The 57,285-nt window shown below is 61.5% G+C and carries 52 protein-coding genes (1 of these 52 only partly in view); 23 read left to right on the forward strand and 29 right to left on the reverse strand.

The window, feature by feature from the left end:
- The first annotated feature begins 262 nt into the window (after positions 1-262).
- Positions 263-1,063 (forward strand): phosphate/phosphite/phosphonate ABC transporter substrate-binding protein, encoded by an 801-nt coding sequence (locus tag AC097L_RS19245; RefSeq protein WP_479588329.1) that lies wholly within the window; start codon positions 263-265, stop codon positions 1,061-1,063.
- A gap of 32 nt (positions 1,064-1,095) precedes the next feature.
- On the opposite strand, the gene AC097L_RS19250 is transcribed toward AC097L_RS19245, so the two are convergent.
- The 7 genes from AC097L_RS19250 to AC097L_RS19280 form a co-directional block, all read right to left on the reverse strand.
- Positions 1,096-1,431 carry an SMR family transporter gene (locus AC097L_RS19250; protein WP_479588330.1) on the reverse strand — a complete coding sequence of 112 codons (336 nt, stop codon included), beginning with the start codon at positions 1,429-1,431 and terminating at the stop codon, positions 1,096-1,098.
- 218 nt (positions 1,432-1,649) lie between these two features.
- Positions 1,650-2,735, reverse strand: coding sequence for an ABC transporter ATP-binding protein (locus AC097L_RS19255; protein WP_479588331.1), 1,086 nt, complete (start codon positions 2,733-2,735; stop codon positions 1,650-1,652).
- 12 nt (positions 2,736-2,747) lie between these two features.
- Positions 2,748-4,994, reverse strand: coding sequence for a glycoside hydrolase family 2 protein (locus AC097L_RS19260; RefSeq protein ID WP_479588332.1), 2,247 nt, complete (start codon positions 4,992-4,994; stop codon positions 2,748-2,750).
- Positions 4,995-5,142: 148 nt separating this feature from the next.
- Positions 5,143-5,955: a carbohydrate ABC transporter permease gene (locus AC097L_RS19265; RefSeq protein WP_479588333.1), complete on the reverse strand. Its 813-nt coding sequence runs from the start codon at positions 5,953-5,955 to the stop codon at positions 5,143-5,145.
- Between the two features lie 14 nt (positions 5,956-5,969).
- Positions 5,970-6,851 carry a carbohydrate ABC transporter permease gene (locus AC097L_RS19270; RefSeq protein WP_479588334.1) on the reverse strand — a complete coding sequence of 294 codons (882 nt, stop codon included), beginning with the start codon at positions 6,849-6,851 and terminating at the stop codon, positions 5,970-5,972.
- A gap of 69 nt (positions 6,852-6,920) precedes the next feature.
- Positions 6,921-8,195: an ABC transporter substrate-binding protein gene (locus tag AC097L_RS19275; protein ID WP_479588335.1), complete on the reverse strand. Its 1,275-nt coding sequence runs from the start codon at positions 8,193-8,195 to the stop codon at positions 6,921-6,923.
- Between the two features lie 463 nt (positions 8,196-8,658).
- Positions 8,659-9,480, reverse strand: a complete 822-nt coding sequence (locus AC097L_RS19280) for an HDOD domain-containing protein (protein WP_479588336.1) — start codon at positions 9,478-9,480, stop codon at positions 8,659-8,661.
- A 187-nt stretch (positions 9,481-9,667) separates the two neighbouring features.
- Here AC097L_RS19280 and AC097L_RS19285 point away from each other — a divergent pair, with 187 nt between their 5' ends.
- The 5 genes from AC097L_RS19285 to AC097L_RS19305 all read left to right on the forward strand — a co-directional run bounded on the left by AC097L_RS19285 (position 9,668) and on the right by AC097L_RS19305 (position 15,928).
- Positions 9,668-10,492, forward strand: coding sequence for a creatininase family protein (locus AC097L_RS19285; protein WP_479588337.1), 825 nt, complete (start codon positions 9,668-9,670; stop codon positions 10,490-10,492).
- A 34-nt stretch (positions 10,493-10,526) separates the two neighbouring features.
- Positions 10,527-11,684, forward strand: coding sequence for a YncE family protein (locus AC097L_RS19290; protein WP_479588338.1), 1,158 nt, complete (start codon positions 10,527-10,529; stop codon positions 11,682-11,684).
- A 46-nt stretch (positions 11,685-11,730) separates the two neighbouring features.
- Complete coding sequence (locus AC097L_RS19295; protein ID WP_479588339.1) at positions 11,731-13,143, forward strand: exonuclease domain-containing protein; 1,413 nt, start codon at positions 11,731-11,733, stop codon at positions 13,141-13,143.
- A gap of 94 nt (positions 13,144-13,237) precedes the next feature.
- Complete coding sequence (locus AC097L_RS19300; RefSeq protein WP_479588340.1) at positions 13,238-14,089, forward strand: HDOD domain-containing protein; 852 nt, start codon at positions 13,238-13,240, stop codon at positions 14,087-14,089.
- Between the two features lie 186 nt (positions 14,090-14,275).
- Positions 14,276-15,928 (forward strand): sensor domain-containing protein, encoded by a 1,653-nt coding sequence (locus AC097L_RS19305; protein ID WP_479588341.1) that lies wholly within the window; start codon positions 14,276-14,278, stop codon positions 15,926-15,928.
- A 15-nt stretch (positions 15,929-15,943) separates the two neighbouring features.
- Here the strand turns inward: AC097L_RS19305 and AC097L_RS19310 are convergent, their stop codons facing one another.
- Positions 15,944-16,843, reverse strand: coding sequence for a LysR family transcriptional regulator (locus AC097L_RS19310; RefSeq protein WP_479588342.1), 900 nt, complete (start codon positions 16,841-16,843; stop codon positions 15,944-15,946).
- Positions 16,844-16,918: 75 nt separating this feature from the next.
- Here AC097L_RS19310 and AC097L_RS19315 point away from each other — a divergent pair, with 75 nt between their 5' ends.
- Entirely contained in the window at positions 16,919-17,722 is an 804-nt protein-coding gene (locus tag AC097L_RS19315; RefSeq protein WP_479588343.1) for a DODA-type extradiol aromatic ring-opening family dioxygenase, read from the forward strand.
- Entirely contained in the window at positions 17,694-17,882 is a 189-nt protein-coding gene (locus AC097L_RS19320; protein WP_479588344.1) for a hypothetical protein, read from the forward strand. Before AC097L_RS19315 ends, AC097L_RS19320 begins: the two co-directional genes overlap by 29 nt.
- Before the next feature lie 63 nt (positions 17,883-17,945).
- Here AC097L_RS19320 and AC097L_RS19325 read toward each other — a convergent pair whose 3' ends face one another.
- The 7 genes from AC097L_RS19325 to AC097L_RS19355 form a co-directional block, all read right to left on the reverse strand.
- Positions 17,946-19,706, reverse strand: a complete 1,761-nt coding sequence (locus AC097L_RS19325; RefSeq protein ID WP_479588345.1) for a putative bifunctional diguanylate cyclase/phosphodiesterase — start codon at positions 19,704-19,706, stop codon at positions 17,946-17,948.
- On the reverse strand, positions 19,703-21,028 hold the full coding sequence (locus AC097L_RS19330; RefSeq protein WP_479588346.1) for a sensor domain-containing diguanylate cyclase: 1,326 nt from the start codon (positions 21,026-21,028) through the stop codon (positions 19,703-19,705). Before AC097L_RS19330 ends, AC097L_RS19325 begins: the two co-directional genes overlap by 4 nt.
- Positions 21,029-21,361, reverse strand: a complete 333-nt coding sequence (locus AC097L_RS19335; protein WP_479588447.1) for a PAS domain-containing protein — start codon at positions 21,359-21,361, stop codon at positions 21,029-21,031.
- A 336-nt stretch (positions 21,362-21,697) separates the two neighbouring features.
- Positions 21,698-22,174, reverse strand: a complete 477-nt coding sequence (locus AC097L_RS19340) for a hypothetical protein (protein WP_479588347.1) — start codon at positions 22,172-22,174, stop codon at positions 21,698-21,700.
- 88 nt (positions 22,175-22,262) lie between these two features.
- Positions 22,263-24,569 carry a putative bifunctional diguanylate cyclase/phosphodiesterase gene (locus AC097L_RS19345; RefSeq protein WP_479588348.1) on the reverse strand — a complete coding sequence of 769 codons (2,307 nt, stop codon included), beginning with the start codon at positions 24,567-24,569 and terminating at the stop codon, positions 22,263-22,265.
- A 101-nt stretch (positions 24,570-24,670) separates the two neighbouring features.
- Positions 24,671-25,639, reverse strand: coding sequence for an ABC transporter substrate-binding protein (locus AC097L_RS19350; RefSeq protein WP_479588349.1), 969 nt, complete (start codon positions 25,637-25,639; stop codon positions 24,671-24,673).
- 223 nt (positions 25,640-25,862) lie between these two features.
- Complete coding sequence (locus AC097L_RS19355; RefSeq protein ID WP_479588350.1) at positions 25,863-26,507, reverse strand: NAD(P)-dependent oxidoreductase; 645 nt, start codon at positions 26,505-26,507, stop codon at positions 25,863-25,865.
- Positions 26,508-26,604: 97 nt separating this feature from the next.
- Between AC097L_RS19355 and AC097L_RS19360 the strand changes: the two genes are divergently transcribed.
- Positions 26,605-27,525, forward strand: a complete 921-nt coding sequence (locus AC097L_RS19360) for a LysR family transcriptional regulator (RefSeq protein WP_479588351.1) — start codon at positions 26,605-26,607, stop codon at positions 27,523-27,525.
- Positions 27,526-27,616: 91 nt separating this feature from the next.
- On the opposite strand, the gene AC097L_RS19365 is transcribed toward AC097L_RS19360, so the two are convergent.
- The 5 genes from AC097L_RS19365 to AC097L_RS19385 all read right to left on the reverse strand — a co-directional run bounded on the left by AC097L_RS19365 (position 27,617) and on the right by AC097L_RS19385 (position 35,328).
- A complete protein-coding gene (locus tag AC097L_RS19365; protein ID WP_479588352.1) occupies positions 27,617-28,633 on the reverse strand; it encodes a serine hydrolase family protein in 1,017 nt (338 codons plus the stop codon).
- Between the two features lie 137 nt (positions 28,634-28,770).
- Positions 28,771-30,078, reverse strand: coding sequence for an MFS family transporter (locus AC097L_RS19370; protein ID WP_479588353.1), 1,308 nt, complete (start codon positions 30,076-30,078; stop codon positions 28,771-28,773).
- A 141-nt stretch (positions 30,079-30,219) separates the two neighbouring features.
- Positions 30,220-30,840, reverse strand: a complete 621-nt coding sequence (locus AC097L_RS19375; RefSeq protein ID WP_479588354.1) for a response regulator transcription factor — start codon at positions 30,838-30,840, stop codon at positions 30,220-30,222.
- 139 nt (positions 30,841-30,979) lie between these two features.
- Positions 30,980-33,007 carry a hypothetical protein gene (locus AC097L_RS19380; RefSeq protein ID WP_479588355.1) on the reverse strand — a complete coding sequence of 676 codons (2,028 nt, stop codon included), beginning with the start codon at positions 33,005-33,007 and terminating at the stop codon, positions 30,980-30,982.
- A gap of 167 nt (positions 33,008-33,174) precedes the next feature.
- The gene (locus AC097L_RS19385; RefSeq protein ID WP_479588356.1) at positions 33,175-35,328 is read right to left on the reverse strand and encodes an ATP-binding protein; all 2,154 of its coding nucleotides are present in this window, start codon (positions 35,326-35,328) and stop codon (positions 33,175-33,177) included.
- Between the two features lie 216 nt (positions 35,329-35,544).
- Between AC097L_RS19385 and AC097L_RS19390 the strand changes: the two genes are divergently transcribed.
- From AC097L_RS19390 to AC097L_RS19400, 3 genes are all read left to right on the forward strand, one after another.
- Positions 35,545-37,116 (forward strand): methyl-accepting chemotaxis protein, encoded by a 1,572-nt coding sequence (locus AC097L_RS19390; RefSeq protein ID WP_479588357.1) that lies wholly within the window; start codon positions 35,545-35,547, stop codon positions 37,114-37,116.
- Between the two features lie 322 nt (positions 37,117-37,438).
- On the forward strand, positions 37,439-38,383 hold the full coding sequence (locus AC097L_RS19395) for a carbohydrate kinase family protein (protein ID WP_479588448.1): 945 nt from the start codon (positions 37,439-37,441) through the stop codon (positions 38,381-38,383).
- A 4-nt stretch (positions 38,384-38,387) separates the two neighbouring features.
- Positions 38,388-39,050: a transaldolase family protein gene (locus AC097L_RS19400; RefSeq protein WP_479588358.1), complete on the forward strand. Its 663-nt coding sequence runs from the start codon at positions 38,388-38,390 to the stop codon at positions 39,048-39,050.
- On the opposite strand, the gene AC097L_RS19405 is transcribed toward AC097L_RS19400, so the two are convergent.
- The gene (locus tag AC097L_RS19405; protein WP_479588359.1) at positions 39,047-39,904 is read right to left on the reverse strand and encodes a pirin family protein; all 858 of its coding nucleotides are present in this window, start codon (positions 39,902-39,904) and stop codon (positions 39,047-39,049) included. The genes AC097L_RS19400 and AC097L_RS19405 overlap by 4 nt on opposite strands.
- A gap of 116 nt (positions 39,905-40,020) precedes the next feature.
- Here AC097L_RS19405 and AC097L_RS19410 point away from each other — a divergent pair, with 116 nt between their 5' ends.
- The 3 genes from AC097L_RS19410 (at position 40,021) to AC097L_RS19420 (ending at position 43,654) form a co-directional block, all read left to right on the forward strand.
- The gene (locus tag AC097L_RS19410) at positions 40,021-40,920 is read left to right on the forward strand and encodes a LysR family transcriptional regulator (RefSeq protein WP_479588360.1); all 900 of its coding nucleotides are present in this window, start codon (positions 40,021-40,023) and stop codon (positions 40,918-40,920) included.
- Between the two features lie 28 nt (positions 40,921-40,948).
- The gene (gene ppsR, locus AC097L_RS19415; RefSeq protein ID WP_479588361.1) at positions 40,949-41,770 is read left to right on the forward strand and encodes a posphoenolpyruvate synthetase regulatory kinase/phosphorylase PpsR; all 822 of its coding nucleotides are present in this window, start codon (positions 40,949-40,951) and stop codon (positions 41,768-41,770) included.
- Positions 41,771-41,956: 186 nt separating this feature from the next.
- A complete protein-coding gene (locus tag AC097L_RS19420; protein ID WP_479588362.1) occupies positions 41,957-43,654 on the forward strand; it encodes a diguanylate cyclase domain-containing protein in 1,698 nt (565 codons plus the stop codon).
- Between the two features lie 107 nt (positions 43,655-43,761).
- Here the strand turns inward: AC097L_RS19420 and AC097L_RS19425 are convergent, their stop codons facing one another.
- The 4 genes from AC097L_RS19425 to AC097L_RS19440 form a co-directional block, all read right to left on the reverse strand.
- Entirely contained in the window at positions 43,762-44,052 is a 291-nt protein-coding gene (locus AC097L_RS19425) for a hypothetical protein (protein WP_479588363.1), read from the reverse strand.
- An 85-nt stretch (positions 44,053-44,137) separates the two neighbouring features.
- Positions 44,138-44,728 carry a PEP-CTERM sorting domain-containing protein gene (locus AC097L_RS19430; RefSeq protein WP_479588364.1) on the reverse strand — a complete coding sequence of 197 codons (591 nt, stop codon included), beginning with the start codon at positions 44,726-44,728 and terminating at the stop codon, positions 44,138-44,140.
- A gap of 507 nt (positions 44,729-45,235) precedes the next feature.
- Entirely contained in the window at positions 45,236-45,787 is a 552-nt protein-coding gene (locus AC097L_RS19435) for a hypothetical protein (RefSeq protein WP_479588365.1), read from the reverse strand.
- Between the two features lie 169 nt (positions 45,788-45,956).
- Complete coding sequence (locus AC097L_RS19440) at positions 45,957-46,754, reverse strand: beta/gamma crystallin-related protein (protein ID WP_479588366.1); 798 nt, start codon at positions 46,752-46,754, stop codon at positions 45,957-45,959.
- Positions 46,755-47,092: 338 nt separating this feature from the next.
- On the opposite strand from AC097L_RS19440, the gene AC097L_RS19445 reads away from it, so the two are divergent.
- A complete protein-coding gene (locus AC097L_RS19445) occupies positions 47,093-47,503 on the forward strand; it encodes a response regulator transcription factor (RefSeq protein ID WP_479588367.1) in 411 nt (136 codons plus the stop codon).
- A 20-nt stretch (positions 47,504-47,523) separates the two neighbouring features.
- On the opposite strand, the gene AC097L_RS19450 is transcribed toward AC097L_RS19445, so the two are convergent.
- Entirely contained in the window at positions 47,524-48,156 is a 633-nt protein-coding gene (locus AC097L_RS19450) for a response regulator (RefSeq protein ID WP_479588368.1), read from the reverse strand.
- 126 nt (positions 48,157-48,282) lie between these two features.
- Between AC097L_RS19450 and AC097L_RS19455 the strand changes: the two genes are divergently transcribed.
- The 7 genes from AC097L_RS19455 to AC097L_RS19485 all read left to right on the forward strand — a co-directional run bounded on the left by AC097L_RS19455 (position 48,283) and on the right by AC097L_RS19485 (position 54,377).
- Positions 48,283-49,647: a CHASE3 domain-containing protein gene (locus tag AC097L_RS19455; RefSeq protein ID WP_479588369.1), complete on the forward strand. Its 1,365-nt coding sequence runs from the start codon at positions 48,283-48,285 to the stop codon at positions 49,645-49,647.
- Positions 49,648-49,842: 195 nt separating this feature from the next.
- Positions 49,843-50,007: a DUF1328 domain-containing protein gene (locus AC097L_RS19460; RefSeq protein ID WP_315239482.1), complete on the forward strand. Its 165-nt coding sequence runs from the start codon at positions 49,843-49,845 to the stop codon at positions 50,005-50,007.
- Between the two features lie 32 nt (positions 50,008-50,039).
- Complete coding sequence (locus tag AC097L_RS19465; protein WP_479588370.1) at positions 50,040-50,420, forward strand: hypothetical protein; 381 nt, start codon at positions 50,040-50,042, stop codon at positions 50,418-50,420.
- Positions 50,421-50,439: 19 nt separating this feature from the next.
- Positions 50,440-50,817: a hypothetical protein gene (locus AC097L_RS19470; RefSeq protein WP_479588371.1), complete on the forward strand. Its 378-nt coding sequence runs from the start codon at positions 50,440-50,442 to the stop codon at positions 50,815-50,817.
- Positions 50,814-51,317, forward strand: a complete 504-nt coding sequence (locus AC097L_RS19475; protein ID WP_479588372.1) for a hypothetical protein — start codon at positions 50,814-50,816, stop codon at positions 51,315-51,317. The genes AC097L_RS19470 and AC097L_RS19475 overlap by 4 nt, the downstream gene beginning before the upstream one ends.
- 7 nt (positions 51,318-51,324) lie before the next feature.
- A complete protein-coding gene (locus AC097L_RS19480) occupies positions 51,325-51,606 on the forward strand; it encodes a circadian clock KaiB family protein (RefSeq protein ID WP_479588373.1) in 282 nt (93 codons plus the stop codon).
- 5 nt (positions 51,607-51,611) lie between these two features.
- Positions 51,612-54,377 carry a sensor domain-containing protein gene (locus AC097L_RS19485; protein ID WP_479588374.1) on the forward strand — a complete coding sequence of 922 codons (2,766 nt, stop codon included), beginning with the start codon at positions 51,612-51,614 and terminating at the stop codon, positions 54,375-54,377.
- Between the two features lie 16 nt (positions 54,378-54,393).
- On the opposite strand, the gene AC097L_RS19490 is transcribed toward AC097L_RS19485, so the two are convergent.
- The 3 genes from AC097L_RS19490 to AC097L_RS19500 form a co-directional block, all read right to left on the reverse strand.
- The gene (locus AC097L_RS19490) at positions 54,394-54,792 is read right to left on the reverse strand and encodes a DUF2177 family protein (protein ID WP_479588375.1); all 399 of its coding nucleotides are present in this window, start codon (positions 54,790-54,792) and stop codon (positions 54,394-54,396) included.
- 150 nt (positions 54,793-54,942) lie between these two features.
- Complete coding sequence (gene cls / locus AC097L_RS19495; protein WP_479588376.1) at positions 54,943-56,307, reverse strand: cardiolipin synthase; 1,365 nt, start codon at positions 56,305-56,307, stop codon at positions 54,943-54,945.
- A 12-nt stretch (positions 56,308-56,319) separates the two neighbouring features.
- On the reverse strand, positions 56,320-57,285 hold the 3' portion of the coding sequence (locus AC097L_RS19500) for a PQQ-dependent sugar dehydrogenase (protein ID WP_479588449.1). Its footprint extends 282 nt past the window's final position; only the last 966 of its 1,248 coding nucleotides appear in the window; its start codon lies beyond the right edge, outside the window; it ends in the stop codon at positions 56,320-56,322.

The raw sequence follows: 57,285 nt of genomic DNA on the forward strand, positions 1-57,285 counted from the left end.
TGCCCAGGCCTTGCGCCCGGATCATCTCAACAACTTGCAGTTTGAAGCTCGCGTCAAAGACTCTTCGTTTCGATTTCGTCACTTTTACTACCCAGGTGATTTGCACCTATCTGTGTGTACGAATTCATTAGACTAGGACAGTGCAAGTCAAAAAATATTGCATACGGGACGAATTAACATGCAACCTAATTTGCGTATCGTTTAGCCCTTCTGTGCTTATTCCATAGGCGTAAGCAGCTCTTTTTTTAATAGCGCACCCCCCATGATCGCCTCCCTCCCCATGTACCTGTCCCACCCGGCAGGCAGTGCCGCGCTATGGCGCACCGTCGCCCAGTGTCTCCGCGTGGCTGGTTTGGCCGACGTACCTGCCGAGCTGCATATACCCACCAACGCCGACCTTACCGCCCACTGGCTGCGGCCCGACCTGCTGCTCAGCCAATGCTGCGGCTACCAGATGGTGGACGCGCTGGAGGGGCGGGTGCAGTTGGTGGGGGCGTTCCGCTACACGGCACCAGGCTGCGACGGCATCCATTACAGCAGCTACCTGGTGTGCCGTGCGGACGACCCGGGCAGCAGCCTGGCGGCTTTTCGCCACCGGGGGGCGGCCTACAACTCGACCGATTCGCAGTCGGGCTACCGCAGTCTGCGCGACATGGTGGCACCACTCGCGGTAGATGGGCAGTTCTTTGCGCGGGCCATCGCCTCGGGGGCGCACGTCGAATCGCTGGCCCTGGTGCGCAGCGGGCAGGCGGATATTGCGGCTATCGACTGCATCAGCTACGCGCAGTTCCAGCGCTTCCAGCCCGAGGCCGTGGAAGGCATCCGCATCCTGGGCCGCACCGCCAGTGCGCCGGGCACGCCGCTGATCACCGCCCTGGGCACCCCACCCGCGCTACTGGCCTGGCTGCGCACCAGCCTGCACCAGGCTATGGCCGACCCAGCCCTGGCCACCACGCGGGCAGAGCTGCTGATCGCCGGGTTTGAAGAAGTAGGCGCAGCCGCCTACGCGGGCATGAAGGACATGGACCGGCAGGCCTTGGCCCTGGGGCTGGCGCACTTATAAAAAAGCAGCAATGCGGGAATGCATGCGCCCGCTCAATGCCCTGCCGTCTTGGAAAACACGTTCACCACCACCACCCCGGCGATGATCAAGCCCATGCCCGCGATGGCGGGCAGGTCCAGGTTTTGGCCGAACCACCACCAGCTCACCAGCGAGATCAGCACGATGCCCGTGCCCGACCAGATGGCGTAGGCGATGCCGGTGGGCATGGTGCGCAGGGTGAGCGACAAAAACAAAAAGGCAATCGCGTAGCCCACCACCGTGACCATGCTGGGCCACAGCCGGGTGAAGCTGTCGGAGCTTTTGAGGAAGCTGGTGGCGACCACCTCGGCGACGATGGCGATGAAGAGGTAGGCGTAAGAGGCAGTCATAGGGATGCGGAGGCGCAAGTAACCCGCAGTCTTGACCCAATCGGCCCTGCCCGCCCGCACCGGTACGACGGCTTCTGGCCGGGGCGCGACATGCATGCTGGCAATTACTATATTTTTGATAGCTACTTGCGCTTATGGAATAAGCGCTGGGGGCTTTTTTGATATAAATCAGGGTCCAGCCCCAACCCCAACCCTCCCCCGGAAGGGGAGGGAGCAAGTTAATAAATACGGGCGCCGGTCTTGCGGTCGAATAGCAAGGCCAGCCGGGTCTGGAACCGGGCATCAAACGCCTGGCCCATGCGCAGGCCGCGGCCGTGCTCGGTTTTGATGACCATCAGGCTGCCGGATGCCGCGCGGGCGTAGGCAAAGGTTTCGCCGCCCAGGTGCTCCAGCATGTCGATGGTGAGCTGCAGGTGGCCGTCACCGTCCTCCCGGAAGTGTTCGGGGCGCACGCCTACCGTCACCTCGGCCCCGGTGGCGGGTGCCGGGCCGGTGAACGGGATGGACACGACTTTGCCGCCAAAACCAGGCAGCTCCACGTGGCACAGCGCGCCGTCCGCACCGCGCACTTGCCCATCGAGAAAATTCATCTTCGGCGAGCCGATGAAGCCCGCCACGAAGGTGTTGGCCGGGTTATCGTATACCTCCAGCGGCGCGCCCACCTGCTCGACCTGGCCTGCGCGCAGTACCACGATTTTGTCGGCCAGGGTCATGGCCTCAACCTGGTCGTGGGTGACGTAAATGATGGTGGAGCCCAGCTCGCGGTGCAGCCGGGCGATTTCGATGCGCATGTGCACGCGCAGCTCGGCATCCAGGTTGGACAGGGGTTCGTCGAACAAAAACACTTTGGGGTCGCGCACGATGGCGCGGCCAATCGCCACCCGCTGGCGCTGGCCGCCGGACAGGGCTTTGGGCTTGCGGTCCATCAGCGGGCCCAAGCCCAGCACCTTGGCGGCGGCATCTACCTTGGTGGCCACCTCGGTTTTGGAGGCCCCCGCAAAGCGCAGGGCAAAACCCATGTTCTCGCGCACCGTCATGTGCGGGTACAGCGCATACGACTGGAACACCATGGCGATGCCGCGCTTGGACGGGTCTACGTCGTTGACGCGCAGGCCGCCGATGTCCAGGTCGCCGCTGGTGATGTCTTCCAGGCCCGCCACCATGCGCAGCAGCGTGGACTTGCCGCAGCCGGACGGACCGACGAAGACGACGAATTCGCCTTTATTGATCTCCAGGTCCACGCCCCGGATCACGTCGGTATTGCCGAAGGATTTGGTGATTTGGGTGAGTTTGACGTCTGCCATTTTTTCCGCTCCTTACGCCGCTGTGAGCGTCAAAACTTGGCGGCCCAGCCGCCGGGTAGACACCACCACCTGGGTATCGACGTGTGCGCCGGTACTTTCCACCCAGAAGACCGCCACGCCGCCTTTGAACAGAACCAGCTCCGGCCCCAGCAGTTGGGCACCGCCGCTGACTTCCACCGCCACCACGTCGTCTAAAAACGGCAGCACGCGGCCACACTGGTCGAGGGCTCGCACAGTGAAGCGCACGGCATCTTTTTCACCTGCCAGCAGCGTGGTGCTGTCGGCCACCACCTCCAGCGTTGTGGGCAGCGGGTTGCCACTCAGGGTGACGTGGGCAACCGCCTGGCCGCCCACATAGCCGGTAATCGTGCAGTCCAGCCACTGCATGCCCCAGGCCCCCACCTCGGCCATGTCCACCTGGCGGCTGTCGATGGTGACGGGGGCGTACGGCAGGTGCGGATATTTAGCGCGGTCGGGCTCGGCGCGCTTCACGGGGAAGTCGCCAAATTGGAATTCGATGTAGTCGCAGTTGGTGAGCACCAGCAGGGGCAGCACTTCACAGCGGTCTTTCTCGCCGCGCGCCCAGTACGTCACGGGCTCCAGCACCACCTGCTGCTGGGGTGGGCACTGGCTGGCGTAGACGGCGGCGGCAAACTTGGGCGCGCGGAAGATGTCCATCACGCCGTGGTGGCAGATGCGGTCGCCCGCGCCAAAGTCTTTGTGGGTGTTGTAGTCAAACATGCACCAGCCTATGGCTCCGGCGATCTGCGGGTTGGCGTAGGCGGCGTTCAGCACCTCCAGGTGGCGGGTGGCGTGCTCGGCCTGGCGGTCCTCGGGGTCGATGCGCTTGGTGGGGTACATGTGGCCGTTGAACTCGGTCACCAGGTAGGGCACATCATGGGCCAGGCCGGTCACGTCGCGGGTTTGGCGCAGCGGTGCCGGGGTGCGACCGGGCAGCCAGTCGGCGGGGGCGATGTGGAAGAAGTCGTTCATGGTGTACACGTCTTCCAGCAGCTCGCTGTTTTCAATGCAGCGCACACCGCCGGTCTGGCGGGTGGTGTCCAGGGCGCGGGCCATGGCGTTGGTGCGGACAAAGAAGTCGTGGTCGTCGCGCGATTCGTTGATGCGAACGCCCCACAGAATAATGCTGGGGTGGTTCCAGTCGCGCTGCACCATGCGGCGCACGTTCTCCACCGACTCGTCTTGCCAGACTGCCCCGCCAATGTGCTGCCAGCCGGGGATTTCTTCAAACACCAGCAGGCCAATCTCGTCGCAGCGGTCCAGAAAATACGGCGACTGCGGGTAGTGCGAGGTGCGCGCCAGGTTGCAGTGCAGCTCGTTTTTGAGGATGTCGGCATCCAGCTCTTGGGCGCGGCGGCCCATCGCGTAGCCCACGTAGGGGTAGGACTGGTGGCGGTTCAGGCCGCGGATTTTGAGCAGCTTGCCGTTCAGGCGAAAGCCATCGCTGGCAAAACGCGCGGTGCGAAAGCCGAAGCGGGTGTCCAGCGCATCTTGGCCGTCAGGGGTGGCTATATGCAGGGCCATGCGGTAGAGCTGGGGCGAGTCAAGCTCCCACAGCGCCAAGCCCGCCAGGTTCTCGAACACCACGCGCACCGTTTCGCCGGTGAAGGCCACCGTCTGCTGCTGCAGCACCGTGCCGTCCAGCGTGCACAGCTCGGCCCGCGCCGTGCCTGCCAGCGCCACGCCACGCGGGTTGGCCAGGGTGCCGATCACCGTGGCTGTTTTGCCATCGCTGAGCTCCAAGGCGGTTTCCACCTTGAGGCGGGCAACGGATACCGCATCCGTCACCTTGAGCCACACGTCGCGGTAGATGCCGGCGTAGGTCAGGTAGTCAATCTGGCCGCCGAAGGGCGGGATGTCGGGGTTTTCGCTGCCGTCGATCTTGACGGTGACGAGGTTGTCGCCCTCTAGGAGTAACCCGGTCAGCCGCGCCTCGAAAGGCGTGTAGCCGTCGGCATGCTGCGCGACCTGCTGGCCGTTGACCCAGACTACCGTGTTGGCCATGGAGCCGTCGAACACCAGGGCGACCTCTTGCCGCTCGAAGGCGGGCTGCCAAGGTAGTTGGAGCTGGTAGCCAAACTCTTTCTGGAAAGACTTTTCGTCGAAGTAATTCATCTCCAGATCGACCGCGTTGTGCGGCAACCGAACCGTTTCGCCCGTCTTGGCATTCGCAATCAAGTCTTGCGAAAAATCGGCATGAAAAATCCAACCATCATTTATTTTTTGAACCGAACGCATATTTAAACCTTATTAATTATTAACTCTTGTGCAGACAGCACGCGCACCGTCCAGAAACACCGCAGAACTGGCTTTGCCAGGCTGCTGGTGTTGCCCCCCTGCAAGGGGGTTGGCGAAAGATGCGAAGCACTGCAGCCTGGGGGTGTGCCTATTTAACAGAGCCAAGCATGCCTTCAACGAATTGGCGTTGCATGGCAAAGAAAACGGCGAGTGTGGGAATGGTGGCCATAATCGTGGCAACCATGATCACGCCAAAATCGGGCGTATACGAAGAACCCAGAGACGATAAAACCAGGGTAATGGTTTTCAGCTCCACCGACTGCAGCACAATCAGCGGCCACAAGAAACTATTCCAGGTGGCCATAAACACAATAATGAAAGCCGCAGCATAGGTGGAGCGCATCACGGGCACGTAGACAAACAAGAATATTTGCCACTCTTTCAGGCCGTCGACCCGCGCTGCATCCCGCAACTCCGACGGAAACGCCTTGGTGTTTTGCCGAAAATAAAACACCATGTAGGCCGAGGCGACGGTGGGCAAGATCACCGCCATGTGGGTGTCCAGCATGTCGAACGATGCCAACAGAATAAACAGCGGAATCATCAACGTGGCAAATGGAATCATCATCGACACCAAAATACCCTGGTATAGCCGCTCGCGGATGGGCGATTTAAAAACCTCGAATCCATAACCGGCCAGGGACGATACCAACAGCGTCAGTACTGAACCCAGTACGGCGATTTTCCCGGAATTCCAGAATATCAACCCCACATCAAACAGGCTGGCGAATTTTTGGTAATTCGCCACCATCGCCGTACCAAATGTTAATTTCCCTTTGGTGATGTCGTGGCTCTCATTGGTGGCACTGATCACCATCCATAAGAACGGGAATATCGACAAAAATGCCATCACCCCCAAAAACAGGTAAATAAACGCCATGCGGATTTTTTCAATGGACATATGCATCACTCCTATTACTCCTTTTCCCGCGCTACGTAAAACTGGAAGAACGCCAATATCGCCACCAGCACCACAATCACGTACGACACCGTGGCCGCGTAGCCAAAGTTGGGCACAAACTTGAACGACAGGTTGTAGATGTACAGCGACAGGGTGAGCGTGCTGTCGGCCGGGCCGCCGTTGGTGATGTTCAAAGCCTCGTCAAACATCTGCAGGGTGCCGATGGTGGACGTGACGGTGGTGAACAAAATCACAGGTTTGAGCACCGGAATGGTGATCGACAAAAACCGGCGCGTGGCCGAGATGCCGTCGATGCGGGCGGCCTCGTAGATCGACTTGTCCACGTTCTGCATGGCTGCCAGGTAGAAGATCATGTTGTAGCCGGTCCAGCGCCAGGTAATGGCGGCAATCACCACCACCCGGGCCCAGAACGGGTCGGTCAGCCAGGGCACTGGCTGGTCGATCACCCCCACATACAGCAGCGTGGCGTTGACCAGGCCGTCGTAAGAAAACATGCTTTTGAACAGCACCGAATACGCCACCAGCGAAGTCACGCAGGGCAAGAATACGGCAGTACGCAGCAGCCCCCGAAAACGCAGGTTCGGCATGTTCAGGCATGAGGCCATCACCAGGGCCAGCATGATCATGATGGGCACTTGCACGACCAGAAAGATGAAGGTGTTGGTCAGCGCCCGCAGGAACATCGGGTCGCTGCTGAGGCGCTCGATGTTGCCCAGGCCGATGAACCGCACCATGGTGCCCTGCCCCGCGTGCAGCGACATCCACAGCGATTTACCAATCGGGTAGACCATGAAGGTGGCGATCAGCAGCAGCGCCGCCGACACAAAAACCCACCCGTTGATATTGAAAAAACTACGCCTGCTGGCTTGCGGCATAAAACACTCCGGTGGACAAAAGCGAAAGGGGCGGCCCGCTTGCCGCCCCTGTGGAACCCAAAGGCTTTATTACTTCACCTGGGCCGCGAGTTGTTGCTGGATCTTGTCCAGCAACTGGTCCACCGGGATGCCGTTGGCCAGAGCGGGCAACTGGGCCGACACGGCGGCATCGCCTTCGTAGGTGAACATGCCGTAGTTCACGCTGGGCACTTTTTCCAGCCAGTCGCTAAAGCGCAGCCATACCTGCGAACCGCCAAAGAACGGATCGGCCTCGCTGTATGCCTTGCCCGCACGGGAGGCCATCAGGGTGCCTACCGCGCCACGCGAGGTCAGTATGCTTTGGTAGAAGTCCACGTCCTTGGCGTAGATTTCGTTCAAGAAGTCCACCGCCATGGCCTTCTCTTTGCCACCCGACAGCACGTACCAGCTGGAGCCGCCCAGGTTGGACGCATGGGTGGCACCCGCCACATTCAGCTTCGGGGTAGGGGCCACGGCCCACAGGCCTGACTGGCTCTTCTCGGACTTCACTGCACCAGTGATCCACACGCCGGTGGTGATGCTGGCCACATCACCCTTGTTGACCGCACCCACGTACTCGGCCCAGTTGGTCACCGGCTTGACGATGCCCGACTTGAACAGCTTGCCCTGGGTTTCCAGCGCAGCCTTGAGGGCGGGGTTGCCCTTGATGTCGAGCTTGCCGTCTTTGTCGAAGTACCAGCGCCCGGCGGACTGCATCATCACGCGGATCAGGCCGTTGTCATTGGGGTCAATGCCGAGCATCTTCTTGCCGGTGGTGGCCATGACCTTGGTGCCAATCTCGATGTAGCGGTCCCAGGTGATGTTTTCCATGTCTTTCTCGGAGAAACCGGCCTTGGCCAGCAAATCCTTGCGGTAGTACATGCCAGTCACGCCCGAGTCGAACGGCAGGCCGTAGGTTTTGCCGTCTACCGTCATCAGGTCCACCTTGTACTTGGCAAACCCGGCGTAGTTGACCTTGCCCGTCATCGACTCGAACGAGCCAGGGAAGGAGCGCAGGTATTTTTGCGCGTTGTAGTCTTCTACCAGCACGATGTCGGGCAATGATTTGGTCACGCCCGAAGCCAGCGTGGTTTGCAGTTTTTGCTCCAGGTCGCTCTTGGACATGTCCACGATCTTGAACGTGGCATCCGGGTGCTTGGCGGTGTAGCGGGCGGCGGCATCCTTCATGATGGCGATGTTGAAGTTCGGGTCCCAGGCCCAAATGGTCACTTCTTTGGCCGATACCGCCGCAGCGGTCATCAGGCCCATGGAGGCCAAAGCCAAAGCGGCTGCTGCCTGTGCGGTGGTACGTTTCGCAAAATGCATGGTGTGTTCTTTCGTCTCTTTGGATGTTGCCGGGGTCTTGCGGGTGGCAACCGCAAAGACCCCAGATTCAGATGGCTGGCCGGGGCCGCTCACCTCCATTAATAATACAAATAAACACCCCAGAATCCACCAAGGGAATACCCTGAAGCCCAAAAACATCCAAAGCGCACCCACTAACGCGCAACAAGCATGGCACATGCGTGTATCAAGGCGTTTTATTCATCATATTTTTTAACTAAGGCCGCGCGCCGTAAATACGCACCGATATTTGCTACTAAATAAATAGCTACTAGCGAATGCAATGTATAGGCCAGAGGCCTATTTCATGTGCAAATCGAGCGCCCTGACTAAAGGTTGACCGTCACCCCAGGGATACCGTGGAACTGGCTCCGCCAGGCCACTGGTATCGCCCCCTGCAATGGGGTTGGCGAAGCGCAGCGCAGCCTGGGGGTGAGCAACAAGCTCAGGCGAAATCTCCAGCCTCGTCGGGCCGCGTCCATTCGATCGCGTCTTCCGAGCACAGCCGCACCTCGTCGGTAAAGCCAATCGCGTCGGCCACGCGGTGCGGGTACTGCTCCAGCATGCTGGGCGTGTCCAGGTCAAGTTCATGGGCCCGCCCACCCCAGGAGGCCAGGTACAGAATGCCAGCCAGGGTGTCGGCGGCCACGTCGTCCTGCGGGTTCGGGTGGTGCTGGATAGCATCCACAATTTCTTGCGGAAAGCGCCATTTGGTCGCGAATGCGGCACCTACATCGGCATAGGAGTAGCCCAATTCTGCTACCTGCCTGGCGTAACGGTTGCTGTCCTGGGCAAAGTGGGGCTGCATACAGGCTTGGTCGGGCATGGCCATCCTCATCACCAGATCGCCCACGCCATGCAGCAAACCAGCGGTGAACGCCAGCCCCGGGTCGAGCCGCATCGAAGCGGCCAGCGACTGGGCGATTTTGGCTACGTCCAGGCTGTGCCGCCAGAACTCGGGTAGGTTGACCCCCGGCACCGCACGAAAAGCCCCACCCACCGCCGCGGCGCTGACCAGTTGCTTGGTGGCTTTCAGGCCCAACAGCGGAACCGCGGCCTCAATGGTGCCAATGCGGCCGCCGCTGCCATAGCGGGCCGAGTTGAGCAGGCGCAGCACCCGCACCGTCAGCCCCACTTCGCCAGAAACCAAGTCCGTAATCTGGCGGATATTCGGCTCAGGCTTTTGAAATTCACCGAAAATCTGCGCCACCGCCACGGGCAGCGACGGGATCAAGGTGTCAGAGGCGGTCAGTTCTTCAAATTTCATAAGGCTGCTCTCGGTGGATTAGCGCAGAAAATAGCCTTGAATATAGTCCGTTTCTCCCCCCGTAAACCTAATTCCCACACCCCATATCCAAACGGCTTTACCCCGCCTTGACTTGAAACAAAGTGCGGGTTTGGGAACTGTGGACACTCACAAGGCTCGGTCTATGGCACTTTCCCGGAACACTTTTATGCACCACCCCTTTCTTCGCGCGCAGACCATACTGGCGGCCACAGCCCTGCTTTTCGCCAGCCACGCCGTCTGGGCCCAGACTCCGCACACCGTGTTTCTGGAGGACCTGACCTGGACCGAGCTGCGCGACCAGGTGCGCCAGGGCAAAACCACCATCCTGGTGCCCATCGGCGGTACCGAGCAAAGCGGGCCTTATGTGGCGCTGGGCAAGCACAACGCGCGGGTCAAAGTGCTGTCGCAGCGCATCGCCGAAGGCCTGGGCAACGCCCTAGTGGCCCCGGTGATCGCTTACGTGCCCGAGGGCGGCACGGCGCCCACCAGTTCCCACATGCGCTTCCCCGGCACCATCACCGTGCCCGTTGACGTGTTCCAAAAAACCCTGGAATCCGCCGCCAACAGCTTCAAGGTGCATGGTTTCCAAAATGTGGTGTTTCTGGGTGACCACGGCGGCTACCTGAAAGACGTGCAGCAGGTGGTGGCCCAATTGAACAAAAGCTGGGCCAACTCTGGTGCAAAGGCCATCCTGCCCGAGGTCTACTACCGCACCAGTTCCGACGGCTACGCCCAAATACTGCGCCAGCACGGCATCCGCGAGGACGAAATCGGCACCCACGCCGGCCTGGCCGACACCGCTTTGCTGATGGCCGTGGCACCGCATATGGTGCGCCAAGATGCACTGCGTAGCGGCCCCAAGCTAGGCCAGGCCGACGGCGTGTATGGCGGCGACCCGCACCGCGCCACGGCAGAACTGGGCCAGCTCGGTATAGATGCCATCGTCAGCCAAACCGTGCAAGCGCTTAAAGCCACCACGGCAACACGCTAGATTCACGTTATTTCTTTCACTGGCCCCCTACTCCATGCACAAACTTATCCCATTTGCCGCTTCCATTGCCACTTCTCTGGCCTTATGCCACAGCGCCTGGGCGGCCCCCATTTCCACTATTGCCACCGTGCCCGGCATGCCGCCAGTGGTCAATGCCAGCAACCTGTATAGCGAAGCCGGTGCAGGCCGTATCAGCCCCACTGCCGCCACCGCCCTGCCGCGCATTTACGTGCCCAATCTGCGCTCCAACGACGTGTACGTGATCGACCCCGCCACCATGAAGGTGGTGGACAAGTTTGCGGTGGGCCACAGCCCGCAGCACGTGGTGCCCGCCTGGGACCTGCAAACCCTGTGGGTGGCCAACAATGCCGAAGGCAAAAACAGCGGCAGCCTCACGCCTATCGACCCCAAAACCGGCAAGCCCGGCCAGGACGTGCCGGTGGACGACCCCTACAACATGTATTTCACCCCCGACGGCAAGCAGGCCATCGTGGTGGCTGAAGCCCATGCCCGGCTGGACTTTCGCGATGCCCACACCATGGCGCTGCAGTCCAGCCTGGAAGTGCCCGAGTGCAAGGGCATCAACCACGCCGACTTCGCCATCGACGGCCGCTACGCCCTGTTCACCTGCGAATTCGGCGGCAAGCTGGCCAAGATCGACATGGTCAACCGCAAGGTACTGGGCTACCTGCTGCTGGACAAAAAAGGCATGCCGCAAGACATCCGCATCGCACCCGACGGCAAGGTCTTCTATGTGGCCGACATGATGGCCGACGGCATCCACGTGGTGGACGGCGACAGCTTCACCAAGATCGGTCTGATCCCCACCGGCACCGGTGCCCACGGCCTGTACCCCAGCCGCGACGGCAGCAAGCTCTACATCTCCAACCGCGGCAGCAACATGGTGCACGGCCAGCGCAAAGGCAAAGGCAGCGTGTCGGTGCTCGACTTCGCCAGCCGCAAAGTGGTGGCCACCTGGCCCATCCCTGGCGGCGGCAGTCCCGACATGGGCAACGTCAGCGCCGATGGCAAAACCCTGTGGCTGTCGGGCCGGTTCGACGACGTGGTCTACGCCTTCGACACCACGACCGGTGCCGTCACATCCATCAAGGTCGGTGCCGAGCCGCACGGCCTGACCGTCTGGCCGCAGCCAGGCCGCTACTCGCTGGGGCATACCGGCAATATGCGCTAAAGCCTGTGGCGGGCGAAGCTTGGCAAAGCGGTGCTAGGCTGTACGAATGCACCTTGATTTCCCGCCCCTGGCCTTTGTAGACATTGAAACCACCGGCGGCAGCGCCGGACGTGACCGTATCACCGAAGTCGGCATCGTCGAAGTAGACGGCCCCCACGTGCGCCGCTGGAGCCAACTGATCCACCCCGGCACGCGCATCCCGGCCTTCATCCAGAAGCTCACCGGCATCGACGACACCATGGTGGCCGACCAGCCGCCGTTCGAGGCCGTGGCCGCCGAGATACTGGACAGGCTGCGCGGCAAGCTGTTTGTGGCCCACAACGCGCGCTTCGACTATGGCTTTTTGCGCGCCGAATTCAAGGCCTGCGGCATCGCCTGGCAGGCCCCCGTGCTGTGCACCGTGCAGCTCTCGCGCCGCCTGTTCCCTACCCAGGCGCGGCACAACCTCGACACCCTGATAGCCACCCACAGCCTGCAAATGCCCGCGCGCCACCGTGCCCTGGCCGATGCCGATGCGCTGGCCCAGTTCTGGCAAGTGCTGCACACCCGCTTCGATGCCGCCACGCTGCACGGGGCGGTCAACGCCTTGTCGGCCCGCCCCGCCGCGCCGCCGCAGCTGGATGCCGAGCACATCGACCGCCTGCCCGAAACCCCCGGCGTGTATGTGTTTTACAACGCACAGCGCCGCCCGCTGTACATCGGCAAAAGCAAAAACCTGCGCAGTCGTGTGCTGGCCCACTTCAGTGCGGCGCTGAGCAAACCCAAAGAAATGCGCCTGAGCCAACAGGTGGCCGACATCGACTGGCTGGAGACCGAGGGCGAGGTCGGCGCGCTGCTGCTCGAAGCCCAGTGGGTCAAAAGCAAGCAGCCCAGCATGAACGTGCAACTGCGCCGCCAGCACGATCTGCACGCCTGGCAGCTCGACGACACCAGCGCCCTATCCACAATGACAGTGGCCCCGATGGTGCCGCGTTTGGTCAACGGCCCGGACATCGCCCTGGGCGTGCAAGACAACCTGTTCGGCCCGTTCCGCTCGCGCCGCGAAGCCCTGCAGCTGCTGGAAACCCTGGCCACTACCCAGGGCCTGTGCCGGGGCGTTCTGGGCCTGGAAAAGTTGGCCCCCGGCCGCCCCTGCTTCGCCCACCAGATCCGCCAGTGCGCTGGGGCCTGCGTGGGCACCCAGCCCCTGGCCCAGCACAACCTGGCCCTGCTCACCGCCCTGGCCCGCCACAAAGTGCAGCGCTGGCCCCACCCCGGCCCCATCGGCCTGCGCGAAGGCCGCGACCTGCACGTGCTGCGCGACTGGCGCTACCTGGGTACCGCCAAAAGCGAAGAAGAAGTGGCCGAGCTGCTGGAGTCCTGCCAGACGGCGTTTGACTTCGACACCTACAAGATTCTGAGCAAAGCCCTGGCCAAGGCGCGGGCCGGGCAGGTCGTGCGGCTGGGCAGAAATTCCTAGTTTGATAGCACACTGTGTAGATTGAATATGCGCTAGCGGCCTATTTGGCACTAAATATTGGTGCTTTACGCCCTGGTGCAGTACATTGGCTTACATGTCCACCCCCCAACTCACCGAAGCCCTGCCCGACCTGGCCGCCTGGACCCGCTACTGCACCACGGCCGAGATCCCGGTGATGGCCGAGACCGCCCGCGCCCTGGAGGCCTTGCGCCCCCAGGAAGACGACGTGGACGCGGCCATGCTGGCCAAAATCATCCAGACCGATCCACTGATGACCATCAAGGTGATGGCCCATGTGGCCAGCCTGCGCCGCCCTGATGCGCACGCCATGGATTCCAGCAAAACCGAAACCATCACCGGGGCCTTGGTGATGCTGGGTATGGCCCCATTTTTCCGCCACTTTGGCCCACAGCCCACGGTAGAAGACCGGCTGGCAGACCAGCCGCAGGCGCTGGCCGCCGTGCAGGACCTGCTGCTGCGGGCCGAGCGCGCCCGCCTGTTTGCGCTGGGCTTTGCGGTGCACCGGGCGGATATGGATGTAGACGTGATCCTGCACGCCGCGTTTTTGCACGACTTTGCCGAGCTGCTGCTGTGGTGCCACGCGCCCACGCTGGCCCTGACCATCCACGCCGCGCAGCAGGCGGATCCGGCCCTGCGCAGCGCGGCCATCCAGCAAACCGTGCTGCACATCGAACTGGACGACCTGGCCCAGGAGCTGATGCGCCAATGGCGGCTGCCCGCCCTGCTGGTGCGCATCAGCGACACCCGCCACGCCGAACAGGCCAATGTGCTCAACGTGGTGCTGGCCGTGCGGGTAGCCCGCCACACCCTGCACGGCTGGGACAACCCGGCCCTGGCCGACGACGTGGAGGCGATCGCAGGGCTGCTGAACGCCACACCCCGCATCGCACTGGCCTATTTGCACAAAATTGTGGCCGACCTTTAGCGCGCCAACCCAGCCTGCACGGGCAGCGCCCCAAGCCCGCACGGGCGGCCCCATCTGCTGCTATAAACGGCGTAAAAAGCTAAGCCGCACCAGGGGACATCCTATTTACACGCTACCGCGCGACCACGTCGGCCATCCCCGTATCCAGGGTTTGGGGGCCACTTTGTTCGCAAACCGGCCGCCGCCATGGACACGCTGAACCACCTTCCCTGCCCAGTGCTGGTGACCAACCCCTTGGGCACCATCCAGGCCGCAAACCACAGTTTGTGCACACTGGTAGGCCGCACGGCGCAGCAACTGCAGCACTGCTCGATGGAAGATTTGCTGCCACGGCACAGCTGGCTTTTTTTGCAGACCCGGGTGTGGAACCTGCTGCGCAGCCAAGGCATGGCCAACGACCTGCACCTGCAGGTGCAAACCGCCGACCACCAAAGCATCCCGGTCACGGTGAACTGCCAGCGCGGTCTGCATGCGGGCGCAGACTGCTACTACTGGGTGTTTTTTATGGTGTCGCAAAGCCACCAGGTCGCGTCCGAACTGCTGGATGCGCGCCAGCATGCCGAGGCAGTGGCGCGCGAGCTGGCCGAGAGCGCACGCTTCGTCCAGACCATCACCGATGCCATGCCCAGCCAGGTGGCGTATTGGGACAAAGACCTGCGCTGCCACTTTGCCAACAAACCCTACCGGGAGTGGTTCAACATCCAGTCCGAAGATGCCATCGGCAGCAGCATGCTGGAGTTGCTGGGCGAGGCCATCTGCACACTGTACGCAAGCTACATACAAGCGGCACTGGCAGGCGTTCGCCAGCAGTTCGAGCGTAGCGTGGTCAAGGCCGATAGCAGCACCGTCTACACGCTGGTGCACTACATCCCCGACCTGAATGCGCAGGGCGATGTAGTGGGCTTTTTTGTGCTGGTCAACGATGTGACCTACCTCAAAACCACCGAGAGCGAACTCAAGCTGGCCGCCAGCGTCTTCAACAACACCATCAACGGCATCATGGTGACGGATGCCGAAGGCCTGATTTTGTCGGTCAACCCGGCCTTCAGCGCCATCACCGGCTACACCGCCGAGGAGGCGCTGGGATGCCAGTCCCAGATGCTGCGATCCCACCACCACGACACAGCTTTCTACACCGCCATTGCCCAGGCGCTGGCCGAGCGCGGGCACTGGGCCGGTGAGCTGTGGAACCGGCACAAAAACGGCCAGGCTTTTCTGGAATGGCAGAGCGTGACCACCATCCCCGGCTCGGCTGACACGCCCGACCGTTTTGTGTCGGTGTTCAACGACATCACCGAGCGTTGGCACAAAGACGAACGCATCCGCCACCTGGCCTTGCACGACCCCTTGACCGACCTGCCCAACCGCCAACTGCTGACCGAACGCTTGGGCCAGTTGATTACCCAAACCGTCCGCGAACCGCGCAAACTGGCCTTGCTGTTTCTGGACCTGGACCAGTTCAAGCACATCAACGACACGCTGGGCCATGACGTGGGAGACGAGCTGCTGGTGCACATCGCGCAGCGCCTGCTGGCCCTGGTGCGGCAAAACGACACCGTGGCCCGGCTGGGTGGCGACGAATTCATCATCCTGCTGGACAACCCGCTGAACCAGGAGGATGTGGCGCACATCGCTGCCCGCATCGTCGCCACCATCCATGCGCCGATGGTGCTGCGCGGCCACCCGGTGCAGGTGGGGGCCTCAGTGGGCATTGCCCTGCACCCCAGCGGTGGCAAAACGGCCGCGGAGCTGGTCCGCAACGCCGACAGCGCCATGTACGCCGCCAAGCACGCAGGCAAAAACACCTACCGCTTCTTCACCCCCGAAAGTTCAGGCTAACGCCACGCGAACGCCTCACCACCCTAACCGGGGCTGGGCAAAATGCGTAGCCAAAAAATCCACCAGCGCCCGCACCTTGGGCGACACGTGTTTGCGCGTGGGGTACACGGCGTAGATGCCCATCGTCAGCGAGCGGTACTGCGGCATCAGCTCCACCAACGTGCCCGAGTCCAGGTCGCCACCGACCAAAAACGTAGGCTGCAGGATGATGCCCTGGTGCGCCAGCGCGGCGGCGCGGCAGGTGTCGCCGCTGTTGGTGTGCATGCAGGGGCGGGTTTTGGCGCTGACCGGTCCAGCCGGGCCATCAAAGTGCCATTCGTCTTTGCTGGCCCAGTAGCGGTAGGCTGTCACCGCGTGGTCGGCCAGGTCTGCCGGGTGCTGGGGCGTACCGTACCGGGCCAGGTAGGAAGGCGACGCGCACAGCACCATGCGTGTGCTGGCCAGCCGCTTGCTGACCAGGGTGGAGCTGGGTAGGCTGGCAATGCGGATGGCCACGTCATAGCCCTCCTCCACCAGGTCCACCACCCGGTCAGACAAGGTGATGTCCAGCGCCACCTGCGGCTGCTGGCTGCGGAACACGCCCCACAGCGGGGCCAGGTGCAGGTTGCCGAAGGTCACCGGCGCGTTGATGCGCAGCAGGCCGCTGGCGGCAGCGCTGCGCGAGGTGGCTTCCATCTCGGCCTCCTCCACCCCGGCCAACAGCTCCTTGCTGCGTGCGTAGAAAACCTGGCCTTCTTCGGTAAGCGACAGGCGGCGTGTGGTGCGCTGCAGCAGGCGTACACCCAGCCGCGCCTCCAGCTCGCCCACGTAGCGCGACACGGCGGCCTTGGACAGACCCAGCGCCTCGGCAGCCTTGACGAAGCTGCCCGCATCCACCACGGCGCTGAAGGTTTGCATTTCCAGAAAACGGTCCATTGTGCCTCTCAGTGAAACAATTAATCTTATTTAATGCCGTTTATCTCTGATGGAACAGCTTATAAAGTAGCGGCTATGACATCCACACCCACCCTCGCTCCGGTCCTGTTCGTATCCCACGGTGCCCCCACGTTTGCCTTTGAGCCCGGCACACTTGGCCCTTTGCTAGCCACGCTGGGCCAGACGCTGCAAGGCATTACCGCTGTGCTGGTGGTGTCACCGCACTGGCAGACGCGCGGTGTGCAGGTGATGGCAAGCGCCGCACCCGAGACGGTGCACGACTTTGGCGGCTTTCCACAGGCCCTGTACACCTTGCGCTACCCCGCGCCCGGTGCCCCGGCCATCTCCGCCGAGGTGCAGCGCGTGCTGGCCGACGCGGGTTGGCCGGTGGCGCTGGACGCGCACCGCGGGTTGGACCACGGGGCCTGGGTGCCTCTGCGCCATCTGCTGCCTGCAGCCAATATCCCCGTGTTGCAAGTGTCGATGCCGCACGACCTGGACACCGCCGGAGCCCTGCGGCTGGGCCAGGCCCTGGCACCGCTGCGGGCGCAAGGCGTGCTGGTGCTGGCATCGGGCAGCATGACGCACAACCTGTACGAGTTCCGCCACGCCCACGCGGGGACCGCCGACTACGCGGTCGAATTTACCCACTGGATCCGCCAGGCCGTCACCGGCAACGCGGTGGACCAACTGGTGGACTACCGCCGCCTGGCCCCCCACGCTGCGCGCGCCCATCCCAGCGAAGAGCACTATTTGCCCCTGCTGGTAGCCATGGGCGCACGCAGCGACCTGGAAGCCCCCAGCGTGATCGCCGGTGGTATCACTCACGGCGTACTCTCGATGGAATCGTATGCCTGGGGTCTGCCCGCCACCCATTGACAGCAAGTTGCCGCTGGTGTGGGCCGAGCGCTCCGAGCTGCTGCTGGCCGCCCTGGGCGTGGCTACCCAAAGCTACCGCTACCCCATCGACCACGGCATCAGCGCGGCGATGCAGGCGGACTTTTTAGCCTGGCTGCATACCGCATTGTCAACCCTCTAAAACTATATATTTGATAGCTGCTTGTGCAGGTAGAACGGACGCCAGGTGCCGTTTTTCCCTTGGTCAATCGCTTGCGTTGATCCAGCGCACCAGGTCGTCGGCCAGCAGCGGTCGGCTGAACAAATAGCCTTGGCCTTTTTCACACTGCAAGGTGCGCACTACGGCGGCCTGGGCTTCGGTTTCAATACCTTCGGCCACCGTGCCCATGCCCAGGCTGTGGGCTACCCGCACCGTGGCCTCGATCAGCACGCGGTGGTGGTGGCTGGTGTCGGCCTGGCACACAAATGACCGGTCGATCTTGACGGTATCTACCGGCAGCAAATGCAAGCTGGCCAGCGAAGAATAGCCGGTGCCGAAATCGTCCAGCGCCAGTGTCAAGCCCAGCGCTTTGAGCGCGTGCAAGCAGGTTTGCACGGTTTCGTCTTGCGCGGCCAGGCTTTCGGTGACCTCCAGCTGCAGCTGCGCAGGGGCCATCCCAATGCTGCGCAGCAGCTCGGAAACAAACGCCACCCAGCCGGGCTGGGCCAGTTGAGCCCGCGACAGATTGACGGCCAGCAGGCGCGGTGCCCTGGCCCCCAGCAGGGTCTGCCACTGCACAAACTGGCGGCAGGCGGTGGCCAGCACAAAGTCGCCCAGCGCACAGATCAGACCGCAGTCTTCGGCCACGCCAATGAATTCAAACGGCGGCACCACGCCCCGCGTGGGGTGCTGCCAGCGCACCAATGCTTCAACGCCCGCGCAGCGGTCTACCGAGCCATCGGCCCGCTCAGGGCCCAGCAGGCCGACCACCGGCTGGTACACCACAAACAACTGCCCTTCGGCCAGCGCCAGGCGCAACTCGGCTTCGGTACCCGAGCGCTGCGCTGCGCGGGCATGCATGGCAGGCTCAAACACCACGTAGCGCCCGCCCCCGGCGCGCTTGGCTTCGACCATGGCAATGCTGGCGCATTGCAACACTGCATCGGCATCCCCATTGGCCTGGGCTCGCAGCACAATGCCTATGCTGACACTGCAGTGCAGCTGGTGGGCGCCAATGCCGTAAGGCTTGGCCAGCACATCGAGCAGGCGCTGCGCCACGATGTGCACATCGTCCGGCTGCTCCAGATCGTCCAGCACGACCGCAAACTCGTCTCCGCCAATACGCGCCGCCATGTATTCATCCCCATGGGGCTGGCCCATACGGCTGTGTGAACGCAAGTTGGTACGCAGACGGTCGGCCAGCATGGACAGCACCTCATCGCCAGCCGCGTGGCCCTGGGCATCGTTGATCTGCTTCAAGCGGTCGCAGTTCAAAAACAGCACGCCGAACGCATTGCCCGTATCCGCTGGCCCCCGTTGCATGGCCAGTTGCAAACGCTCCAACACCACCGCACGGTTGGGCATGCGGGTCAGGTTGTCCACCCGGGCGGCGGCGCTGAGTCGGCGGGCCAGACCTTGCTGTTCACGCTGCACTTCCAGCGTGGCATCGTTGATCACCGCCATCAGCCGGTTGGTGTCCAGCTTCAACAGGCTGAACGACAGCACCTGGGGAACGGCCTCGCCCCGCGTATCCGGCTGCAACGGGATGCGCACCGACTCGCACACCACACCGCTGGATGCCGCAAAACCCTCTACCAAGCCGCGCAAATGGGGCGCAACTTCGGACAGCGTGGCAAACAGATTGTCCAGGCTGCCATCGGGCGATACCGGCATCAGCAGTTGGGCACACATCGGGTTGGCCATCTCTATGCTGCCGTCCAGATTGGTCTGGGCCAGGCCAATCGGTGCCCGGTACAGAAACTGGATCAGCGCCTCGTAGGCTTCGGTGGCCGCGTACACATTCATACAGCCACCTCGGTGCCGATGCGGTTGCGCCCGGCAGCCTTGGCGGCATATAGGGCCCGGTCTGCCTGTTTCATCAGCGCATCCAAGCCGTCCACAGGATCGGCCAAGGTGGCTACACCACCGCTCAAGGTGTAACGAATGACGGCGCCATCCACCTGCACGGTTTGCGCCGCCACCGCCTCGCGCAGGCGGTTGGCTACCGCGGTCGCGGCCTCCAGGCTAGTCGACGGCAACAGCACGGCGAATTCTTCGCCGCCCACCCGAGCCACCACGTCCACCAGCCGGAAAGTCGCCGTCAACAGGGTGGCGAGTTGGCGCAGCACGGCATCCCCGGCCGGATGGCCGTAGCTGTCATTCACCTGCTTGAAAAAGTCTACGTCGAACAAAATCAACGAGGTCTGCCGCGGCGAGCGGCTGGCCCGCTCCAACTCAAGATTTGCCGCTTCAAAAAATGCCCGTCGGTTGGCGATGCCGGTCAGGTGGTCGCAGGCGGTGGCCTGGCGCAACCGCTCATTGGCCTCGCGCTTGTCGGAGATGTCGCGTATCACCAGGCAGTAGGCCGGTTCACCCGGGTGCGGCGCTAGTGCATTGGCGCTAACGGAGAGCTCGCTACGCTCACGCAGGGGCGCCACCATGGCGCTGCCCCAGAAGCGCTGGCCGTCGGCCTTGGTGCGCCAGCCGTCGTCCAGGCTCCAACCGTTATCGTCGGCCTCGCGAAGTCGGTCACGCAACCGGTCAGGCGTGATGGCCTCCACCGGGTAAAAAATCGAAAACGGTTGGCCCAACACGGCATCCGCGCTGAAACCGGTCACCCGGCCAATGCTGGCATTCCATTCCACCACACAGCCCTGGGCATCCAGGCTGACCAGGGCGTAGTCGGTAATACCGGTCAAGATGGCATTGAACCAGGCATCGTTTTGCTTGAGCTCGCGCTCGCGTTGGGCTTCGAGTGTCACATCCCTGATCACGGCCATCAGGCGCAGCGCGTCCAGCTTCAGCAGGGTGATGTCCAGCATTTGCGGATCTCTCTTGCCGGGTATGCCGGCATTCACCTGCATGCGCAATGCGTCACACACCTGGCCAGAGGGGGCCATAAAGTCATTCACCAGCTTACGCAGTTCGGGCGCTACCGGCTCCAGTGCGGTGAAAAGATTGGCCAGGTCGCCATCGCGCGACAGCGGCATCAGCAATCGGGCGGACAGCGGGTTGATCATCACGATCTCGCCGGTCAGCGTGGTCTGCGCCAGCCCCACGGGTGCAAGGTACAGGAACTGAAGCAAAGCTTCATATTCACTGGCGGTATCCATTTCGGTATTGGACATCTAGCGGCACCGATTCACCAACACATAGCGCATTGCCTGCCCGGGCTGGGCCAACAACCGCAGTGCCACCTTCACAGGCCGCATGCGCAGGGTCAGCACGTAGTCAATGGTCGCATCCAGTGCTTTACCCTGTGCGGCGGCATCGTCAAAACGCTGCGCCACCATAAAGTTGTTCATACAAGGGGCCACGACTGCAAACAAGGGTTGGCCTATCACGCGCTCGGGCGACAAACCGGCTGCCTTGGATTCAAATGCGTTGTACGTGGTGACCACGGTCTCTGCGTTAAAACCGATAACACCGAAATCCAGGGCATCCAGCTCCACCGAGCCCATTGCTGCCAAGCGCGCGACTATGTCAGCATCGTCAAAAAATAATGGTTTTAATGCAATCAAGTCAAGCACTCCCAGATACTAGTAGAAAATGATTCCTTTATACCTGAGGCAGGCTTCGCCAACACGGTCTTTTCAGAATGCCCCTGATCCCGTTTGAAAACACATGCTTAAATTTGAAAACCCATGCGTAAATTCAATAGCACTCCAAAAAGAGAGAGAGTCAGCGACTGCAAGGGTGACTGCAGGCATCCCGAATACGCCGGCCTTCGCAGACACTTTGCTGTTGCTGTGGGAATGGATGCCACACCTGGGGTTTAACGCGATCCGTTGGACGGTTTAAGCGGCTAAGGCCTCGGGCAGCAGCAAAGCGATACGTTCACGCAGTGCGTTGGCGCGCTCTGGCCCCGCCGCACTTTCCACTTCGGCCAGTATCGTGTGGCTGACATCCAGCATGGAAGCGCGGTCGCGGGCGTTGCGCAGGGCTTCGCGCAAGGATTCGGCCAGGGCAGGCGCTCGCCGGGCGAACATGCGCTCGCAGATGTCAAACAAAAACATCCGGGTCGTGGCCATGGAGCGCTTGCCGTCAAACGGGTCGGCCGCCACCGGCGCAGCCACCGCCGGTGGGTGCGTGAGGTAGCCGTCCCGCAGCAACTGCAGCACCAGCTGCTCGCCCTCGTGCCCCAGGTAGGCACCTATTTCGTGCGCCGTCTTGCGCCCGTCGGCCAGCAGCAGCAAGGCCCGTTCACGCTGGCCCAGGCTGCGCTGCCCGGGTTGCAGTTCGGCGCGCGCTTTGTCGGTTTTGGTAAGCCCCATGGTCGCCTGTAAAAAGCAAAACACCATTCTTGCAACAATTTGTTACGCGCACATGACGTACGGCAGCCCTTCGATCTGGCAGGCGGTGTCAGGCTTGGCCCACCAGCGCTTCGAACTCTGCGATCGGCAAGGGGCGGCTCATCAAATACCCTTGGTAAGTATGGCAACCATGGCGTGCCAGAAAGACGCGTTGGGCCTCCAACTCCACCCCCTCGGCGATCACCGCCAAACCCAGGCTTTCTGCCAGAGCGATGACCATTTTGGCGATGGCGGCGTCGTTGGGGTCGATCAGGATGTCTCGGATAAAGCCTTGGTCGATCTTCAGTTGGTCCAAAGGCAGGCGCTTCAGGTACGTTAGCGACGAATAGCCGGTACCAAAGTCGTCCAGCGAAAAGCCCACGCCATGGGACTTCAGGAGCGCCATCTTGGTGATGGTTTTTTCCACATCCACCACCAACACGCTTTCTGTCAGTTCCAGCTTGAGCCGCGATGGGTTGATGCCTGTGCGGCCCACCACGGCCAGCACTTGGTCGACAAAGTTGTCTTGCTGCATTTGTTTGACGCTGACGTTCACGGCCATCGAAAAATGGGCCCGGGCCGGGGCGGCCGCCCAGACCGCCAACTGGGCACACGCCGTCTCCAGCACCCACTGGCCCAGCGGCAAGATCAGGCCGGTTTCTTCGGCCAAGGGAATGAAGTCAGCCGGCGGCACGGTGCCACGCTGCGGATGCAGCCAACGCACCAGCGCCTCCGCACCGGTGATGTAGCCCTCGCCCATCACCTGGGGTTGGTAATACAGCCGGAACTGCTGTTGCACCAAGGCCTCGCGCAAATCAGACTCTAAAACCGCACGCTCGCTTACGGCCGACTGCATCGCTGCGTCGAAAAAGCGCAGGGTGTTGCGGCCGGATGTTTTAGCCTGGTACATGGCCAGATCGGCCTGTTTGAGCAGTTCTTCGATCGAATTCTGCTGCCCCTCGAACAATGCGATGCCGATGCTGGGGGTGCTACGCAGTTCATGGCCCGCCAGCAAGTACGGAAGGTTCAGCGCACTGAAAATCTTTGCGACCACCGCCTTGCAGCGCGCTGCAACCTCGTCCGGATAGTCGCCCAGGCATTCCAGAATCACCACAAACTCATCACCCCCCAAACGGGCTACCGTATCGCCTTCACGTACACAGTGGATCAGGCGTTGCGCAACCTGCTGCAACAGCAAGTCGCCCATATCGTGGCCCAGGGTGTCGTTGAGTGTCTTGAAGTGGTCCAGATCAATGAACAGCAAGGCCCCAGACCGCCCGCTGCGGGAGCTGGCCACCAGTGCCTGTTTCAGCCGGTCCCGCAAAAGACGGCGGTTGGGTAGTGCGGTCAAAGGGTCATAGAAAGCCAGGCTGTTGATCTCATCCTCGCTGGCCTTGCGCTGGGTGAAGTCTTCAATCACCCAAATACTGCCGGCTTGCGGCAACAACGGGTCCAGGCTGCGTTGGCGCAACTGTGCCCAAAAAAGACTGCCATCCCGGCGCTTCAAAAAGAGCATATCTTCGTAGGGACCGTCCTCAGCGGCCAACGGCTCCCGCGCCTGCGCTTGCGCTTGCAGCGGCGCAGCCGACGGATACAGCACGCTGGTGTGTTGTCCGCACAAATCCCCTTCGTGGTAGCCAAAGATATTTTCCGCATGCCGGTTGGCGATCTGGATTGTGCCGTTGCGCACAAAGACCACGCCCACCTGCACATTGCTCAAGATCACTTGCTGTTCGGCGAAAGAGGTTTTCAGATCACTGCGCATTTGGTCCATCTGGCGCGCCAGGCGGCCAATCTCGTCGGGCCGGTCCCAACCCACCGCCTGGTCAAAATTACCGCCCGCCAGGCGATTGGAAAACAAAGCCAGGTTGTGCAAAGGCCGCAGCACGCGCACATGCAAGGCAACCAATACGAAAGCCAGTGAAAGTACAAACTGGCCTAGCAAAATGAAGGCGTAGGCCTTGCGATCCTGCGCCAGCTCATGCTGTTTCAAACCGTCGTCCACCTCGATTTCGACGTACCCAACCACGTCGCCACTGGCCGCGGAATCGCCATTTAAAACCAGTTCACGGCGTACGATTTTTGACTTGCCCAGTCGGCGCTCGGGCCGCTCAATATCCAGTATGGCCGCCCTATTGGCATCGCTGACGGTAATGCGGACCACCTGCGGATCGAGCAACGCCGACTGGCCAATGATGGCGATACTGCTGGTGCTGTAATTCCACACAGGAGCCGCCAGGCTGGTCGATAAAAGAGACGCTTTTTCGTCCAGGTAGGTGACCAGCTCCTTGTTGATTTGCGCCTGGCGCACATACGTCAGCGTCATCACGCCGATCAGGGCCGGCACAGACAGGCCTGCAGCCATGGCAACCGCCATGCCCATGCTCAGGCTACGCAGCCTTCCGCTAACGGCGGGTAACGCCACCTACAGCCTCGACAATGGGATACACAACAGGGCAGATCATGCACCGAAGGATATCAACAATGGCTGCACATCATGGTTTGAATTGCGGCACTTTTATAGTTTGCACGCGTCACCATATTGGTGTCGGTGAACAATGTCTTGCTCTTGCTGGCGACATGCTGCACAGCATCCACGGCCGCTTTAATGCTCAGGTAACCCATCTGGCGTGGGTTTTGGATCACCAGCCCGTCAATCTCCTGTTGCTCCAGGCCGGTGATCAAAAAATCCGTGGCATCAAAGCCGATAAACCGCAGCTTCTTGGACCGGCCCGCCTCGCGCAAGGCCCGCAGCATGCCGTCGCTGGCCGACTCGTTCACTGCAAAAACACCGTCGAGCTGAGGATGTTCCGCCAACAGCTTGGCCGCGCTGTGCCGGGCCATACCGGCTGAGCCGCCACCGTAGACATCAGCTACCACCGAAATGCCGGGTGCATAGGCCTTTATGTAGGCCAGAAACCCACGCGCCCGGTCGTCCGTGGACGCGCTGCCCTCGACCGTTCTTAAAACCACCACACGCCCTGTTTTGTTGAGCAAACCTGCCAGCGTTTTGGCCGCCAATTGGCCACCGGCTTCGTTATCGGAGGTCACAAAGTTGGTGTGGTAATTGCCGTCCAACCCGGAATCCACCGAAATCACGGGGATGCCCCGTTCCACGGCTTTTTTGACCGGCTCCACCAGGCGCGTGCGGTCTGTGGGGGCGATCACGATGGCATCCACCCCGGCCTTGGTGTAGAGCTGTACGATTTTGACCTGTGCCTCAATGTCGTCGTTGTGCGCGGGCCCGCGCCATGTGAGCTTGATACGCGGGTCTTCCTGCACGGCCCGGTCCACGCCTGCACGCATCAACTCCCAAAAAACCTGGTCACTGGATTTGGGAATGAAAACGATGTGGATGGCATCTGGTGCCGCCTGCGCCACGTGCGCGAATGGCAGGCCCACCACCAGACAGATACACACCGACCAGAAGGCTTTTCCCGTGCACATTCGCATAGCTGGACCTTTGCGCCGTTGATCGAAATCAAAAACCCACTTCCTGAGAATACGATACGCGATTACACGGAAATGGCGCAAAGTACATACCCTTGTTCAGCCCTGTGTACGGTATGTGTACGGTCTGTAGAAAATACTATTTTGATAGCTATCTGTGTAGGCTTGCTATACGCCAGACCCCTATTTCATTCATAAGATTGGGCTCTACATCCAGGGCTCAGTTCGCCACCGTAAACCGCTTGCGCACATGCCGGGGCGTTTCGATCTCGTCCACCATGGCCACGGCCAGGTCGGCCACGCTGATACCTGCGGGGGCCTCGCCCACGCCGGGCAGCAAGGTGTCGGCACCCACGCGGTACTGGCCGGTGCGTGTACCGGGGGCCAGAGCGATGGGGGGCGAGAGAAAGGTCCAGTCCAGCGTGGTTTCACCCTGCATGCGGTTGAGCAGCTCGCGGGCGGCCAGCGCGCCTTGCTTGTAATCGGCAGGAAACGGCGGCGTGTCCACCAGTTGCACGCCGGGGGCCACAAACAGGCTGCCCGCACCACCCACTACCAGCACGCGCTTGCCGCCTGCCTGTTTGATGCCGTCCAGAATCGCTTGGCTGCCTTGCAGGAACAGGTCGTGGATCTGCGGCTCGGTCCAGCCGGGGTTGTAGGCGCTGATGACGGCATCGGCACCGGCCACGGCCTTGGCCACCTGCGCGGCATCCAGCACGTCGGCGGCCACCACGGTCAGGCCGGGCTGGGCGGTGAACTTGACCGGGTTGCGAGCCAGTGCGGTGACCTGGTGACCCCGGGCTAGCAGTTCGGCAAGGACTGCGCTGCCTACGAAGCCGGTACCGCCGATGAGTGCGATTTTCATTTTGAATTCCTAGTGTGTAAAAGAAGAACGCCAGTGTCTGCGCTTCACGAAGCTCTGACTAGATGGTTAAATCCGCCAATACTTTGAAGCGTAGCTAATGAATAACACGACCGACCAGCTCAAACGGATGGCCATCTTTGCCGAGGTGGTAGCGGCAGGCTCGCTCACCGCGGCGGCGCGGCAGCTCGGCATGACCCCGTCGGCCGTCAGCCAGCACCTGCGCCAGTTGGAAAAGTCGCTGGGCTTGGCGCTGCTGCACCGCTCCACCCGCAAACTAACGTTAACGGAGGCCGGAGCCCGCTACCACGTGGGCTGCGCGGCCATGGTGGCGGCAGCGCGCGCAGCCGAGTCGGCACTGGCGCTGTTGCGCGACGAGCCCGAGGGCGAGCTGCGCCTGGCCGCGCCCATCGGCTTTGCCAGCCTGCTGGCCGTGGCCCTGCAGCCGCTGCGCAGCTACCCCCAACTGACGCTGCGCCTGCTGCTGGACGACGCGGTGGTCGATCTGATCGAGGCCCGTGTAGACATTGCGCTGCGTGTCGGCAGCCTGGCCAACTCCAGCCTGGTGGCGCGCAAGCTGGGCAGCATGGAGCGCAAGCTCTGCGCCGCACCCAGCTACCTGGCCGAGCACGGCTGGCCCACCCAGCCGCACGACCTGCTGCAGCACGCCTGGCTGGGCAGCGGCTCGGCCCACACCACATTCGACACGCTGGAGCTGATGGGTCCGGGCGGCGCACAGCAGACGGTGCAGCTCGAAGGCCGGGTGCAGGCCACCCAGGTGTCGGCCCTGCACGCGCTGTGCCTGGCCGGTTGGGGCATTTGCACCGCGGTGCGGACGGAGGACTTCCAGGCCCTGGCCGATGGCCGCCTGGTGCCAGTGCTGCCCGACTGGCACATGGCCGACCTGCCGGTCTACGCCATCACCCCGCGGCGCGGCGAGCAACCGGCCAAGGTGCGGCATGCACTGGACATGTTGGGCCGCTTTTTCGCCGGTAACTTTCAGCGCCTGGCCATGGCGTGAATTCCTGTTTTGATAGCTGCTAGCGCAAGCGATATATGGGCTAGAGGCCTATTTCATGCTGGTATGCAAAGCGGGGTTGCTTGGCTGCTACCTACTGTGCAACACCCGTCACCCAGGCTTTGCGCACCAGCCGCCCACAGTCCACCGAATCCACCCCTGCACCGCTGGAGGCCTGCCGGGCCAGCACGCCGTAGTAGGTTTTGCTGGCATCGATCCAGGGATAGAAGCCAAACGCACCGGCACTGCTGAACGCGCCGTCCCCCACAACGGGGTCGTCCTCCACCCAGTGGCCGATAGAGTAATGCCAGCTCTCGGTGCTTGGCACTGGCGTGCCCAGCGCCTGGCTGCAGGTCAGGGGATTGGTGCACACCGGGTGCGTACCCAATAGCGCTCCCATGCGCAACTGGCCGCCGATCAGCTTGCGCAGCACACGGGCGTAGTCGGCCGCCGTGGTGTAGCCCCCGCCCGCCGGTTGCGGCTGGCTGAAGGCCAGGGCCACATCGGTGCCTAGGCGCGAACGCAGCTCGGTGGCCAGAGCGGCGTTGTCCATCGCCCCCAGGCCGTTCAGGCTGGCATGCTTTTGCATATGGCCGCCGCCGTACTGAAATTTGCCCACATCGGCAGCCGTGAATACGCTATTGCTGCCCTGGGCCAGGCAGCTATCGACCGTCTGGCTTTGCAGGCAGATGCCAAAACTGTCGTAGCCACTGCGAAAGTTTAAAAACTGGATGTCGTCTGCCGTCAATATCCCCGCACGCACTTCGGCAATGTAGCTGGCGTACAGCCATTTGCTGGCCGATGCAATCGGCATGGCGGTGCTGTCGGTGTAGACCGTGCTGCCGCTGGCAGCGTTGACAGATCCGGAGACCTTGGCCGCCGACACATCGCCAATTTCCCAGTAGAACGGGTGGATGGCGGCACAGGCATTGCTGCTGCTCTGGGCCGTGGTGGTGGCGGCCTGTGCGCGCTTCGTGTCGCTAAGACCACTGGGCGCGGGAATCGGTGCGGCCGGGCTATCGCCCCCACCGCCGCCACATGCCGCGAACAACGTGACAGCCGCCAGCACCCACAAACGCGGGACAGAGACAAAAATCCGGGCGATGTGCATGGGGCGCTCCAACTGTAGTGGTACGAAAATTCTAACCAGCCACGGCATTCCCCAGGCATCTTTGCAAAGACCGGCCCAACTCCTGTTTTGATAGCTGCCAGCGCAGTTTCCGCCTGCGCTAGAGCCCTATTTCATGCTCAATGGTCATCGTGCAGGTAAGTGGCCTGGCGTGGCAATAACAGGCTGACTGCAAAAGCCAGCACCATCATGCCGGTGACGTACCAGTAGAAAGACGACTCGTAGCCAATGGACTTCAGGCCCAGGGCCACGTACTCGGCGCTGCCGCCAAAGATGGCATTGCCCACCGCGTACGACAGGCCCACGCCGAGCGCGCGCACTTCGGGCGGGAACATCTCGGCCTTCACGATGCCACCCACCGAGGTATAAAAGCTCACAACCGCCAGGGCGAGGGTGATCAGCACGCCCGCCAGCAGCGGGCTGGTCACGCTTTGCAACGTAGTCATGATGGGCACCACCATCAGCGTGCCCAGGCCGCCGAACAGCAGCATGTTGTTGCGCCGCCCGATGCGGTCCGACAAGGCGCCAAACACCGGCTGCATGCACATGTAGAGAAACAGGCAGGCGGTCATCACATTGCTGGCGGTCTTGATCGACATGCCGGCCGAGTTCACCAGGTACTTTTGCATGTAGGTGGTGAAGGTGTAGAAGATCAGCGAACCGCCTGCGGTGTAGCCCAGCACCACCAGCAGTGCACGCTTGTGGTTCTTGACCAGCTCGGCCACGCTGCCTGCGCCCTTGGCGCTGCGGGTTTGCGCCGTGGTGGTCTCGTGCAGGGTGCGGCGCAGCATGAGTGCCACCACCGCGGTGCAAGCGCCCAGCACGAAGGGGATGCGCCAGCCCCAGCTTTTCAGCTCGGCTTCGTCCAGAAACTGCTGCAACACCACCACCACCAGCACCGCCAGCAGTTGCCCGCCGATCAGCGTGACGTACTGGAAGGACGAGAAAAACCCGCGCTGGCCGCGCATCGCCACCTCGCTCATGTAGGTGGCGGTGGTGCCGTACTCGCCGCCCACCGACAAGCCTTGCAGCAGCCGCGCCGTCAGCAGCAGCACCGGCGCCATGGCCCCGATGCTGGCGTAGGTGGGCAGGCAGGCGATGAGCAGGGAGCCCGCGCACATCATCATCACCGACACCACCATCGAGGTCTTGCGGCCCTTGCGGTCGGCCAGGCGGCCAAACAGCCAGCCGCCGATGGGGCGCATCAAAAAGCCCGCGGCAAACACCCCGGCGGTGTTGAGCAACTGGGCCGTGGGGTCGGACTTGGGGAAGAACGCCGGCGCAAAGTAGATGGCGCAAAACGCGTAGATGTAGAAGTCAAACCATTCCACCAGGTTGCCAGACGAGGCGGCGACGATGGCGAAGATGCGTTTGCGCTTTTCTTCGAAGGTGTAGGGCGTGGCGGAAGGAATGGGGATGGCGCTCATGGAAAGTGTCCTTGTCTCCGGCTACGGCCCGCCGCACGGGGCCGTTTGAACCTATACGGCTAAGTGTGCACCTACCGTGCAAAGCTGTCGTCCGTAGCAATCCGCGGGGCCTGCTGCGTAGCTCTACGCAGGGGTAACTACCTAGAGCGCGTTTTCCCGCAAGAAGCGCTCCAGCTCATGGCTGTTCGACAGGTCCAGCTTGGCGAACACGTGGGCGCGGTGCGTCTCCACCGTGCGCAGCTCCAGCGGGGCCAGGTCCTGGGCAATGCGCTTGTTGGGCTTGCCCTCGGCCACCAGCCGAGCCACCTGCATCTCGCGCGGGGTCAACTTGGCCCACAGCGCCTGGGCCGCCTGCCGGGCCTCTAGCTGCGCGGCAATGCTGGCAGACTGGTCCAGCGCCTGGGCGATGGTGGCCAGCAGGCGCACATCGTTGCAGGGCTTTTCCAGCCAGCCGAAGGCACCGTTTTGCACCGCCTCCACCGCCATGGGAATGTCGCCGTGGCCCGACAAAAACAGCACCACCAGCGGGCTGCCCTGCGCCCGCAGCGCCTCGAACACCTGCAGCCCGCTCATGCCGCCCAGGCGCAGGTCCAGGATGGCACAGCCCGGCCGCTGCACATCGGCCCCGGCCAGAAAAGCCTCGCCCGAAGCAAAAGCCTGCACCGCATGGCCGCGCGACAGCAGCAGCAGGCCCAAAGAGCGGCGCACGGCTTCGTCGTCGTCTACGACGTAGAGGTTTAGGGGGCGAGGGTTGGGCTTCATGGGGTAGACAGTACGCAATAGAGTCTCTACAGACTAACTGAGATGCAGGCAAATAATGAAGCGGAAAAATTCGATTCACCGCTATGCAGCAGAAGTGCGGCCCAACATCGAAACTTCGCACTCCGAATGGAAAAGGGCCCTACACCTTTACCGCAGCCTCACCGGCCAATGGGTGGCCTCTCGGAATGCACTCCAACGTGAGCATCACGCCTTCCCAATCGTGCTCGCTTACCGCGTACAGAGGAATACGTCGTCCTTTCAGACCGTCATGAAATCGTTCCAATTGCGGAGGCGCCCTGAAGTAGTCGGCGGCCCTGTCTTGGGCTTCTTTCACAGTGGAGAAGAAAACTGTCTTGATTATTTTTTGGACTGTAAGTTCCTCTCCAAAGATGGCCACATCATCCAACTCACCGTTAAGAAATCGTTCAATGATGTACTCATCAACCACCGGAACGCCATCAGCCAATACACCCACATGTGTCGTTGTGCTTATGACCACCAACGGCACTACCTCAAAGTTAGCAGGCAACTCGAAACCACGCTTTTTCATATCGACCGCGAATTCAGAACGATGGTCAAGTAACGCCTGGCTCTTTCGACGGGCCTGTTCTGCCGCTCCCAGCACCGTTCGGCGATGCATGGCTATGGATTTCGCCTCTGTGGGCTCGAGAATGCACTTGGCCTCGGCCACAACAACGGTCGAGCCGATAACAAAAAGTAAATCGATTTGCTCCTTTCGGCCCTCGGTCGGCTTGAATGTGTAGTCATCTCTCAGGCACCACGCGCTTGCAGCCAAAATCGCCGATTCGGATATCGCCTGCTCAACTGACGAACGCAAATGAGCCTCGAACGCAGGTCCTCTCAAGGACAGGTCAAAGTCCAGCTGACGTAACCAGACATCAACCAATCGGCGCAAATTAGGTACAACTGCGGCCCCGAAGACCGGTGCCACTGTCGTCACGCCGACCGGCACCAATGGCTGGGCCCAAATTTCTTGTCCGGTTTTTCCTCGGAAGGTCAGAAATTCAACGATGCTCATGGTTTGTGAGCGCGTAGCCCCTGTGGCTGACGAAATCGCATCCGCGAGGGCCAAAATTTGCAGCACAGGAGCATATTGGGGTAGCCAAACGTGCGTTGGGGTGTCCGTCCCATTGCCCTCAACATGCGTCTTTGCAACCGTGTCCATCAAAAGTTTTGCAGCTTGCATCATCACGCCCCACGCCTTGAGAAGCACCTCAACTGAAAGCCCCCCAAGTGGGGCGCGAGGCTCGCCGAGAATTTCGGCATAGTACGGCTCCGCGGCTAGTGAGCGCGCGACCGCAATACTCTCCTGCACATCGCTCAGCCCTGAAGGCTTGGCGAACTTGAGGCGCTGGCTCTTACCCTGCCGTCCAATTGCCACGACCTCGCGCTCTTGCGGAATGCGACCGCTTGCGACCATCGTCCGGTAGTACCTTTTGGAGGTCAAAGTAAAACCGAGGGAAAGTGACAACCGTCGCGCTAATCCCATGCTGTGCGCACGGTTCACGTCCATATCTGTAGGAATAAACGCGTTGAAACCCCTTACGCTGACCAATTGATAGTCGTTCCAAAGACAATCGTCCCACAAGTCCTCAGCATGGCGATAGAAGACACCGAGATTCAACTCCAGTGAGATATCGCCCCATTGCACCTTGTCCATTCGAGGGTTACCAGACAAGTCGGGAGACAGTTTCAGCGCGACACGCACAGGGACTTCGACACCGTCAATTGCACTTTCGACAATTTCACTGGGAGACCACTCGGTGCCTCCAGGTAGCGCCAACTTCACGGCAGCCAGCTCTTCAATTCGAAAACCATCAGGCTCTTGCTGTGCACGATGTGCGCCAAGTTCGGCAATCGCAGCCACGCTCCGTTCATTGGCCACAAGGTAGTTGTGGTTGGCAGCGGCAACAAAGGCACGCAGCTTGGTAGTTGGACTCAAGTCAGGTGAGCTAGAAAGCTTCAAGCGCGTACGAATGTTCACAAGCTTCTCATGGATGGCAACCCCCACTTGATACACATTCTTATCCTTCTCATCCGGCTCGAGACAGGCATCAAACGCCTTTCTCCAGTTGGTCGGCGTAAAAGCGCGTCGCAGTGGACCTGTCACCTTATCGGTTTGGACTTTATTAGAGAATTCACCCACGCTACTCCCCCATTTTTTAGTGAAAACGTATCCCTCGACGTTAGCCCATACTGAACCATCCCAGGATTCGTGAAGGCTGTTTGGTTTACGTCAGGCCACCACTGTAGTGGCCTGATTGGCTCACTTTGCCAAAGCCCGTCGAGAAGATCAAACCGCCCAAACAACCCTCACCCACAGACCTCCAGCTCCAGCGTAAACACCGTCCCCCCACCCGCCCGATCCGCAAACATAAACCGCCCCCGGTGGCTCTCCACAATGGTGCGGCAGATGTTCAGGCCCAGCCCCAGGCCGTCGGGCTTGGTAGTGAAAAACGGCGCAAACACCTGCTCGGCCAGTTCGGCGGGGATGCCGGGGCCGCGGTCGGCCACCTGGATGCGCAGGCGGCCATCGGCCAGGGCGGCGTCGATCTCCACCACCCGGCGCTCCAGCGGTGTGGCCTGCATGGCCTGCAGGGCGTTCAGCACCAGGTTCAGCAGCACCTGCTCCACCAGCACGCGGTCGCCGCGCACGGGGGGAAGGTCGGCGGGAATGCGCACCACGGCGCGGGCCTGCTGCTGGCGCATTTCGCCCTGCAGCAGGGCCAGCACATTGGCGACCAGCGCATGGACTGCGCAGTCCTCCTGCCCGGCGGTGCGCTGGCGTACAAAGCCGCGGATGCGGCGCACGATTTCGGCGGCGCGCTGGGCCTGGGCGGCGGTTTCATCCAGGCTGCTGGCCAGCAGCTCTTGCTGGCCTTGTTCCGCAAAGGCCTTGGCGGCGCTAGCGAAGTTGCTCAGTGCGGCCAGCGGCTGGTTCAGCTCGTGGGCCAGGGTGGAGGCCATCTCCCCCAGGCTGGCCAGGCGCTGGGCGTGCTGCAGTTGCTCGTCGTGCTGGCGCTGGCGCAGGGCGCTGCGTTTTTGCTCGGTGATGTCCACCACCGTGCTCATCCAGCCGCTGTGCTGGCTCTGGGCATTAATGAGCCGGGCGGTGTAGACCATGGTGAGCACGTCGTGCCCGTCGCGGTGGCGCACGCGCGATTCGAAGCCCGACAGCGCGGCCTGGCCATTCATGGTCGCGTCATTGTTGTGCCAGTGCTGCTCCACGTCGTCCGGGTGCCAGTAGGGGTACGGCGGCAGGCGGCCCAGCAGCTCGTCGGCGCGGTAGCCGGTCATGGCGCACAGGGCGGGGTTGACGTAGATGATGTGGCCGTCGAGGTCGCGGGCACGCATGCCCACCACCAGCGAGTCTTCCATGGCTTTGCGAAAGGCGTGGGCATCGTCGAGCTCGGCGGTGCGTTCGCGCACCCGCACTTCCAGCTGGCGGCGGGCATCGCGCTGCTCGGCAAAGCGGCGCTCGCGCAGTTGCCAGTACATCGCCCCCAGCAGCAGCAGTCCCGCACCCAGCAGGCCCAGCATCCAGGTGCGTTGGCGGGCCCGGGTGACTGCTGCGTAGTCGGCCATCACGGTGAGGGTCCAGCCCAGGTCGGGCAGGGCTTCGTCCACGGCCAGAAACTGGCGCGGCTTGCCGTCGATGCGGGTTTGGACGAGGTAGCCGGGGGTATCCGTCGTATTGGCCGTATTGTCCGTGCGGTCCAGCGCCCAGGGCAGCAGCGGGAAACTGTGGTGCGTGCCGTACTGCTGGTGGCTCAGCACCCAGTCCAGGTCGTCGCCCGCCACGGCGCGGGTGGCCTGGTACAGCCAGGGCAGCACCGAGCCCAGAAACACGATGCCGCGCGCATCGGCCAGCAAAATCGGGTCGCGCACAAAGCCCCAAGCCTCCTGGATCTGCCGCAGGCTGACCTTAACCGTAACCACACCGACCACCGCTCCGCCCTGGCGCACCGGTGCCGACAAAAACAGCCCCGGCTCGCCGGTGGTCTGGCCCACGCCGTAAAACTGGCCGTTGCGGCCCGCCAGCGCATCGCTGAAATACGGGCGGTTGGCATACGACTGGCCGACAAAGCTCTGCGCCGTGTTCCAGTTGCTGGCCACCAGGGTGCTGCCTTGCGGGTTGATCAGATACAGCGCGTCCGAGCCCGCCTGGCGGTTCACCTCTTCGATGTAGTGGTTGGCGCGCTGCAGCACGGCGGGGTCGTGCGGCTGCGCCAGCGCGACCAGCACGTCGGGGTGCTGGGCCACCGTGAACGGCAGGTAGCTGTATTTGGCCGCCGCGCCGCGCAGAGCCAGGGCATGGACCTCGATGGCGCGGTGGATGCTGTCGGCCTGGAAGCTGGCCTCGCGCCGCGCCGACCACTGCCCGGCTGCCGCGATCAGCAGCAAAGCCAGCAGCGCGGTTGCGGGCCAGAGCCACAGCGCGCGGCGGGAAGACAGGGTTTTGGACATGGAGACAGGCGGCTCAAGCAAGAAGAAGTGCCAAAACATTTTGCATGAGCGGCGGGCGACAAGCCGGGAGACCAGCCGACGATGGGCGCATCAAAAAGCCCGCTACCGCGCCCGCAGCCTGCAAATGCCCTGCTTAGCGCAAAAACGTATTGCGCAATGCGGGTTTATGGCTTCTGATTGGATTGCTTTTTTTCAATGTTCGAGCTGAAAGATCTTATGCGCACCACCGCCCCCATGAAAATATCCACCCGCCTGTTTATTGGTTTCGGTGCGCTGTTTGCCGTTCTCATCAGCGTAGTGGTGATCGCGCTGTGGGGCATGGGCGTAATGCGGGCTTCTACCCTGGAAATCAACGCGAACTGGTTGCCCAGCGTGGAGCACGTCAACCAGATGAACACCGGCACCTCGGACTTTCGCAATGCCGAATTCGAACACATACTCAACACCGACGACGCGGTGATGGGCAACATCGAGAAGACGATGGACAAGGTGCTGGCCGACTTTGAGGAGGACAACCAGGCCTACACCAAGCTCATCAGCAGCGCATCAGAGCAAAAACTCTACGACTCTTTCACCGCGGACTGGAAGCAGTACCTGAAAATCCACAGCGAAATTTTGGCCCTTTCCCGGAAAAACGAAAACGACAAGGCCAAGTCACTAATGGACGGCCCGTCCAAGAAGTTGTTTGACAGCTCCAGCGCCACGCTGCTCAAGTTGGTGAATCTGAACCACGACGGGGCCATCGCCGAAGGAGTCAACAGCGACAGCTCTTACGCCAATGCACGCAATACCTTGGTTGGTGTGTCCATTGCGGGTGCCGTGTTGAGCTTGGTGATGGTGCTGTGGTTGGCGCGCGGCATCACCCGCGAGCTGGGCGGCGAGCCGTCTGATGTGGCGCATATGGCCAACGCGATTGCAGATGCCGACTTGGGCTTGGCTATCCGGGTCAAAGCGGGCGACGGCAGCAGCATCGTGGCTGCGATGGCCCGTATGCAAAACGCGCTCAGCGGCATCGTGACCACCGTGCGCTCCAGTTCAGAAAACGTGGCCACGGCCAGCACACAGATTGCACAAGGCAACGAAAGCTTGAGCCAGCGCACCGAAGAACAGGCCAGTGCCTTGCAGCAGACCGCCGCAACCATGTACGAACTGGGTTCCACCGTACGCAAAACGGCCGACCATGCACAGCAGGCGAACCAGCTGGCGCGCAGCGCTGCAGACTTGGCCAGCCAGGGTGGCGTGGTGGTGGACCAGATGGTGGGCACGATGAAGGCCATCGACGGCACAGCCAGAAAAGTGGCTGACATCATCGGCGTAATCGACGGCATCGCTTTCCAGACCAATATCCTGGCGCTGAACGCCGCGGTGGAAGCGGCCCGTGCGGGCGAACAGGGACGTGGCTTTGCGGTGGTGGCCAGCGAAGTGCGCAGCCTGGCACAGCGTAGCGCCGGGGCAGCCAAAGAAATCAAGCTTTTGATTGGCGGCAGCGTCGAGCAGGTTGAACACGGCACGGCGCTGGTCGACCGCGCCGGGCAAACCATGAACGACATCGTGGGCGCGATCCGGCGTGTATCGGACATCGTGGCCGAAATAAGTGTTGCCACCAAGGAACAGAGCACCGGTGTCGGTCAGGTGGGCGAGGCGGTATCACAAATGGACCTGGTGACACAGCAAAACGCCGCGTTGGTGGAACAGAGTGCCGCGGCTGCCGATAGCCTCAGAGGGCAGGCGCTGCAACTGGTTCAGGCGGTCGCGGTGTTCAAGCTGGCACAGATTGCAGGGACGTAGCCGCTACGGTGGCGCTCCCCGCCTTACAGAAGCACGCGCAAATGGTGTCGATCCTTGCAAAAAAGTAGCGCTTTACTGCATTTTCGTATGCGAAATTTTTGCGTTTTAACAGGCTGAGACACCCCTAAATTCGCTATTATTTATATAGCTACTAACGCATACAAAGCATGGGCCAGAGGCCTAAATTACTTTAAACTCTGTAGACTACCGCGGCATGACCGCAGCCGTGCGCCACGGTAAGATCACGCCGGGTTTTCCGGGGCGGCCCGCACGCCACACCATCTCGACACACAACAAGAGGCACCAACACACCATGCCAGACATCCGCATTGCCATCGTTGGCGAATCCCTGATCGATTTCACCGCCACCAGCGGCCTCAACTTCGAAGGCCACGAAGGCGGCGCGCCCACCAACAGCGCCATCGCCACCGCCCGTCTGGGCCAGGCCATCGGCTTCATCAGCCAGCTCTCGACCGACCTGTTTGGCGAACGCCTGCTCAAGCACCTGGAAGGCAACGGCGTGGACACGCGCTGGGTGCTGCGCAGCGATGCCCCCAGCACCCTGGCCTTTGTGGAGCGCACCCCGCTGACCAACCGCTACGCCTTCTACACCCAGGGCACGGCCGACACCCAGTGGAACCCCGCCACCCTGCCCGCCCTGCCTGACAGCTGCCGCTTTCTGCAGTTTGGCTCCATCGCCCTGCTGCACGAGCCTGCCGCCAGCCGCATCATCGACCTGGTGCAGGCCCAGCAAGGTCAACGCATCGTCTTGTTTGACCCCAATGTGCGCCTGAGCCTGATCAAGGACCTGCCCGCCTTCCGCGCCAACATCTACCGCTGGTCGGCCTACAGCAACCTGGTGAAGTTCAGCGACGAAGATGCCGCCGCGCTGGCTCCGGGCCTAAGCCTAGCCGAGGTGGCTGCCAGCTTCATGGCCAGCGACATCGGCCCGCGCGCCGTGGTCATCACCCGGGGGGGCGACGGTGCCACGCTGTTCCGCCGCGGCCATGCGCCGCTGGAAATCACCGCACCCAAAATCACCGTGGCCGACACCATCGGCGCGGGCGACACCTTTGACGCGGGCCTGACCGTCGGCCTGCTGGAGCAGGGCGTGGAGCAGGTGGCCCAGCTAGACACTTTGCCCGATGCCGCCTGGCTGGCCGTGCTGCGCTTTGCCGCCCAGGCAGCCGCCATCAACTGCACCCGCGAAGGCGCCAACCCGCCCACCCGCGCCGAGCTGCAGGTGGCGCTGGACGCACAGGCATAACGCCATGGCCGCTTTCCACCTGTATCTCGACAGTGCCGACCTGGCCGACCTGCGCACCTGCCTGCCGCACCCTGCCGTGCATGGCATCACCACCAACCCCACGCTGCTGCGCCGCGCGGGCATCACCCGGAGCACGCTGCCCCAGTTGCTGCATACGGCCATCAAACTCGGGGCCCGGCAGGTGCAGGCCCAGGTGCATGCCGCGGACACCGACGGCATACTGGCCGATGCCGAGGCACTGGTACGTGAATTCAACCCCGGCCAACTGGTCGTGAAGATCCCCGCCACCCGCGACGGCCTGCGCGCCGGGGCCGAGCTAAGTGCCGGGGGCATCCCCGTCACCTACACCGCTGTGTATGCGCCCGAGCAGGCCCACTTTGCCGGGCAACTGGGTGCCGCCTACGCCGCGCCCTACCTGGGCCGGTTAGAAGATTCTGGCGTGGATGGCCTGGCCCTGATAGGCCAGATGCAGTCGCTTTTGGCCGGCACCTCAACCCGTCTGTTGGTGGCCAGCATCCGCTCGCGGGCCGCTTACCTGGCGCTGCTGCACCTGGGCGTGGACGCCATCACCATTCCGCCCAAGCTGTTCACCGAGCTGTTCGACCACACGGCTACCCTGGATGCCGAGCGGGGTTTTCTGGCGGATGCGGCCGCACTCGGCGGCTAATTGAAGCGGCCTTCGCTGCGCAGGCGTTGGCCGATTTGCTGTATGCCCACCTGCCCTTGCTGCAGCGCCTCATGGCTGGTGTGCACCGAGTAGCGGCCTAGCACCAGTTCGTGCGGATGCGGCACCGCTGAGCCCAGTACGAAGACGCAATCGGTTGCGGCCTGGAAATCAATGGCCGCCTCGGATGCCTCGAACACGGCCAACTCGCCCTGGCGCAGAAGCTCCGGCGCGTGCAAATCCCCCTCGCCCAGCGCCGCCCAGGCCACGGTATGCCCGGCGGGCGGCTGGTAGCGCCAGCGTTCACAGGCTTTTAACCGAACGGACAGGTAGTTGATGGAGGCCGGTGCGGGAATGGCGCTGCGGGCCGTGCCGTACTGGCCCAGCAGCACCTGCGCGGGCCCGTCCTGCGCCACCTCTTCAGGGGCCAAAAAGGTGCTGAACGCCGGGGCCAATTCGAGGGCGGGCGGCAGCGCCACCCAGAGTTGGAAACCGCGCAGGTGGTCGGACCCACCGGACCCACCTGCGTGCCAGGCACCGCCACCAGCCTGCATCCATTCCACGCCGCCCTCGGCCAGTACGCCCTGGCGCCCGGAGGTGTCTTCAAACCCCATGTCGCCCTGCAGGCTCCACGACAAGGTGGCAATGCCGGAATGCGGATGCAAGCCAAAGCCCTGAAAGGCGCTGGCATCGGCATCGAACAGGTCCAGAAAAACGAACGGTTTAAGGTGCTCGCCCAGATCGGACGGGCTCATCAGCCGGGTGATGGGCCCGTGCTGCTGGCCGCGCGTGCGGTACACGGTACGGCGGGTGGAAACGGTCACTTCCTCGGGTGGGGGTGTGGCTACGGCATGCATGGTGTGGTTCCTGAAAAAACGGGGAACAGCCCCTGTGCCACGAGCTTACCCACACCTGAATACGGCGACTAGCCGGTAGAATTGGTTTTCACCCATCCAAAATAAAGAGTAATGGCATGCTGGACCTGAATGACATCGCGCTGTTTGTGCAGGTGGTGGAAGCGGGCAGTTTCGCTGCCGCTGCCCGGCGGCTGGCCCTGCCCGCCAACACCGTGAGCCGCCGGGTGCAAGACCTGGAACAGCACCTGGGCGTGCGCTTGCTGCAGCGCTCCACCCGCAAGCTGACATTGACCGATGCCGGGCGCAGCTTCCATGCAGGCAGTGCCGATCCCGTACAGGCCCTGGCCCAGGCCGCCCAAGCGCTCAGCGATACCAGCCAGTTGCCCAGCGGCACCGTGCGCGTGGCCGCCCCGGCCGACTTTTTCAACTGGTTCCAGATGGACTGGGTTGCCGAATTTCTAGCGGCCCACCCGCGGGTGCGCATCGAGTGGGTGCTGAGCGACGCGCGGGCCGACCTGATCGCCGACGGCATTGATGTGGCGCTGCGCACCGGCAACTTGGGGGATTCCAGCCTGGTGGCACGCCAGATCGGTACCAGCAGCGCCCTGCTGGTGGCCAGCCCGGCGTATCTGGCGGCGCGGGGTACGCCGCAGCAGCTGGCAGATCTGCAGCACCACGACTGCATCACCCGCCATCCGGCCGCCAGCAAGAGCAGCTGGCGACTGCAGGGGCCGGACGGCAGCGTCGATGTCAACGTCCACGGTCGCTTGTGCGCCAACACCATGGACGCGGTGGTCAAAGCCACGCTGGCGGGTCTGGGCGTGTCGCTGATTCCTGCGCTGCTGGCCCAACCACTGCTGGCATCTGGCCAACTGCGGCACGTGCTGCCCGGCTACGGTGTACACGGCGTGGGCATCCACTGCGTCTACCCCAGCCGCCACCAGCTGCCGCGCGCCGTCAGCAGCTTCATTGCGTTTACGATGGACAAAATCCAGCACACCACCATGGCGGGTTAGCCGCCCTCTTCCACTTTCAGGATGCCTTATGACCGACCGCACCGTCTTCTTCATCTCCGATGGCACCGGCATCACCGCCGAGACTTTTGGCAACGCCATCCTGGCGCAGTTTTCCATGAAGCCGCGCCACGTGCGGCTGCCGTTTACCGACACGGTGGACAAGGCGCACCAGGCAGTGCGGCAGATCAACCACACGGCCGAGCTGGAGGGCAAGCGGCCCATCGTCTTCACCACGCTGGTAAACATGGACGTGCTCAAGGTGATTACCGAGAACTGCAAGGGCATGCTGCTGGACATGTTTGGCACCTTTGTGAACCCGCTGGAAGCCGAGCTGGGCATCAAGTCCAACCACCGCATTGGCCGCTTCAGCGACGTGAGCAAAAGCCAGGCCTACACCGACCGCATCGAGGCCATCAACTTCAGCCTGGAGCATGACGACGGCCAGACCCACCGCGACCTGGGCCAGGCGGATGTGATCCTGGTGGGCGTAAGCCGCAGCGGCAAAACCCCCACCGCCCTGTACCTCGCCATGCAGTACGGCCTGAAAGCGGCCAACTACCCGCTGATTCCCGAAGACTTTGAACGCCGCCAGCTCCCGCCCGCGCTGCTGGAGCACCGAAAGAAGATTTTTGGCCTGTCGATCCAGCCCGAGCGCCTGAGCGAGATCCGCAACGAGCGCCGCCCCAACTCCAAATATGCTGCACTGGAAAATTGCCGCATGGAGGTGAGCGAGGCCGAAGCCATGATGCGCCGCAGTGGCATCCGCTGGCTGTCCAGCACCACCAAGTCGATTGAAGAGATTGCGACCACCATCCTGCAGGAAATCAAGCCCGAACGGCTGGTGTACTAAAACGCAGCTGCCGTGCAGGCATGCACCTGGCCCCTCTTTGCCAGCTTCACCACCCGCACGTGCATGCCTGCCTGCAGGCCTTGCAGCTACAGCACTACACTTTCAATAGCTGCTAGCGCTTACCTTGCTTGGGCTAGCGGCACCTGGGATGCATATTAAGAACTTGGCCGTTGAGAGGACCCCTTCATGCTTGTCCACTTCTCGTTACGCCAATGGCTGACCATTCCCTACGTCGCACTGGTGCTGGGTGTGGCCACGTTGGTAGGCGCCTTGTCTTACCAAACGGGTAGCGAGGTGGTCGATACCCTGTCGAGCCACCTGCTGCTGGAAACCGTGGCACGCATCGAACAGGCGGTAGACCGGCATTTGCTGGGCTCGGCCGCGGTGCTGGAAACTGCTTTTCCCCACGGCCAGGGCACCACGGCCAACCTGCTGGACGACCAGGCCGCCCTGCGCGCCCGCTTCTGGGCTGCCACCGCGCTCTACACCGACCCGAACAACCACGTCTACTACGCCAACGTCGCCGGGCAGGTCGCCTCCTTGTACCGCCGAAGCCCCGACCTGGCCGATTGGGCCACCCGCAGCAGCCCCCTCGCCACGCGCCTGGTCTCCACCATACGCAGTATCGACGGCACTTTGATAGATACGCATAACGGCCAGGGGCCTACCGACCCGCGCTTGCGCCCCTGGTACACCCTGGCCGAAACCAGCACCACGCCCGTCTGGACAGCGGTTTACATCGACGCGCTGACCAACGAACTGGTGCTCACCCGGGCCAAACGCGTGCTGGACGGCCAAGGCCAAATGCAAGGCGTGGTGGCCACCGATGTGGCCCTGACCCGGCTGAATGCATTTGTGCGCACCCTGGCCCTCAGCGAACACGGGCTGGCCTTCATCATCGAGACCGAGGGCCAGCTCATCGCTTCGTCGCGCACCCCCAATATCCACTACGCCACCGACAAAGTGAGCACCCGGATCAACGCCAGCGCCAGCGGCGACCCATTGCAGGAGGCCGCCTACCGCGCTGTGCGTGGGCAGCTGCAAACCCATGCCGGGCCGCAAATGCCGGTGTCCATGCACGTCAGCGGCCCCGACGGCGTGGCGGTGCAATTGGCCTTCAGTCGGCTGCGCGACAACTCCGGACTGGACTGGCTGGTGGTGGTGGCCGTACCGCGCAGCGACTTCATGCGCGACCTGAGCGCCAACGTGGTTCGGACGGCCGCCATTGGTGCCAGTGCGGCCATCGCCGCCATCGCCCTGGGGCTGCTGATCCTGAACTGGCTGAGTGCCGATCTGCAGCACCTTACCGTGGCGGCCCGCCGTGTGGGCGAGGGCCGCCTGGACGCGGTGGTGGACGTGCAGGGCCGGGGCACCATTGGCGAGTTGGCACGTACTTTCCGCGAGATGCAGCTGCGCCTGCGCACCGATGCACTCACCGGCCTGCACAACCGCGAATGGCTGGTGCGCACCCTGGGCGACCGGCTGGACCGGGGCCGCCGCCAGGCCGACCAGCAGCCGTTTGCGGTGCTGTTCATCGACCTGAACAAGTTCAAGCACGTCAACGACACGCTGGGCCATGACGCGGGCGACCGGGTACTGGTGGCCACCGCCGAGCGCCTGCGCCAAGCCACCCGCAGCAGCGACACAGTGGCCCGCTACGCCGGAGACGAGTTCGTGGTGCTGCTGGACCCGGTGGCCGACCTGGCTATGGCCGAGCAGATCCGCGACAAGATCGACCAAGCCCTGCGCCAGCCCTTACCAGGTCTGGCGCCAGATACGTTTCAGGGTGCGTCCATCGGCGTAGCCCTCTTCCCCGGCACGGCGGTAGATGCTGAAGACCTGGTGCGCCTGGCCGATGCCGACATGTACCGGCGCAAAGGGTAAATTACATTTTTGATAGCTGCTTGTGCAGGCGGAATAAGCGCTAGAGACCCAAAAGACCCATAAAAAAAGGCCGGTTGTACCGGCCTTTTTCATCCTAACGCTAGCAATTAAGATTTGCCAAACTGCGCCTTGGCAGCGGCGATGCAGCTGTCTTTGGCGTTACCCGCCAAAGCATCGCACTTCTGGGCGGCAACCTTGTAGTCGGCATCGCGCTTTTCTTCGGCAGCGTCTTTTTTAGCTTCGCCGACTTTTTCAGTGGTACGGGCATCGGCCTTGGCCTTCACTTCAATGGCCTTGGCTTCCTTCACGCACACCGCCTTGTCATTACCTGCCTTGTCGTCGCACTTTTCCTTGGCCACGTCGTAGGCGGTTTCGGCACAAGCATTCGAAACTATCATGGGTGCGTGCCTAGCTAGAGTGAGGAAAAAAAATTTGCCCAATAAAAAACCCGCCGAAGCGGGTGTGCCAGTCGATGCTGAGGAATCAGAACTGCTTGCGCTTGCGGGCTACGGCTAGGCCAGCGAGACCGAGACCCACGAGGATAAGAGAGCCAGGCTCGGGTACGGTGTTAGCTTGTACATCGCCGGAAAGTGAAGCTAAACCAAACCACCAACTTTCCGACCCACCGGTGTTGTTGTTGAATTCCAGTGAATGCACGCCGTCAACCTGCAAGGCGAAGTTGACCACAGAGTTGGCTGCAGATTCTAAAGAGCCGTTTTCCAAGACGTCACCATTAATGCCGTAGGCAGTGTAGAACGAATTACCCCGACCCGAATCACGGAACCCCGCATTGTAAAAACTGAAAAGCAAATCATTTGCCACGCCATCAAAGGTGGCGCGGAGAATCGCGGCAGTTGGGTAAGTTCCGCCCGTGAGGCTGTTGGTCAGAAGACCGGTCCCGTCAGTGGTGGGGGTGCCGCTGATGGGTCCACCCACCATAGAGAAATTCACCGGGCCGACGCTGCTGACGGAAGTGCCGCGGGCGTACCCACTGAAATCAATACTGACCGCCGATGCCATAACGTTGGAACAAAGGGCAAAGGTTGCGATGACGGATACAAGAAGCTTGCGCATATATGTCTTTATTGATGTTAAAAAAGTAACCTTTATTACTGTAGCAAAATTAGGGCCACCTAAATTTGCCGTTGATTTATAAAGAAATATTTGAATTGTGTAAATATTGTGTAAATATTATCGACAATTTACGTGCGCCCATGCGCTGGCGTTTTAAGCTCACACGATGCGCTGCCTAAGCACTCGAAAACGATGTCTCGGCTCAGCAAGAGCATGCTGGGACGTGATGAGAGTCGCGCCACCAGGACCCGCCCGAATCAATCACTACCAAATAGCGCACCGGCAACCGATGGGCGGTCGGGTCAGTGTCGCGCGGCGTTTCCATCCCAAATGTTTTGCCCATGAGATGACCTTGCCACACATATTGCAGCAAAGGTTGGGGCAATTATTGGCATTTAAATTACTACACTTTTGATAGCTACTCACGCATATGAAATATGTGCTAAAGGCTTAGAAAGCATGTGAAAAAGCCGGTTTGCACCGGCCTTTCATTTCAAGCGTTAGAAGTTAAGACTTACCGAACTGGGCTTTGGCAGCCGCAATGCAGCTGTCTTTGGCGTTACCCGCCAAAGCATCGCACTTCTGGGCGGCAACCTTGTAGTCGGCATCGCGCTTTTCTTCGGCAGCGTCTTTTTTAGCTTCGCCTACTTTTTCAGTGGTACGGGCATCGGCCTTGGCCTTCACTTCAATGGCCTTGGCTTCCTTCACGCACACCGCCTTGTCATTACCTGCCTTGTCGTCGCACTTTTCCTTGGCCACGTTGTAAGCGGTTTCGGCCTTCACTTCCATGGCGCTGATGTGATCCGCGGGCTTGCCGGAATAGGCGTACTTGAGTTCTGCACTGGCGACTTTTTCTTTGGCCTTGGCTTCTTCCATGCAAATGTCTTTGGCATTACCGGCCAGCGATCCACATGCTGCCTTGTCGGTTTTGTAGTCGGCGCTGATGCGCGTCTTGCCAACGGCGTAGTCGTCTTTGCTGATGCTGGCCGCGTGGGCGGCAGACAACACCAACATGGAGGCGACAAGCAGAGAAGCTTTGAAATTCAAAAGTGTGCGCATAGGTAAAAGTTCTTGTTGAACCAGTTAATAGTGGAACTTGATTGTGCGTGGCGGACAGCATTTGACACAGCAGACAGAGCCGCACATTGGCGTAGAGAATGTCCTACACACGCCAGTCCACAGCCCAAAAAAAAGGCCCCGAAGGGCCCTGTCAGCGGTGCGTGCATGCTTAAGCGCGCGGCTCACCCTGGCGGTTCACTGTAATGGTGCGACCGGGCTGTGAGGTCATCTGAACACGGTGCTCCTGGCCGCGGAAGTTGTAGGTCACATCCCAGTAAGCAGGACGTGCCGGTGGCTCATTGGCACAGCGCTGCACATTTTGTGCTGGCTGGCCACTGTTACGGCCGACCTGGGAGCCCATCGCAGCACCGGCCACTGCACCACCCGCCGTGGCGATATCTTGGCCACGCCCACCGCCCACTTGGTGGCCCAAAATGCCGCCCAGCAGGGCTCCTACAACGGCACCACCGATGTTGGTGCCACTTGGTTGTTGCACCTCCTCTTTCTCCATCCAGCAACGCTGCTGCGGCGGGCCGACTACAGCGCGCACCGACGTCACATCGGCTTCGTACAGGCGTTCGTTGTCGCGGCGGCGATTGTCATACACCGGTTCGGGCGGCGGCGCATAACGGCCATCGTCCACCCGGCTGTTACCGCCCACTACGCGCACCGAAGAAACACGGTCGTTGAGACCCATGGCGGCCAGCGAGGGATAGCGCCCGGGACGTAACACGACACAACGGCCTCCAAATTCTGCGTCTTCACACACTTCACGCCGGTCACCTAGCACCACGACGGAAGAGGCGCGGTCGTTGAATCCGTAGCGCTGGAAATTGTCCACCCGGTTCTGGCTGGTGAACGAACGGCCTTGAAAATCTTCGTTTTCGTAAAAAGTAGCCTGCGCAGCAACGTGCCCAGCTACAGCCAGGGTGGCAATCGCCAGAGCGGTTTTAAAAGGCTTGTACATAAATGTTTCCGATGGATTTTGCGTAATCCCAGAGTGAAACTTATCCGGGGACTGCAGACAGTGTCCACAGCCTGGCACCACACATCTAGCAGACGGTGCCGCACAGAGTAGTAGTGTTTGTCCTACACAGGCCCCGCAATATCTTAATTTGTAAGAATTCTCCTACAAGCGGTAGCGCGTGTGCCCGATGGCTGGAGCCTGGTTTCAAAGGCATACTGATTAAGTGAATTTTGTATTTGTAGTTCTCTTCTGGTGTGGATTGCCTCCACACCGCAGAATTTGGTAACGTAGGATCAGCGTCCCCCCGCGCTGGAACCCAGGAAGCAGTGTAAGAGTCCATGCCCCAACTCAAGACGTACATTGTCGAAGACAGCCCCGTCATCCGCGAAAGTCTGATCGCGACACTGGAAGAACTCGTCCCGGTGAAAGTGATTGGCACCGCAGAAGACGAAAGCACCGCAGTGCAGTGGCTGACTGCGCCGCAAAACCAGGCCGACCTGGTCATCGTAGATATTTTCTTGAAAGCCGGCTCTGGCCTGGGCGTACTGCGCTCGGCGCATGCGATGCCTGCGCGGCGTAATCTGGTGGTGCTGAGCAATTACGCCACGGCCGATATGCGGCGCAAATGCATGGAACTGGGTGCCGACCGGGTATTTGACAAATCCAACGAAATTGATGCGCTGATCACCTACTGTGGCCGACTGGCCGAAGGCGGCACTGGCGACACCGATACCGCCACACTGGCATGAACCATGGCGTAGGCCGTTGCCTACTGGATCAGCCCGTTTTTCAGCGCGTAGTAGGTCAAGTCGCTATTCGACTCCAGCAGCATTTTTTCCATCACCCGCGTGCGGTAGGTGCTGACGGTTTTGACACTCAGCGACATACTGACGGCCATGTGGCCGATAGTCTCCCCCTTGGCCAGGCGCAAAAACACTTGCAGTTCACGCTCGGACAACTGCTCGTGCAAAGGCTGGTCGCCCCCGCCGGTCAGGCCGTCGGCCAGCCGCTCGGCCACACCGGCGGTGATGTACTTACGGCCACGGCACACAGTACGGATAGCTTTGACGATTTCTTCAGGGTCGCAGTCTTTGTTCAGGTAGCCGCTGGCACCCTGGCGCAACAAGGTGGTGGCGTAATGCTCTTCGGCAAAACCACTGAGGATGAGCACGGGCAGGTCAGGCGCACGGGCCTTGATCGCAACCAGCGCGTCGACACCGCTGTGGTCGGGCATGGAGATATCCATCACCATCACATCGACTTCGCCTTTGCGCACGATGTCCAGTGCTTCGCGGCCATTGGTGGCTTCAGCCACTACGGCGAAGTCAATTTGGTCGGCAAAAAACTGGCGTAAACCTGCGCGAACCATTGCATGGTCGTCAACAATAGCAATTCGAATCATGGTGAGTAAGGGTACTTCTGTAATACGTGCGCAAAGCCCGAGTGGCAGGCAAAAGGGCCGTTGCCGAGGCTTTGAACACATCGTGCTTGTCCTACATGATCACACATTTTTGACTGAGCCCATAAGATGAAATTTCTTAAAGTCGTAAGAGACAATCGGATTGTATTTTTGTTGGCGGGCGGTTTCGCACTGGCAATTCTGCTGATCAGTGAAGGATCGTATCAACAGTCGGTTGCCCGGCTGGACGCGGTACCTGCGATGTCCCAGGCGCGGAACAGCATCCAAAATCTCGTCGATGGCGTAGTCAATGCTGAAACCAGCGAACGGGGCTATCTGGTCACGGGCCGCAAGGAATACCGTGCACCCTATGACGACGCGATCAAAAAAGTCCACACCTCATTGGCATACCTTGAGTCGTATTACAGCCCCAAAACGGATGCGGCAGCGATTCTGTTCAAATTACAAAAGGCCACCGAAACCAAGTTGTCCGAACTGGCGCTGACCATACAACTGATAGACCAAGGTAAGCCAGAAGCAGCCAAAGAGATCATGATGAGCGATATTGGCAAAGAGCAGATGGACATCGTGCGGGTAACCAGCAATGAACTGCTGGACTACCAGTCGCGCACCATCACGCAAAACCGCCAGGGTATTTACGCATCTTTGCTACTCAGCCGCATCGGGGTGGCCGGTTTGATGGTTTTGGGTTTGCTGGCGCTGTTCATGTATTTGCGGCAAATTTTTCTATTTACGCAGCAGCAGATTGAGCTGCAGCGCATGCTGCAGGCCGAGCGGGATCGGCTGGAGGCCGAAGTGCTGGAACGCACAGCGCAGCTGACCCAACTGGCCCAGCACTTACAAACTGCCCGCGAAGACGAGCGCAACCGCCTGGCGCGCAACCTGCACGACGACCTGGGCTCCCTGCTGACTTCCGCCAAGCTGGATGCTGCCCGTATCAAGTCACGATTGGCGGCTGCTGCGCCCGAAGCTCTAGACCTGCTGGCGCATCTGGTAAGCACGCTCAACAGCGGCATTGCCCTGGGGCGACGGATTATTGAAGACCTGCGCCCATCCGCTCTGAGCAACCTGGGGCTGGTGTCCACCCTGGAAATTTTGGCGGGGGAGTTTGCCGCCAGCACTGATACACAAGTGCATTGCACGCTGGCCCCGGTAGAGCTCAACCCGTCCGCCGAATTGATGGTCTACCGGTTGGTGCAAGAGGCCATCACCAACATCACTAAATATGCCAAGGCACAGCAGGTGTGGATTGAATTGGGCACCCACAATGGCGAAGTGGAGGTATCGGTACGGGACGACGGGGTCGGCTTCAACACCAGTGCCAAGCCCCAGTCCGCCTACGGGTTGGTCGGTATGCGCTTTCGGGTGGAGGCCGAGGGCGGTGTTCTGTCGCTGGCCTCGGCACCTGGACAAGGCACGTTGGTACGCGCCAAGCTGCCCTCTGCAGTATTAAAAGACGCGGCTGCCGTCTAAAACCTTTCCGGACGAACGCATACGCGTTCTGTCAGCGGTGTCCTACGTGGGCTACCGCATTCTCCCCACAGGGCTACGGCAATGCCGCCTATCGCCCCTGACGGCAGGTCGGCGGACACTGAAGACATCGCAGCAACACTGTCTGCGAGTCCCAAAAACCCGGGCATTCAAGCTGCCCACCTGCAAGGAACTGCCATGCTGCACTACGCCGTTGTCTTCTTCGTGATCGCTCTGATCGCGGCCCTGTTTGGCTTTACTGGCATCGCTGCCAGCGCCGTGGGCATTGCCAAAATTCTGTTCATCGTCTTCGCCGTGCTGGCCGTCGCCAGCTTCTTGTTTGGCCTGATCAAGAAAAACTGACCATTCGTTTTTTACAACCTAAAGGAATCACCATGCTCAATACCAATACCGCAGAAGCTACCAATACCCTGGCTGACCAAGCTGCCAACACCGCCACGGATGCGATCAAGACCACCCAGCGCGCCGCCAACAGCACGCTGGACAGCCTGAACAGCACTGTGCAAGACCTGCGCAAACAGGCTGCGCCTCTGCTGAACCGCGCTGCCGAAACCGCCAATGCTTACCTGCAGCAAGGTCTGGATGCCGTGCACGACGGTTCTGACAAAGTACGCGCCCAGGCCCGCAGTGCTTCGGCCCGCACCGTCAACTACATCAAGGACGAACCGATCAAATCCATCTTGATCGCCGCCGCCGCTGGTGCCGTGCTGACCGCCCTGGTGCAAATCGCCAGCCGCTCCCGCGACGACAGCTAAACCCGCAAGGCCATCGCATATGCACCCCCTGCTCCGCCTGGTGGCGACCCAGCCTCAGTTGCTGGTAGACCACGTCGAAGCCTACGCCGATCTGGTGGCCGAAGAAATCGGCCATGTATCGAGTGCCTGGAAACTGCGCATATTGTTGTACGCAGTGTCCTTGTGCAGCGTGGTGGTAGCCACGGTGCTGGCAGGGGTGGCACTGATGATGTGGGCCGTCGTGCCATTTTCCGAAATGCACGCGCCCTGGGCCTTGGTTGCCGCACCGCTGCTGCCTATCGTGGTAGCGATCTGGTGCCTGGTGGTTGCCCGCCGGAAACACAGTAATGGCTTTGATAACCTGCGCAAGCAGGTCAAGGCCGATGTGGGCATGTTGCGCGAAGTGAGCGCACCGTGAGCGCGGCTATGGTGCAGGCTGAGACTACCGCGACAGAACGCCTGGAAAACTCACGCGCCCTGCTGCGCCAAGCCATGCAGGGCAAGACCAAAAACCCGTCCACGAACGGGGCTCGCCTATCTGCACCCGCATGGGTCGCCCATCTGAAGTCAATTCCGGTAGTTACCGTGTTGGTCGAGGCGGTCAGCAACTGGTGGATGCAGCACCCGCTGCGCATTGCCAGCCAGTTGGCGGCAGAGACCACCATGGCTGTGGTGCAGCCTCTGGCACGCCGCAACCCGCTGGGTTTGGCGTTGGGTGCGCTGGCACTAGGTGCCCTGCTGGCCTGGACCCGTCCCTGGCGTTGGGTGCTGAAACCTGCGCTATTTGCTGGGCTATCGTCCCAATTATTATCCCGAGGCATCGCCAATTTGCCGCTGAAATCGTGGCTGGCAGCCTTGGGGGCAGCTACATCGCAAAAAACTGCCGCACAGACGCCAGTCGCCCCGACGCAACCCTAAGCCCATCATGTTGCAGCACACCTTATTTAAATTTCGGCTGTATGTGGTCGATGGGGCACATAACTCCATGCGGGCGATCTCCAACCTCAAGGCGTTGTGCAGCACCCATTTGCCGAATCGGCACAAAATCGAAATCATCGATGTGCTGCAGGAGCCGCGGCGCGGACGGGAGGATGGCATATCCATGACACCCACGCTGGTAAAAGTGGCCCCGCACCCAGAACGGCATATCGTGGGCAGCTTGAGCCAAACCCAAACCGTGTTGCGAGACCTGGGGCTGGATAGCTGAACGGTATGGACCTCGGACGCTCGCTCCCCGGGGCCACCAACGCCCAGGAAGTTGAGGCGCTGATCGAGGTATTGCACGACACCAAGCAACGCCTGGAAGAGCTCACGGGCGGCGAGGTGGACGCAGTCACTAACCAGATTGGCCGCACACTCTTGCTGCGCCGTGCCCAAGACAATTTGCGCCGCCACGAAGCCCGCAAACAAAATGCCATTCTCAACGCCTTGCCAGCCCATATTGCGCTGCTCGACTCCCAGGGGATCATCATTTCGGCGAATGAAGCATGGCAAAAGCTTGCCAGCGCCAACGTGTTGCACAAGGCCGACCGTGGGCTGGGGCTGAACTACCTGGCGGTATGCGACGCAGCCGCGGAAGATGCGGCAGCGGAAGGGGCGGCCGTGGCCGCCGGCATCCGGTCGGTGCTGGAGGGCCGGGTGCCGAGCTTTTCCATGGAGTACCCCTGCCATTCGCCTACCGAATTGCGCTGGTTTGAACTGACAGTGACACCACTGGAAGATGGTGCGCGCAGTGGCGTGGTGGTCATGCACATTGACAGTACCGCCAAGAAACTCGATGAGATGGCCTTGCTGCGTTTCAGTGCGGCAATGGACGCCATTGCCGATGCCATTTACTTGGTGGACCGAACCAGCATGCGCTTCGTGCACGTCAACGATGCGGCTTGCAGCATGCGCCAACAAACCCGAGAGGCGCTGCTGGAAGAAATGCCTTGGGACACACTGGCCACGTCACGCACCGCACTGGAGCACACCTACGACAGCATCATCGCCAGCAACGGGGACACCAAGCCGGTGGAGATGCTACAAAGCCGGAATGACGGCAGCCAGGTGTGGCTGGAGCTGCGCCGCCACGCGCAGTTCGCTGGCGGGCGCTGGACGCTTGTGACCCTGGTGCGTGACATCACCGAACGCAAAAAGGCCGACGACCGCATCCTCCACCTGAACCGGATCTACGCCATGCTCAGCGGCATCAACGCGCTGCAGGTGCGGGTGCGCGACCGCACCCTGCTGCTACGGCACGCCTGCCAGATTGCAGTGGAGGACGGCGGCTTTTGCGCCAGCTGGATTGGCCTGATAGACCATAGCGCCATGAAGATCGTGCCCATAGCCTTCTACGGCCTGGACAACGAGTTTCTGGTGGTTCTGAAAGAGCGCATGGCGCTGGAAATTTTTGAGCCAAAGAACAAATCCTTGGTGGCCGCCGTGCTGCGCGACAAATCCGAGGTGGTGTCCAACGATGTACAAAACGACACCAGCGCCTTTTTCCCACACTACCACCGCCAGCAGGGCATACGTTCCGTCGTCCTGCTGCCACTCCTGATTGCGGACGAAATTGTCGGCGTATTTACACTGTATTCCAGGGAACCAGACTTCTTTGGCGCGGAAGAAATGGCCTTGCTCAGAGAACTGTCGGGAGACATTGCGTTCGCCATCGACCACATCAACAAGCAGGACCAGCTCAACTACCTGGCCTACTTCGATGCCCTGACCGGTCTGGCCAACCGGCATTTGTTCCTGGAGCGAGTCACCCAATACATGCGCAGCGCCAGCAGCAACAGCCAGAAACTGGCGGTTTTTTTGATCGACCTGGAAGGCTTCAAGAACATCAACGACAGCTTTGGGCAAACCGTGGGCGATGCGCTGCTGGTCCAGGTGGCCGTTTGGCTGACGCGGTTCGTGGGCGATTCCAACCTGGTGGCACACATCGGGGCTGACCACTTTGCGGTGGTGATGCCCGAGGTGGCCCAGGCCGAAGAGGCTGCACGGGCACTCGAAAAGGCAAGAATCGGTTTCCTCGAACATGCCTTCAACCTGAACGACACCCCGTTTCGCATCGCCGCCAAAGTCGGTGTAGCCGTGTTCCCGGACGATGGCAGCAGTGCCGACATCTTGCTCAAACATGCTGAAGCTGCCCTGAAAAAAGCCAAAGCCCGCGGCGACCGCTACCTTTTCTACACCCAGAAAATGACGGAGTCGGTGTTGGGCAAACTGACGCTGGAAAACCAGCTGCGCCAGGCCTTGGAGAAAGAAGAGTTTGTGCTGTACTACCAGACCAAGATCCAGCTGCAAACCGGCCAACTCACCGGCGTAGAGGCACTCATTCGCTGTAACGATCCGCGCACCGGCCTGGTCCCGCCAGGGCAGTTTATTCCGCTGCTGGAAGAAACCGGACTGATCTACGAGGTAGGGCGTTGGGCGCTGGGTAAAGCAGTTGCCGACCACCTGCGCTGGCGCAGTGCGGGCCTACCGGCGGTGCGCATTGCCGTCAACGTGTCGCCGCTGCAATTGCGCCACCGGGGCTTCATCGCCGATATCCGGCAAGCCATCGGGCAAGACAGGCATGCCGCCGCCGGACTGGAGCTGGAGATCACCGAAAGCCTGCTAATGGAAGACATCAACCTCAGCATCGACAGCCTGCAAACCATCCGGGCCATGGGTGTCAGCATTGCCATTGACGACTTTGGTACCGGTTTTTCGTCGCTCAGCTACCTGTCGCGGCTACCCGTGGATACCGTCAAGATTGACCGCTCTTTCGTGGTGGACATGGCCAACGGACAGCAGGGGCTGGCCCTGGTGTCCACCATCATCGATCTGGCCCATGCAATGAACCTCAAAGTGGTGGCCGAGGGCGTGGAAACCGAGGAACAGTCGCGCCTGCTGCAAGGGCTGAAATGCGACGAACTGCAAGGTTTTTTGTTCAGCAAGCCGATCCCCGTGGAACTATTTGAGACCCGATTTTTGGGGCTGCCTGCGTAAGAACACGTTCTAAGGCTCAGAACCTGTCCATGGCCAGTTTGCCCGCTGTGGCGGCCGCCGCACTGGCCACACTTCCCCAGGCCATGTCCACCAAGGACAGCCAAAGCGGCCAAGCCCGAAGCGTGGCCAGGTTGGATAAATCATAGGTCGCATAGGCCACAAAGCCAAATAGCCCCGCCATCAAAGCCGTGCTGTACCAACCAACCACTCCGGCCTTAGGTGCGACCACAAACACCACCAGCCCCACGGCATACACCACGTAAAACGCCAGCGCCGCCCAGGCCTGGGGCCGCTCGGCCATCAAGTGCCCAATACCGCTCTGGTACAGCGACTTGGCCAGAAAACCCAGCCACAGCACATCCATCGCCACCATCACCACGGCCACCACTAAACACCCAACGATGTATTTATTCATAGGTTTAACGACTCACAAAAATGCCACGGCCAAAACGTACGCGGTCCAGGAACACCGCAGAACTGGCAATACCCGGCTGGTGGTGTTGCCCCCCTGCAAAAGGGTTGGCGCTGCCACACGAAGTGGGCAAGCCTGGAGGTGGGTACATATTCATAACCAGTATTCCCACGTGCGTGCAAACCATTCCTTCAATCTCAAATCAATCGTCCGGCGCTGCCAGTCGGCCAGCAACACCGGGTCGGATTCGGCCAGGTCCTTGTCGAACATGGCCTGCACTTGGCTGCCAAAGTCGGCACCCAGCACCACCGCGTTCAGCTCCTGGTTGTGCAGAAAGCTGCGCCAGTCCAGGTTGGTCGATCCCACCGTGGCCCACACGCCATCAATCAGTGCGGTTTTGGAATGCAGGATGACCCCACGCCGCTGGTAAATCTTGACCCCCGCCTGCAGCAGTTGCTCGTAATAGCGCCGCCCGGCGTGGAACACCAGCCACGAGTCGGTCTGGCTGGGCAGGATCAAGCGCACATCCACACCGCGCGCGGCAGCGGCCTTCAGTGCGGCCAGCAACTGTGGGTCGGGCGCAAAGTAGGCGTTGGTGATTCTCACGCTAGTCTCGGCGCTGCCTATGGCCGACAGCAGCGTGACGTAAATTTGGCTGTAGGCATCCACGGGTGAGCTGCCAATGGCACGCACCACCTGCTGGCCCACGCGTTCGGGCTGCGGAAAATAGTTTTTAACTGCCAGCGGAGGGCCTTTTTGCGCCTCCCAGGTGGCAATGAATAGCTTTTGGAATTCGGCCACTACGGGCCCTTGCAGCTGCAAGTCAGTGTCACGCCAGGCCAGGCTGTCCTCGGTGGGCGCAGTTTTGTTGAGCCTGCGCGAACCACCCGAGTACACGCTGCTGATGTTAATACCGCCCAGGAACGCGGTGCGGCCATCCACCACCAGCAGCTTGCGGTGGTCGCGCTGGTTCAGCTCCCAGGACTTGCGGGCCAGCAGCGGATTGACCGGGTTGAACTCCAGCACCTGGATGCCGCTGTCGCTTAGTTGCTGGAAAAACACCGCCGGGGTGCCCAGCGTGCCCACACTGTCGCGGATCAGGTTCACCTGTACACCCTGCTTTTGCTTGGCCACCAGTGCCTGGGCAAACTGCTGGCCGACCTCGTCGTCTTCCAGGATGTAGGTTTCCATGTTGATGTGGTCTTGTGCCGCCGCAATGGCTGCAAACATGGCCCGGTAAGTGGCCGGACCGTCTTGCAGCAACCGCACCTGGTTGCCCGCCGTCAGTGGGCTGCCCACAATCGCCTCTTCCAGCGCCAGGTGGCGATCGAAAATATCGGTCGGCGTGCCTTGGCTCTGCAAGCGCGCCAGAATCACCTTGCTTTGCTCTGGCGACAGCGCGCCATGCGCACCGCCAGGCGTATCGGCGTTCGCCATCTCCGGGGTGATGGTGGGCAGGCTGCTACAGCCCGCCAGCACCAGCACCATGGCAGCCACCGCACCACGCAAAAAACCCATGCTCTGCACTCCTTAGTATTGAGCCGTTACCCGCCAGACCACATTGCCGACATCATCGGCTACCAGCAACGCACCTTGTTTGTCCAACGCCACACCCACCGGGCGACCATGCGCCTTGCCATCGGTGCTCAAAAAGCCCGTCAGCACATCCACCGGCGCACCCGCGGGTTGTGCGCCCTGAAACGGCACGAAAACCACTTTATACCCACTGTGCGGCTTGCGGTTCCAGGAGCCGTGCTGGCCCACAAACATGCCGTGCGCAAAAGCCTCTGGCAGGCTGGTGCCCTCGGCCGAGGCCAGGCCCAGCGATGCCGTGTGCGGCCCCAGGGCGTAGTCGGGGGCCAGCGCCGTGGCCACCAGCGCAGGCTGGGGCGGCTGCACCCGCACGTCCACATGCTGGCCGTAATAGCTGTAAGGCCAGCCGTAAAAAGCGCCGTCGCGCACCGACGTCATGTAGTCGGGCACCAGGTCGCTGCCAATCTCGTCGCGCTCGTTCACCACCGTCCACAAAGCCCCCCCCGGGGCAAATGCCATGCCGTTGGGGTTGCGCAGGCCATTTGCAAAAATGCGGTGGGCTCCTGTGCGGGTGTCCACCTGCCAGATGGCGGCGCGGTCTGCCTCAGCGGCCATGCCGCGCTCGCCTACGTTGCTGTTTGACCCCACCGTCACATACAGCTGCTGGCCGTCCGGGCTGGCCACCAAGTTTTTGGTCCAGTGGTGGTTGATGGGGCCTGCGGGCAGGGCCACGACCGGGGTGCCGGGCGCGCTGATGTGCGTATCGCCGGGGGTGTAGGGAAAGCGCAGCACTGCATCGGTATTGGCCACGTACAAATCCGTACCCACCAGTGCCATGCCGAAGGGCGAGTGCAAGCCCTCCAGCAGCACGGTGCGCACATCCACCACGCCGTCGCCTTTGCTGGAGCGCAGCAGGGTGATGCGGTCGGCACTGGCACCGCCCGCGCCCGCTCGATTCATGAC

It is taken from the genome of Rhodoferax sp. RT5P35 (assembly GCF_056521385.1).

Excerpts from the sequence above, each read along its gene's own strand:
- AC097L_RS19245 (WP_479588329.1), top strand. The coding sequence starts at position 263 with ATGATCGCCTCCCTCCCCATGTACCTGTCCCACCCGGCAGGCAGTGCC.
- AC097L_RS19250 (WP_479588330.1), bottom strand. The coding sequence starts at position 1,431 with ATGACTGCCTCTTACGCCTACCTCTTCATCGCCATCGTCGCCGAGGTG.
- AC097L_RS19255 (WP_479588331.1), bottom strand. The coding sequence starts at position 2,735 with ATGGCAGACGTCAAACTCACCCAAATCACCAAATCCTTCGGCAATACC.
- AC097L_RS19260 (WP_479588332.1), bottom strand. The coding sequence starts at position 4,994 with ATGCGTTCGGTTCAAAAAATAAATGATGGTTGGATTTTTCATGCCGAT.
- AC097L_RS19265 (WP_479588333.1), bottom strand. The coding sequence starts at position 5,955 with ATGTCCATTGAAAAAATCCGCATGGCGTTTATTTACCTGTTTTTGGGG.
- AC097L_RS19270 (WP_479588334.1), bottom strand. The coding sequence starts at position 6,851 with ATGCCGCAAGCCAGCAGGCGTAGTTTTTTCAATATCAACGGGTGGGTT.
- AC097L_RS19275 (WP_479588335.1), bottom strand. The coding sequence starts at position 8,195 with ATGCATTTTGCGAAACGTACCACCGCACAGGCAGCAGCCGCTTTGGCT.
- AC097L_RS19280 (WP_479588336.1), bottom strand. The coding sequence starts at position 9,480 with ATGAAATTTGAAGAACTGACCGCCTCTGACACCTTGATCCCGTCGCTG.
- AC097L_RS19285 (WP_479588337.1), top strand. The coding sequence starts at position 9,668 with ATGCACCACCCCTTTCTTCGCGCGCAGACCATACTGGCGGCCACAGCC.
- AC097L_RS19290 (WP_479588338.1), top strand. The coding sequence starts at position 10,527 with ATGCACAAACTTATCCCATTTGCCGCTTCCATTGCCACTTCTCTGGCC.
- AC097L_RS19295 (WP_479588339.1), top strand. The coding sequence starts at position 11,731 with ATGCACCTTGATTTCCCGCCCCTGGCCTTTGTAGACATTGAAACCACC.
- AC097L_RS19300 (WP_479588340.1), top strand. The coding sequence starts at position 13,238 with ATGTCCACCCCCCAACTCACCGAAGCCCTGCCCGACCTGGCCGCCTGG.
- AC097L_RS19305 (WP_479588341.1), top strand. The coding sequence starts at position 14,276 with ATGGACACGCTGAACCACCTTCCCTGCCCAGTGCTGGTGACCAACCCC.
- AC097L_RS19310 (WP_479588342.1), bottom strand. The coding sequence starts at position 16,843 with ATGGACCGTTTTCTGGAAATGCAAACCTTCAGCGCCGTGGTGGATGCG.
- AC097L_RS19315 (WP_479588343.1), top strand. The coding sequence starts at position 16,919 with ATGACATCCACACCCACCCTCGCTCCGGTCCTGTTCGTATCCCACGGT.
- AC097L_RS19320 (WP_479588344.1), top strand. The coding sequence starts at position 17,694 with ATGCCTGGGGTCTGCCCGCCACCCATTGACAGCAAGTTGCCGCTGGTG.
- AC097L_RS19325 (WP_479588345.1), bottom strand. The coding sequence starts at position 19,706 with ATGAATGTGTACGCGGCCACCGAAGCCTACGAGGCGCTGATCCAGTTT.
- AC097L_RS19330 (WP_479588346.1), bottom strand. The coding sequence starts at position 21,028 with ATGTCCAATACCGAAATGGATACCGCCAGTGAATATGAAGCTTTGCTT.
- AC097L_RS19335 (WP_479588447.1), bottom strand. The coding sequence starts at position 21,361 with ATGGGCTCGGTGGAGCTGGATGCCCTGGATTTCGGTGTTATCGGTTTT.
- AC097L_RS19340 (WP_479588347.1), bottom strand. The coding sequence starts at position 22,174 with ATGGGGCTTACCAAAACCGACAAAGCGCGCGCCGAACTGCAACCCGGG.
- AC097L_RS19345 (WP_479588348.1), bottom strand. The coding sequence starts at position 24,569 with ATGGCGGTTGCCATGGCTGCAGGCCTGTCTGTGCCGGCCCTGATCGGC.
- AC097L_RS19350 (WP_479588349.1), bottom strand. The coding sequence starts at position 25,639 with ATGTGCACGGGAAAAGCCTTCTGGTCGGTGTGTATCTGTCTGGTGGTG.
- AC097L_RS19355 (WP_479588350.1), bottom strand. The coding sequence starts at position 26,507 with ATGAAAATCGCACTCATCGGCGGTACCGGCTTCGTAGGCAGCGCAGTC.
- AC097L_RS19360 (WP_479588351.1), top strand. The coding sequence starts at position 26,605 with ATGAATAACACGACCGACCAGCTCAAACGGATGGCCATCTTTGCCGAG.
- AC097L_RS19365 (WP_479588352.1), bottom strand. The coding sequence starts at position 28,633 with ATGCACATCGCCCGGATTTTTGTCTCTGTCCCGCGTTTGTGGGTGCTG.
- AC097L_RS19370 (WP_479588353.1), bottom strand. The coding sequence starts at position 30,078 with ATGAGCGCCATCCCCATTCCTTCCGCCACGCCCTACACCTTCGAAGAA.
- AC097L_RS19375 (WP_479588354.1), bottom strand. The coding sequence starts at position 30,840 with ATGAAGCCCAACCCTCGCCCCCTAAACCTCTACGTCGTAGACGACGAC.
- AC097L_RS19385 (WP_479588356.1), bottom strand. The coding sequence starts at position 35,328 with ATGTCCAAAACCCTGTCTTCCCGCCGCGCGCTGTGGCTCTGGCCCGCA.
- AC097L_RS19390 (WP_479588357.1), top strand. The coding sequence starts at position 35,545 with ATGCGCACCACCGCCCCCATGAAAATATCCACCCGCCTGTTTATTGGT.
- AC097L_RS19400 (WP_479588358.1), top strand. The coding sequence starts at position 38,388 with ATGGCCGCTTTCCACCTGTATCTCGACAGTGCCGACCTGGCCGACCTG.
- AC097L_RS19405 (WP_479588359.1), bottom strand. The coding sequence starts at position 39,904 with ATGCATGCCGTAGCCACACCCCCACCCGAGGAAGTGACCGTTTCCACC.
- AC097L_RS19410 (WP_479588360.1), top strand. The coding sequence starts at position 40,021 with ATGCTGGACCTGAATGACATCGCGCTGTTTGTGCAGGTGGTGGAAGCG.
- ppsR (WP_479588361.1), top strand. The coding sequence starts at position 40,949 with ATGACCGACCGCACCGTCTTCTTCATCTCCGATGGCACCGGCATCACC.
- AC097L_RS19420 (WP_479588362.1), top strand. The coding sequence starts at position 41,957 with ATGCTTGTCCACTTCTCGTTACGCCAATGGCTGACCATTCCCTACGTC.
- AC097L_RS19425 (WP_479588363.1), bottom strand. The coding sequence starts at position 44,052 with ATGATAGTTTCGAATGCTTGTGCCGAAACCGCCTACGACGTGGCCAAG.
- AC097L_RS19430 (WP_479588364.1), bottom strand. The coding sequence starts at position 44,728 with ATGCGCAAGCTTCTTGTATCCGTCATCGCAACCTTTGCCCTTTGTTCC.
- AC097L_RS19435 (WP_479588365.1), bottom strand. The coding sequence starts at position 45,787 with ATGCGCACACTTTTGAATTTCAAAGCTTCTCTGCTTGTCGCCTCCATG.
- AC097L_RS19440 (WP_479588366.1), bottom strand. The coding sequence starts at position 46,754 with ATGTACAAGCCTTTTAAAACCGCTCTGGCGATTGCCACCCTGGCTGTA.
- AC097L_RS19445 (WP_479588367.1), top strand. The coding sequence starts at position 47,093 with ATGCCCCAACTCAAGACGTACATTGTCGAAGACAGCCCCGTCATCCGC.
- AC097L_RS19450 (WP_479588368.1), bottom strand. The coding sequence starts at position 48,156 with ATGATTCGAATTGCTATTGTTGACGACCATGCAATGGTTCGCGCAGGT.
- AC097L_RS19455 (WP_479588369.1), top strand. The coding sequence starts at position 48,283 with ATGAAATTTCTTAAAGTCGTAAGAGACAATCGGATTGTATTTTTGTTG.
- AC097L_RS19460 (WP_315239482.1), top strand. The coding sequence starts at position 49,843 with ATGCTGCACTACGCCGTTGTCTTCTTCGTGATCGCTCTGATCGCGGCC.
- AC097L_RS19465 (WP_479588370.1), top strand. The coding sequence starts at position 50,040 with ATGCTCAATACCAATACCGCAGAAGCTACCAATACCCTGGCTGACCAA.
- AC097L_RS19470 (WP_479588371.1), top strand. The coding sequence starts at position 50,440 with ATGCACCCCCTGCTCCGCCTGGTGGCGACCCAGCCTCAGTTGCTGGTA.
- AC097L_RS19480 (WP_479588373.1), top strand. The coding sequence starts at position 51,325 with ATGTTGCAGCACACCTTATTTAAATTTCGGCTGTATGTGGTCGATGGG.
- AC097L_RS19485 (WP_479588374.1), top strand. The coding sequence starts at position 51,612 with ATGGACCTCGGACGCTCGCTCCCCGGGGCCACCAACGCCCAGGAAGTT.
- AC097L_RS19490 (WP_479588375.1), bottom strand. The coding sequence starts at position 54,792 with ATGAATAAATACATCGTTGGGTGTTTAGTGGTGGCCGTGGTGATGGTG.
- cls (WP_479588376.1), bottom strand. The coding sequence starts at position 56,307 with ATGGGTTTTTTGCGTGGTGCGGTGGCTGCCATGGTGCTGGTGCTGGCG.